General features: G+C 59.4%; 59 protein-coding genes and 2 pseudogenes (2 of these 61 cut by a window edge). 34 read left to right on the top strand and 27 right to left on the bottom strand.

All coding sequences use genetic code 11. From position 1 onward, the window contains the following. Positions 1-1,703 carry the 3' portion of a transporter substrate-binding domain-containing protein gene (locus tag JFU47_RS08670; protein WP_201182499.1) on the top strand. The gene continues 1,516 nt to the left of window position 1, outside the view, so only the last 1,703 of its 3,219 coding nucleotides appear in the window; the start codon falls outside the window, past its left edge; it ends in the stop codon at positions 1,701-1,703. A 3-nt stretch (positions 1,704-1,706) separates the two neighbouring features. Here the strand turns inward: JFU47_RS08670 and dkgB are convergent, their stop codons facing one another. From dkgB to JFU47_RS08655, 3 genes are all read right to left on the bottom strand, one after another. Next, on the bottom strand, positions 1,707-2,510 hold the full coding sequence (dkgB, locus tag JFU47_RS08665) for a 2,5-didehydrogluconate reductase DkgB (protein WP_201182497.1): 804 nt from the start codon (positions 2,508-2,510) through the stop codon (positions 1,707-1,709). Positions 2,511-2,717: 207 nt separating this feature from the next. Beyond that, on the bottom strand, positions 2,718-3,257 hold the full coding sequence (locus JFU47_RS08660) for a PaaI family thioesterase (RefSeq protein WP_008152205.1): 540 nt from the start codon (positions 3,255-3,257) through the stop codon (positions 2,718-2,720). Between the two features lie 249 nt (positions 3,258-3,506). Beyond that, positions 3,507-4,415: a LysR substrate-binding domain-containing protein gene (locus tag JFU47_RS08655; protein WP_140895006.1), complete on the bottom strand. Its 909-nt coding sequence runs from the start codon at positions 4,413-4,415 to the stop codon at positions 3,507-3,509. 104 nt (positions 4,416-4,519) lie between these two features. Here JFU47_RS08655 and JFU47_RS08650 point away from each other — a divergent pair, with 104 nt between their 5' ends. The 4 genes from JFU47_RS08650 to JFU47_RS08635 all read left to right on the top strand — a co-directional run bounded on the left by JFU47_RS08650 (position 4,520) and on the right by JFU47_RS08635 (position 8,350). Beyond that, complete coding sequence (locus tag JFU47_RS08650) at positions 4,520-5,386, top strand: pirin family protein (RefSeq protein WP_201182496.1); 867 nt, start codon at positions 4,520-4,522, stop codon at positions 5,384-5,386. Positions 5,387-5,514: 128 nt separating this feature from the next. Beyond that, on the top strand, positions 5,515-6,141 hold the full coding sequence (ycaC, locus tag JFU47_RS08645) for an isochorismate family cysteine hydrolase YcaC (RefSeq protein ID WP_033061120.1): 627 nt from the start codon (positions 5,515-5,517) through the stop codon (positions 6,139-6,141). Positions 6,142-6,319: 178 nt separating this feature from the next. Further along, on the top strand, positions 6,320-7,762 hold the full coding sequence (locus JFU47_RS08640) for a mechanosensitive ion channel family protein (protein ID WP_201182495.1): 1,443 nt from the start codon (positions 6,320-6,322) through the stop codon (positions 7,760-7,762). Positions 7,763-7,909: 147 nt separating this feature from the next. Next, positions 7,910-8,350, top strand: coding sequence for a carboxymuconolactone decarboxylase family protein (locus JFU47_RS08635; RefSeq protein WP_123368384.1), 441 nt, complete (start codon positions 7,910-7,912; stop codon positions 8,348-8,350). Here the strand turns inward: JFU47_RS08635 and JFU47_RS08630 are convergent, their stop codons facing one another. Further along, complete coding sequence (locus JFU47_RS08630; RefSeq protein ID WP_140680266.1) at positions 8,351-9,943, bottom strand: DHA2 family efflux MFS transporter permease subunit; 1,593 nt, start codon at positions 9,941-9,943, stop codon at positions 8,351-8,353. It abuts the gene before it with no gap. Next, positions 9,940-11,061, bottom strand: coding sequence for an HlyD family secretion protein (locus JFU47_RS08625; protein WP_201182493.1), 1,122 nt, complete (start codon positions 11,059-11,061; stop codon positions 9,940-9,942). The genes JFU47_RS08630 and JFU47_RS08625 overlap by 4 nt, the downstream gene beginning before the upstream one ends. 261 nt (positions 11,062-11,322) lie before the next feature. Here JFU47_RS08625 and queC point away from each other — a divergent pair, with 261 nt between their 5' ends. Further along, positions 11,323-12,012: a 7-cyano-7-deazaguanine synthase QueC gene (gene queC / locus JFU47_RS08620; RefSeq protein ID WP_201182491.1), complete on the top strand. Its 690-nt coding sequence runs from the start codon at positions 11,323-11,325 to the stop codon at positions 12,010-12,012. Between the two features lie 48 nt (positions 12,013-12,060). Here the strand turns inward: queC and JFU47_RS08615 are convergent, their stop codons facing one another. Continuing rightward, the gene (locus JFU47_RS08615; RefSeq protein ID WP_201182489.1) at positions 12,061-12,939 is read right to left on the bottom strand and encodes a queuosine precursor transporter; all 879 of its coding nucleotides are present in this window, start codon (positions 12,937-12,939) and stop codon (positions 12,061-12,063) included. After that, positions 12,923-13,525 carry a helix-turn-helix transcriptional regulator gene (locus JFU47_RS08610; RefSeq protein ID WP_201182487.1) on the bottom strand — a complete coding sequence of 201 codons (603 nt, stop codon included), beginning with the start codon at positions 13,523-13,525 and terminating at the stop codon, positions 12,923-12,925. Before JFU47_RS08610 ends, JFU47_RS08615 begins: the two co-directional genes overlap by 17 nt. A gap of 450 nt (positions 13,526-13,975) precedes the next feature. Here JFU47_RS08610 and JFU47_RS08605 point away from each other — a divergent pair, with 450 nt between their 5' ends. Genes JFU47_RS08605 through JFU47_RS08595 form a run of 3 tightly spaced genes read left to right on the top strand, consistent with a single transcriptional unit; the run spans position 13,976 to position 14,887 of the window. Further along, a complete protein-coding gene (locus tag JFU47_RS08605) occupies positions 13,976-14,362 on the top strand; it encodes a DUF6124 family protein (RefSeq protein WP_201182485.1) in 387 nt (128 codons plus the stop codon). 33 nt (positions 14,363-14,395) lie between these two features. Then, on the top strand, positions 14,396-14,650 hold the full coding sequence (locus tag JFU47_RS08600; protein ID WP_033061103.1) for a hypothetical protein: 255 nt from the start codon (positions 14,396-14,398) through the stop codon (positions 14,648-14,650). Between the two features lie 48 nt (positions 14,651-14,698). Further along, positions 14,699-14,887 (top strand): hypothetical protein, encoded by a 189-nt coding sequence (locus JFU47_RS08595; protein ID WP_274609986.1) that lies wholly within the window; start codon positions 14,699-14,701, stop codon positions 14,885-14,887. Between the two features lie 97 nt (positions 14,888-14,984). On the opposite strand, the gene JFU47_RS08590 is transcribed toward JFU47_RS08595, so the two are convergent. Further along, positions 14,985-15,728, bottom strand: a complete 744-nt coding sequence (locus tag JFU47_RS08590; RefSeq protein ID WP_201182483.1) for an anti-sigma factor family protein — start codon at positions 15,726-15,728, stop codon at positions 14,985-14,987. Beyond that, the gene (locus tag JFU47_RS08585) at positions 15,721-16,233 is read right to left on the bottom strand and encodes a sigma-70 family RNA polymerase sigma factor (RefSeq protein ID WP_123368393.1); all 513 of its coding nucleotides are present in this window, start codon (positions 16,231-16,233) and stop codon (positions 15,721-15,723) included. Before JFU47_RS08585 ends, JFU47_RS08590 begins: the two co-directional genes overlap by 8 nt. A gap of 154 nt (positions 16,234-16,387) precedes the next feature. On the opposite strand from JFU47_RS08585, the gene JFU47_RS08580 reads away from it, so the two are divergent. Together JFU47_RS08580 and JFU47_RS08575 are read left to right on the top strand one after the other, a co-directional pair. Beyond that, a complete protein-coding gene (locus JFU47_RS08580) occupies positions 16,388-17,356 on the top strand; it encodes a metallophosphoesterase family protein (RefSeq protein ID WP_140680260.1) in 969 nt (322 codons plus the stop codon). A gap of 13 nt (positions 17,357-17,369) precedes the next feature. After that, entirely contained in the window at positions 17,370-17,678 is a 309-nt protein-coding gene (locus JFU47_RS08575; RefSeq protein ID WP_140895009.1) for a cupredoxin domain-containing protein, read from the top strand. A gap of 157 nt (positions 17,679-17,835) precedes the next feature. Here JFU47_RS08575 and JFU47_RS08570 read toward each other — a convergent pair whose 3' ends face one another. Together JFU47_RS08570 and JFU47_RS08565 are read right to left on the bottom strand one after the other, a co-directional pair. Then, positions 17,836-18,987 (bottom strand): MFS transporter, encoded by a 1,152-nt coding sequence (locus tag JFU47_RS08570; protein ID WP_140680258.1) that lies wholly within the window; start codon positions 18,985-18,987, stop codon positions 17,836-17,838. 138 nt (positions 18,988-19,125) lie between these two features. Next, positions 19,126-19,377 carry a hypothetical protein gene (locus tag JFU47_RS08565; protein ID WP_201182481.1) on the bottom strand — a complete coding sequence of 84 codons (252 nt, stop codon included), beginning with the start codon at positions 19,375-19,377 and terminating at the stop codon, positions 19,126-19,128. 93 nt (positions 19,378-19,470) lie between these two features. Here JFU47_RS08565 and JFU47_RS08560 point away from each other — a divergent pair, with 93 nt between their 5' ends. Both JFU47_RS08560 and JFU47_RS08555 read left to right on the top strand, forming a co-directional pair. Further along, on the top strand, positions 19,471-20,250 hold the full coding sequence (locus JFU47_RS08560) for an AraC family transcriptional regulator (protein ID WP_201182479.1): 780 nt from the start codon (positions 19,471-19,473) through the stop codon (positions 20,248-20,250). A 44-nt stretch (positions 20,251-20,294) separates the two neighbouring features. Next, positions 20,295-21,287, top strand: coding sequence for a diaminopimelate epimerase (locus tag JFU47_RS08555; protein WP_201182477.1), 993 nt, complete (start codon positions 20,295-20,297; stop codon positions 21,285-21,287). 131 nt (positions 21,288-21,418) lie between these two features. Here JFU47_RS08555 and codA read toward each other — a convergent pair whose 3' ends face one another. The 5 genes from codA to JFU47_RS08530 form a co-directional block, all read right to left on the bottom strand. Beyond that, the gene (gene codA, locus JFU47_RS08550; protein ID WP_123368400.1) at positions 21,419-22,666 is read right to left on the bottom strand and encodes a cytosine deaminase; all 1,248 of its coding nucleotides are present in this window, start codon (positions 22,664-22,666) and stop codon (positions 21,419-21,421) included. A gap of 13 nt (positions 22,667-22,679) precedes the next feature. After that, on the bottom strand, positions 22,680-23,951 hold the full coding sequence (gene codB / locus JFU47_RS08545; RefSeq protein ID WP_201182475.1) for a cytosine permease: 1,272 nt from the start codon (positions 23,949-23,951) through the stop codon (positions 22,680-22,682). Positions 23,952-24,202: 251 nt separating this feature from the next. Beyond that, a complete protein-coding gene (locus JFU47_RS08540; protein WP_140680251.1) occupies positions 24,203-25,033 on the bottom strand; it encodes an alpha/beta fold hydrolase in 831 nt (276 codons plus the stop codon). Between the two features lie 214 nt (positions 25,034-25,247). Beyond that, the gene (gene queD / locus JFU47_RS08535; protein ID WP_008152165.1) at positions 25,248-25,604 is read right to left on the bottom strand and encodes a 6-carboxytetrahydropterin synthase QueD; all 357 of its coding nucleotides are present in this window, start codon (positions 25,602-25,604) and stop codon (positions 25,248-25,250) included. A 93-nt stretch (positions 25,605-25,697) separates the two neighbouring features. Beyond that, entirely contained in the window at positions 25,698-26,777 is a 1,080-nt protein-coding gene (locus JFU47_RS08530) for a patatin-like phospholipase family protein (RefSeq protein ID WP_201185175.1), read from the bottom strand. A gap of 261 nt (positions 26,778-27,038) precedes the next feature. On the opposite strand from JFU47_RS08530, the gene JFU47_RS08525 reads away from it, so the two are divergent. From JFU47_RS08525 to JFU47_RS08510, 4 genes are read left to right on the top strand one after another with little or no spacing between them, the layout of a single operon-like run. Beyond that, the gene (locus JFU47_RS08525; protein WP_201182473.1) at positions 27,039-27,347 is read left to right on the top strand and encodes a PepSY domain-containing protein; all 309 of its coding nucleotides are present in this window, start codon (positions 27,039-27,041) and stop codon (positions 27,345-27,347) included. Continuing rightward, entirely contained in the window at positions 27,347-27,670 is a 324-nt protein-coding gene (locus tag JFU47_RS08520; protein WP_140680249.1) for a PepSY domain-containing protein, read from the top strand. Before JFU47_RS08525 ends, JFU47_RS08520 begins: the two co-directional genes overlap by 1 nt. 3 nt (positions 27,671-27,673) lie before the next feature. After that, positions 27,674-28,342, top strand: coding sequence for a response regulator transcription factor (locus tag JFU47_RS08515; RefSeq protein WP_140680247.1), 669 nt, complete (start codon positions 27,674-27,676; stop codon positions 28,340-28,342). After that, a complete protein-coding gene (locus JFU47_RS08510) occupies positions 28,339-29,652 on the top strand; it encodes an ATP-binding protein (RefSeq protein WP_201182472.1) in 1,314 nt (437 codons plus the stop codon). The genes JFU47_RS08515 and JFU47_RS08510 overlap by 4 nt, the downstream gene beginning before the upstream one ends. 200 nt (positions 29,653-29,852) lie before the next feature. On the opposite strand, the gene JFU47_RS33550 is transcribed toward JFU47_RS08510, so the two are convergent. Together JFU47_RS33550 and JFU47_RS33545 are read right to left on the bottom strand one after the other, a co-directional pair. After that, on the bottom strand, positions 29,853-30,608 hold the full coding sequence (locus JFU47_RS33550; protein ID WP_403145802.1) for a methyl-accepting chemotaxis protein: 756 nt from the start codon (positions 30,606-30,608) through the stop codon (positions 29,853-29,855). Positions 30,609-30,710: 102 nt separating this feature from the next. Continuing rightward, positions 30,711-30,857: pseudogene (locus tag JFU47_RS33545) on the bottom strand (HAMP domain-containing protein); the annotation flags it as partial. A 1,530-nt stretch (positions 30,858-32,387) separates the two neighbouring features. On the opposite strand from JFU47_RS33545, the gene JFU47_RS08500 reads away from it, so the two are divergent. From JFU47_RS08500 to JFU47_RS33535, 3 genes and pseudogenes are all read left to right on the top strand, one after another. Continuing rightward, the gene (locus JFU47_RS08500; RefSeq protein ID WP_201185173.1) at positions 32,388-33,704 is read left to right on the top strand and encodes a Na+/H+ antiporter NhaC family protein; all 1,317 of its coding nucleotides are present in this window, start codon (positions 32,388-32,390) and stop codon (positions 33,702-33,704) included. 208 nt (positions 33,705-33,912) lie between these two features. After that, positions 33,913-34,689, top strand: a pseudogene (locus JFU47_RS33540) (cache domain-containing protein); the annotation flags it as partial. An 84-nt stretch (positions 34,690-34,773) separates the two neighbouring features. Then, a complete protein-coding gene (locus JFU47_RS33535; RefSeq protein ID WP_371922184.1) occupies positions 34,774-35,595 on the top strand; it encodes a methyl-accepting chemotaxis protein in 822 nt (273 codons plus the stop codon). Positions 35,596-35,708: 113 nt separating this feature from the next. Here the strand turns inward: JFU47_RS33535 and JFU47_RS08490 are convergent, their stop codons facing one another. Then, complete coding sequence (locus JFU47_RS08490) at positions 35,709-36,644, bottom strand: LysR family transcriptional regulator (protein WP_201182466.1); 936 nt, start codon at positions 36,642-36,644, stop codon at positions 35,709-35,711. Between the two features lie 113 nt (positions 36,645-36,757). Between JFU47_RS08490 and JFU47_RS08485 the strand changes: the two genes are divergently transcribed. The 3 genes from JFU47_RS08485 to JFU47_RS08475 all read left to right on the top strand — a co-directional run bounded on the left by JFU47_RS08485 (position 36,758) and on the right by JFU47_RS08475 (position 38,115). Continuing rightward, positions 36,758-37,252, top strand: a complete 495-nt coding sequence (locus tag JFU47_RS08485; protein WP_201182464.1) for a DMT family transporter — start codon at positions 36,758-36,760, stop codon at positions 37,250-37,252. Next, the gene (locus JFU47_RS08480; RefSeq protein ID WP_201182462.1) at positions 37,252-37,707 is read left to right on the top strand and encodes a DMT family transporter; all 456 of its coding nucleotides are present in this window, start codon (positions 37,252-37,254) and stop codon (positions 37,705-37,707) included. Before JFU47_RS08485 ends, JFU47_RS08480 begins: the two co-directional genes overlap by 1 nt. 243 nt (positions 37,708-37,950) lie before the next feature. After that, positions 37,951-38,115: a metallothionein gene (locus JFU47_RS08475; RefSeq protein ID WP_140680239.1), complete on the top strand. Its 165-nt coding sequence runs from the start codon at positions 37,951-37,953 to the stop codon at positions 38,113-38,115. A 26-nt stretch (positions 38,116-38,141) separates the two neighbouring features. Here JFU47_RS08475 and JFU47_RS08470 read toward each other — a convergent pair whose 3' ends face one another. Both JFU47_RS08470 and JFU47_RS08465 read right to left on the bottom strand, forming a co-directional pair. Further along, a complete protein-coding gene (locus JFU47_RS08470) occupies positions 38,142-38,420 on the bottom strand; it encodes a hypothetical protein (protein WP_140895017.1) in 279 nt (92 codons plus the stop codon). A 38-nt stretch (positions 38,421-38,458) separates the two neighbouring features. Next, positions 38,459-38,686: a DUF6555 family protein gene (locus tag JFU47_RS08465; RefSeq protein ID WP_008152143.1), complete on the bottom strand. Its 228-nt coding sequence runs from the start codon at positions 38,684-38,686 to the stop codon at positions 38,459-38,461. A gap of 145 nt (positions 38,687-38,831) precedes the next feature. Between JFU47_RS08465 and JFU47_RS08460 the strand changes: the two genes are divergently transcribed. From JFU47_RS08460 to JFU47_RS08450, 3 genes are all read left to right on the top strand, one after another. After that, positions 38,832-39,617, top strand: a complete 786-nt coding sequence (locus tag JFU47_RS08460; RefSeq protein ID WP_140895018.1) for an AraC family transcriptional regulator — start codon at positions 38,832-38,834, stop codon at positions 39,615-39,617. Between the two features lie 119 nt (positions 39,618-39,736). After that, on the top strand, positions 39,737-39,910 hold the full coding sequence (locus JFU47_RS08455) for a DUF1427 family protein (protein ID WP_081744004.1): 174 nt from the start codon (positions 39,737-39,739) through the stop codon (positions 39,908-39,910). A 28-nt stretch (positions 39,911-39,938) separates the two neighbouring features. Then, positions 39,939-40,895, top strand: a complete 957-nt coding sequence (locus tag JFU47_RS08450; protein ID WP_201182461.1) for a quinone oxidoreductase family protein — start codon at positions 39,939-39,941, stop codon at positions 40,893-40,895. Between the two features lie 139 nt (positions 40,896-41,034). On the opposite strand, the gene JFU47_RS08445 is transcribed toward JFU47_RS08450, so the two are convergent. Together JFU47_RS08445 and JFU47_RS08440 are read right to left on the bottom strand one after the other, a co-directional pair. Continuing rightward, the gene (locus JFU47_RS08445) at positions 41,035-42,057 is read right to left on the bottom strand and encodes a purine-nucleoside phosphorylase (RefSeq protein ID WP_201182459.1); all 1,023 of its coding nucleotides are present in this window, start codon (positions 42,055-42,057) and stop codon (positions 41,035-41,037) included. Positions 42,058-42,079: 22 nt separating this feature from the next. Beyond that, the gene (locus JFU47_RS08440) at positions 42,080-43,036 is read right to left on the bottom strand and encodes a nucleoside-specific channel-forming protein Tsx (RefSeq protein ID WP_111452431.1); all 957 of its coding nucleotides are present in this window, start codon (positions 43,034-43,036) and stop codon (positions 42,080-42,082) included. A gap of 241 nt (positions 43,037-43,277) precedes the next feature. Between JFU47_RS08440 and selD the strand changes: the two genes are divergently transcribed. After that, positions 43,278-44,312 (top strand): selenide, water dikinase SelD, encoded by a 1,035-nt coding sequence (gene selD, locus JFU47_RS08435; RefSeq protein ID WP_033057379.1) that lies wholly within the window; start codon positions 43,278-43,280, stop codon positions 44,310-44,312. Continuing rightward, a complete protein-coding gene (gene mnmH, locus JFU47_RS08430; RefSeq protein WP_201182458.1) occupies positions 44,312-45,415 on the top strand; it encodes a tRNA 2-selenouridine(34) synthase MnmH in 1,104 nt (367 codons plus the stop codon). Before selD ends, mnmH begins: the two co-directional genes overlap by 1 nt. Positions 45,416-45,478: 63 nt before the next feature. On the opposite strand, the gene JFU47_RS08425 is transcribed toward mnmH, so the two are convergent. Further along, the gene (locus JFU47_RS08425) at positions 45,479-46,153 is read right to left on the bottom strand and encodes a histidine phosphatase family protein (protein ID WP_201182456.1); all 675 of its coding nucleotides are present in this window, start codon (positions 46,151-46,153) and stop codon (positions 45,479-45,481) included. A gap of 370 nt (positions 46,154-46,523) precedes the next feature. Between JFU47_RS08425 and JFU47_RS08420 the strand changes: the two genes are divergently transcribed. The 3 genes from JFU47_RS08420 to hemB all read left to right on the top strand — a co-directional run bounded on the left by JFU47_RS08420 (position 46,524) and on the right by hemB (position 49,374). Then, positions 46,524-47,222: a glutathione binding-like protein gene (locus JFU47_RS08420; RefSeq protein WP_201182455.1), complete on the top strand. Its 699-nt coding sequence runs from the start codon at positions 46,524-46,526 to the stop codon at positions 47,220-47,222. A gap of 32 nt (positions 47,223-47,254) precedes the next feature. After that, on the top strand, positions 47,255-48,097 hold the full coding sequence (locus JFU47_RS08415) for a PhzF family phenazine biosynthesis protein (protein WP_201182453.1): 843 nt from the start codon (positions 47,255-47,257) through the stop codon (positions 48,095-48,097). A gap of 302 nt (positions 48,098-48,399) precedes the next feature. Then, complete coding sequence (gene hemB / locus JFU47_RS08410) at positions 48,400-49,374, top strand: porphobilinogen synthase (protein ID WP_201182452.1); 975 nt, start codon at positions 48,400-48,402, stop codon at positions 49,372-49,374. Between the two features lie 43 nt (positions 49,375-49,417). On the opposite strand, the gene JFU47_RS08405 is transcribed toward hemB, so the two are convergent. Then, the gene (locus JFU47_RS08405) at positions 49,418-50,953 is read right to left on the bottom strand and encodes an FAD-dependent oxidoreductase (protein WP_201182451.1); all 1,536 of its coding nucleotides are present in this window, start codon (positions 50,951-50,953) and stop codon (positions 49,418-49,420) included. 258 nt (positions 50,954-51,211) lie between these two features. On the opposite strand from JFU47_RS08405, the gene JFU47_RS08400 reads away from it, so the two are divergent. After that, positions 51,212-52,306: a DUF1615 domain-containing protein gene (locus tag JFU47_RS08400; RefSeq protein WP_201182450.1), complete on the top strand. Its 1,095-nt coding sequence runs from the start codon at positions 51,212-51,214 to the stop codon at positions 52,304-52,306. A gap of 80 nt (positions 52,307-52,386) precedes the next feature. On the opposite strand, the gene JFU47_RS08395 is transcribed toward JFU47_RS08400, so the two are convergent. Further along, on the bottom strand, positions 52,387-52,905 hold the full coding sequence (locus tag JFU47_RS08395; RefSeq protein WP_201182449.1) for a phage infection protein: 519 nt from the start codon (positions 52,903-52,905) through the stop codon (positions 52,387-52,389). Between the two features lie 448 nt (positions 52,906-53,353). Between JFU47_RS08395 and JFU47_RS08390 the strand changes: the two genes are divergently transcribed. Next, positions 53,354-53,977: a glutathione S-transferase gene (locus JFU47_RS08390; RefSeq protein WP_140680225.1), complete on the top strand. Its 624-nt coding sequence runs from the start codon at positions 53,354-53,356 to the stop codon at positions 53,975-53,977. 1 nt (position 53,978) lies between these two features. On the opposite strand, the gene JFU47_RS08385 is transcribed toward JFU47_RS08390, so the two are convergent. After that, entirely contained in the window at positions 53,979-54,419 is a 441-nt protein-coding gene (locus JFU47_RS08385; RefSeq protein ID WP_123366129.1) for a CBS domain-containing protein, read from the bottom strand. A 425-nt stretch (positions 54,420-54,844) separates the two neighbouring features. On the opposite strand from JFU47_RS08385, the gene JFU47_RS08380 reads away from it, so the two are divergent. Beyond that, positions 54,845-55,015 carry the 5' end (the start) of a DNA polymerase II gene (locus JFU47_RS08380; RefSeq protein WP_201182448.1) on the top strand. The gene runs 2,190 nt beyond the window's last position, so 171 of the gene's 2,361 nt are visible here — the first part of the coding sequence; it begins with the start codon at positions 54,845-54,847; its stop codon lies beyond the right edge, outside the window.

Here is a 55,015-nt window from a genome sequence, read left to right as displayed (position 1 = left end):
AGGAGATGGATGAGCTGTTAGCCCGCTGGAGCAATGATGTGGTAGTCGATGACAGCTACTGGCTGCGTCATCGCCAAGGCATTCTCCAGGCGTTTGCCGCTGCGGGCGCCTTGCTGTTGCTCGCACTGGCCTGGATTGCCTGGCAGCGTCGGCAGATAACTCAACGCCAACAGCTGCTCGGGCAATTGCAGGATGCCAAGAACGCCGCCGACGATGCCAACCGCGCCAAAACCACCTTTCTGGCGACCATGAGTCATGAAATCCGCACACCGATGAATGCCCTGATCGGCATGCTCGAACTGGCGCTGAAGCGAGCGGAAGAGGGCTTCACTGATCGCTCCGCCATCGAAGTGGCATCCAATGCCGCGCAGCAATTGCTGGCGTTGATCGGCGATATCCTGGACATCGCCCGGATCGAGTCCGGGCATTTGTCGCTGACCCCTGAGCGGGCCAATCTACGCACGCTGGTGGAGTCGGTGTGTCGGGTTTTCGAAGGCCTGGCACGGCAGAAAAACTTGCAGTGGCGGGTCGAATTGGCCGAACACAGCGATCGTGACGTGTTAGTCGACCCCACGCGCTTCAAGCAGGTGCTGTCCAATCTGCTGAGCAATGCGATCAAGTTCACCCGTGAGGGTGAGGTGAGTCTGACACTGCGAGTAGAGCCCGGTGTGTCGGGGCATCTGGCCGTCAGTGTGCGTATTGAGGACAGCGGCATCGGTGTCAGTGTGGTCGATCAGCAACGACTGTTCAGCCCGTTCGTGCAGGCCGGCAACAGCCAGCAGTCAGGCCGAACTGGCTCCGGTCTGGGACTGGTGATCAGCCGCACTCTGTGCGAAATGATGGGCGGCCGATTGCAGCTCGACAGCGTCCTCGGACTGGGTACGCAGGTCGACATCAGCTTTGATCTGATTGCGTTGCAACCGTTGACCAGCAGCGAGTGGGCCGATAGCGGATTGCAGGTGGCCACTCGGCTGCTGACGATTCTGGTGGTCGACGATTACCCGGCCAATCGATTGTTGCTCTCACGGCAATTGAGCTACCTGGGGCATCGGGTGCTGGAGGTTGAGGATGGCGAACGTGGTCTTGCGCAGTGGCGCGAGCATGAGCTCGATCTGGTCATCACCGATTGCAACATGCCGGTGGTCAATGGTTATGAATTGGCGGGTGCGATACGCGATGAAGAGCGCGCTAATGGCTTGCCACCCACGCTGATTCTTGGGTTTAGCGCCAATGCGCAGCCGGAGGAAAAGATCCGCTGCCTTGAAGCGGGCATGGACGACTGTCTGTTCAAACCAATCCGGCTGGCCGATTTGAGTGCCTGGCTGGCGTCCCGATTTGTGAATGAGCCGCCAGCGCCGGTTGAAGAGCAAGCAACGTCCGAGATCGACTTGACCGGCCTGGATCTCTACGTCGGTGAAGACCGGACGCTGATCGATCAGTTGTTGCGCGAACTGGCCGAGACCAATCGCTACGATCGCGATGATCTGCTTGCAGCGCACGTCAGTGGCAATCGTCACCGGCTGCAAGACCTGGCGCACCGCATCAAAGGTGGTGCGCGGATGGTTCGTGCAAAACGTTTGATCGAGTGCTGCGAACATCTGGAGCGTGCCTGCGCCGAAGGGCGCGCGACGTTGATCGACGAGGCCGTCGATCAATTGCAACACGCCATGGCACGCCTGGATCAGGGCCTCAAGCGAGACTGACGCTTAATCCCACTGGGGCGCGATGCCTTGGGGGCTGGTCAGTCGATGGTCACGATCCAGGCCCGCGATCAGCGCCATGTCGGCGTCGCTCAAGGTCAGTGTGCGAGCGTGCAGGTTACTTTGCAGGTTGGCGCGTTTGGTCGACGAGGGGATCACTGCGTAACCCAATTGCATGGCCCAGGCCAGGGTGACTTGTGCCGGCGTCGCCTGCAGGCGATCGGCGATCTGCTGGATCACCGGGTCTTTCAGCACTTCGCCGTAAGCGAGGGTCATGTACGAGGTGATCTGGATGCCCTGGCTTTGCGCGAATTCGACGACCTTGCGGTTTTGCAGGTAGGGATGCAATTCGATCTGGTTGGTCGCGATGTGTTCGGCACCGACCGCGGCGATCGCCTGTTTCATCAGGTCGACGGTGAAGTTGGACACACCGATCTGCCGGGTCAGGCCCAGTTTTTTGGCTTCGAGCAGGGCGCCCATGAATTCCTCGACCGGCACCTGATCTTCCGGGGACGGCCAATGGATGAGGGTCAGGTCCAGGTAGTCGGTTTGCAGCTTTTGCAGGCTTTCCTTGAGGCTGTCGATCAGGCGATCCCTGGCGAAGTTGGCAACCCAGATCTTGCTGGTGATGAACAACTCGTCACGGGCGATGCCGCTGGCGGCAATGGCCTCGCCGACCTCGGCTTCGTTCTCGTAGATTTGCGCGGTATCGATGACTCGATAGCCCAGTTCCAGGCCGGTGCTCACCGAATCGATGACCACCTGGCCTTGCAAGCGAAAAGTACCAAGGCCGAATGCGGGAATAGACATCAATGACTCCAGGGTTGCAGTGGGAATGGGCACGAGTATCCGCGTCCGCACCCATGGGAAAAACCGCTGGTGGGGCAAAGCAATGTTTACCGCAAGTCATGAATCGAAAGATCGCAGCCTCGTTTCACTCGACAGCTCCTACAGAGTACGCAATCCCTTGTAGGAGCTGTCGAGTGAAACGAGGCTGCGATCTTTTGATCTTAAGCTCTATCCCCGATTCTCAAGAATCATGCAGGTGGTCGACCCCGTCGCATACAACCGCCCATCCACGTCATAAATCCGCCCCTCGGCCAACGCCGTCGAGCGCCCCAGATGAACAATTTTGCCCTCGGCCCGCACCGGTCCGCTGGCACCGTTCAGCGCACGAACATAGCTGATTCGCAAATCCAGCGTCGTATAACCCTGACCCTTCTTCAGCTGCGTATGAATTGCACAGCCCATGCACGAATCCAGCAACGTCGCGGCATAGCCGCCATGCACGCTGCCCAACGGGTTGTAATGCCGTGAATCCGGCGTGCCCTGAAAGATGAACATTCCGGCGGACCATTCGATCGGTATGAAGTCCATCAGCGTGCCGATGGGTGGCGAGGGCAGTTCACCGTTGCCGATGCCTTCGAAAAACTCGGCGGGTGACAGGGCGCTGACCTCGGCCATGGACAAACTGCCGGGGCCGGCGAGACGGGCGCGCATGGCCTGTTCCTGGGCGATCCATTGGGCGAGCGTGGCTTCGCGGTTCGGGCTTTGCATGGGAATGTCCTCGGGCGGGAGTGAATATTATGTTTGTAATCTCGATCGATATTATGTCCGAAATAAAAACTCCGCCAGCCCTCTGTCGTTACGCAACCTGTAGCAGCTGGCGAAGCCTGCGTTCGGCTGCGCAGCAGTCGTGAATCCTGAGCACTAGGTTTTCCTGACACACCCCGTTGTCTGGTTTCACGACTGCTTCGCAGCCGAACGCAGGCTTCGCCAGCTGCTACATGGAGTGTGTACGGGCTTCTAGGCAATATCGCTGTGGCTGAATTCCTCTCCCAGAAAGTCGATCAATGCACGCACCGACGGCAGCAGCCCACGGCGTGACGGGAAGATGGCATGCACGATCCCGCACTTGGGGGCCCAGCCCGGTACCAGTTCCACCAGGCGTCCTGCGGTAATGTCATCGCGCACCACCACGCTGGGCAGGTGAGCGATGCCGATCCCGGCCACCACGGCATGCCGTAGCGCCAACAGGTCATCGGTGACCATTCGTGGGGCATGCCGGATCACCGCGCTGGCGCCGTTCGCCCCAAACAATTCCCACTGATATTCACGCTGCGCCGCACCCCAGTGCAGGCTCGGCAACCCGCTGAGGTCAGCCGGGGAGGCCGGTGATGACAGGCGCGGCACGAAGGCCGGACTGCCCACCAGGCATTGGGTGCTGTTGCCGAGCACCTTCATCACCATGTCGGTGTTTTCCAGCGGCGGAAAGCGCACCCGCAGGGCGATGTCGAAACCCTCGTGGATCAGGTCGACCCGGCGGTTGGTACTCTCGATGAACAATTCCACCAGCGGGTACTTGAGCATGTAGCGGGTCAACATCGGTCCGACCCAGGAGTTGAGCAGCGCGGTCGGGCAACTGATGCGCACCAGGCCCTGGGGTTCGGAGCGGTTGCGTTCGATCAGTTCGGCAGCGCTTTCCGCTTCCACGCGCATCGCCAGGCAACGCTGGTAATAGGCCTGACCGATTTCCGTCAGTGAACAATGCCGGCTGGTGCGATGTAGCAGGCGTACGCCGAGGCGCTCTTCGAGCTCGGCAATGCGCCGGCTCAGCTTCGACTTGGGCATGTCCAGCGCCCGACCGGCCGGGGCGAAACCGTGGTGTTCCACCACTTGGGTGAAGTAGTAGAGGGTGTTGAGGTCTTCCACCATCGTTCTCCATATAGAACGCTAAGGCTGATTTTTGCAGTCTAGTGCATCAAAGGGTTCAGTTTTAAGCTTTGTCCATCGCGTCACACACCAGATTCGGAGGCGGAATGAAAAACATCATCGGTATCTACACCAGCCCACGGACCCATTGGGTCGGCGACGGTTTTCCGGTTCGCACGCTGTTTTCCTACGACAACCTGGGCAAACACATCAGCCCGTTTTTGCTGCTCGATCACGCCGGTCCCGCTGAATTCACCCCGACCACCGAGCGTCGTGGCGTTGGCCAGCATCCACACCGCGGTTTCGAGACGGTGACCATCGTCTACAAGGGCGAGCTGGAACACCGCGACTCCACCGGCAGCGGCGGCAAGATCGGGCCGGGCGACGTGCAATGGATGACCGCAGCCTCGGGGATCCTCCACGAAGAGTTCCACTCCGAAGGTTTCGCCAAAACCGGCGGCACCCTGGAAATGGTTCAGTTGTGGGTCAACCTGCCGGCCAAAGACAAGATGGCCGACGCCGGTTACCAGACGATTCTCGATGGCGACATCCCGAGCATCGCGCTCAAGGAGCAGGCCGGCAGCCTGCGCTTGATCGCCGGTGAGTTCGACGGCCACACCGGCCCGGCGCACACGTTTACCCCGATTGACGTCTGGGACCTGCGCCTCAACGGCGGCAAGTTGCTGACCCTGGACCTGCACGAAGGTCGTAACACGGCACTTGTAGTGTTGCGTGGCACGGTTCAGGTCAACGGTGTGGAACTGGTGCGCGAAGGGCAGTTGGCGTTGTTCGAACGCAATGGCCAGCAGCTCAGCCTGGAAGCCAATAACGATGCCGTCGTATTACTGCTCAGCGGCGAGCCGATCGACGAGCCGATCGTCGGCCATGGCCCGTTCGTGATGAACAGCGAGCAGGAAATCCACCAGGCCTTTGCTGACTTCCAGTCAGGCCGGTTCGGTCGGATGAGCGGTTGAGCTCATTGTTGTATCGCTGTGGCGTGCCGGACGAGGGCGACTACCCTTGCTTGGTCGCGTTTTAACGAACTATCAGGTTTCTCTAACGCCGGCCCGTTCGGCATCGATAAAAAGCGAGGATTACTCCCATGACTACCTCTTACAAACGTCTCGACAAGGATAACGCCGCCGTTCTGTTGGTCGATCACCAGGCGGGTCTGCTTTCTCTGGTGCGCGATATCGAGCCGGACCGTTTCAAGAACAACGTGTTGGCCCTGGCTGACCTGGCCAAGTACTTCAAGTTGCCGACCATCCTCACCACCAGTTTCGAAACCGGCCCCAACGGCCCGCTGGTGCCCGAGCTCAAGGCGCTGTTCCCCGACGCGCCGTACATCGCCCGTCCTGGCCAGATCAATGCCTGGGACAACGAAGACTTCGTCAAGGCGATCAAGGCCACCGGCAAGAAACAACTGATCATCGCCGGCGTGGTGACCGAAGTGTGCGTGGCGTTCCCGGCGCTGTCGGCACTGGCTGAAGGCTTCGAGGTGTTCGTGGTGACAGACGCCTCTGGCACCTTCAATGAACTGACCCGTCAATCGGCCTGGGACCGCATGTCGGCCTCCGGCGCGCAATTGATGACCTGGTTCGGCCTGGCCTGTGAACTGCATCGCGACTGGCGCAACGACGTGGAAGGCTTGGGTACCTTGTTCTCCAACCACATCCCGGATTACCGCAACCTGTTTACCAGCTACAACGCGCTGACCAACAGCAAGTAACCCATCCCCCTGTGGGAGCGAGCCTGCTCGCGAAAGCGGTCTGACAGTCACTGCATGAGTGTCTGTTCTTCCGTCTTCGCGAGCAGGCTCGCTCCCACATTTGTTTTGCGTTAAATCCTCCTACACTGTGCCCAATCTGTGCGATCTTCGCGCCACTGGTCCTTGCTGGAGTTGCTTGATGCTGTCACTGCTCACCGATCACCCGTTGTTCTGCGCGATGGCTTTGATCCTTATCGATCTGGGGCTGTGGCGCCTGCTCAGTGCCAATGGCAGCCAGTGGAAACTGGCCATACGACTGGTGATTTACTCGCTGTTCAGCGTGCTGCTGTTCAACGAGGGCATGAATCCCATGGAGCCGGCGCCTTGGGCCGACAATATCCCGCTGCATCTGGCGGCCACCGGTTTGCAGATCGGCTGGTGGCTGTTCGGCGCACGAACCCTGACGGTGCTGATCGGCGCGGTGATGATGCAACGGGTCGGGCACACCGGGCGCTTGTTGCAGGATTTGCTCGGCGCAGTGATTTTCCTGATCGCGATCATCGCGGCTCTGGCGTATGTCCTCGATCTGCCGGTCAAAGGCGTGCTGGCGACCTCTGGCGCATTGGCGATCATCGTCGGCCTGGCCTTGCAAAGTACTCTCAGCGACGTGTTCTCCGGGATCGTCCTCAACACCACCAAACCCTATCAGCTGGATGACTGGATCTCCATCGACGGCACCGAAGGCCGGGTCATTGACATCGACTGGCGCGCGACGCGCCTGCAAACGTCCCAAGGCAGCATGGCGGTGATCCCCAACTCCCTGGCGGCCAAGGCCAAGATCATCAACTTCAGCCGGCCCAGTGACATTTTCGGCGTATCCATCAGCCTGCAACTGAGCCCGCACGCTCGTCCGCAAACGGTGATCGACGCGCTGGAACGGGCGATGCAAGGGTGCCGCTATCTGTTGAACAAACCGGCGCCATGTGTCGCGTTGAAAGGCTCCAGCGCCACCGGCGTGGAATACGAAATCAGTGGTTTCGTGGTCTCCATGGACCAGAAACGCATGGTCCGTAATCTGCTGTTCGACCTGGCGTTCCGGCACTTGCAGGCCAGCGGCGTCAGCCTGTTGTCGAACGTCGAACCTAACGCACCTGCCAACCTGTCGCGGCCACGGGCGTTGCTGGATGCGTCGAATATTTTCTCGACCCTGCGTCAGGAAGAGAAAGAAACCTTCAGCCAGAACATGACCCTGCAAAATTTCCGCGCCGGTGAAATGATCCTGCCGGCGGGGGAGGTCAGCGATCATTTGTTCATCATCGAATCCGGTGTCGTGTCGGTGGAGCTGAGCCGTGGCGGGGTCAAGTTCGAGTCCGGACGCATGGGGCCGGGTGAGGTGATCGGCGAGGGCGGGATTTTATCCGATACAGCGATGCCGGCGGACTTCAGCGCCAAGACGTTCTGCAGCTTGTACCGGATCGAGAAGGAATACCTCAAACCGTGTCTGGATGCGCGACATGACATCAGCGAAGCGATGAAGGCGTTGCTGGATTTCCGCTTGAACAAGGCTCAGACGTTGACTCAGGAAGCGCCTAGGGTTGTGCAGAAGAAGGGGTTTTTGCAGTGGCTGCGCAATCGAGCGTAGGGGCTCGGAGATCACGGGAACGGGTGCAATCGAGTGCGCCGTCAGCAGGCGTCCCATTGGCATCCTCAACTTCCCAATAATTGGCTATTTTCTGCCGGTCAGTGCGCGATTAACGTAGCTCCACATCCCTTGTGACTGGAGCCCACCATGCAACCGCGTATTGATTTCTACACCGCTTCCCCTGATGCACTCAAAGCCATGATCGCGCTGGAAACCGCTGTTTCGAAGTTGCCGCTGGAAAAGACCTTGATCGAACTGGTCAAGCTGCGTACCTCGCAAATCAACGGCTGCGCCTTCTGCCTGGATATGCACAGCGCCGATGCCCGCAAGGGCGGTGAGGACGAGCGCCGCCTGTACACACTGTCGGCCTGGCGTGAAACGCCGTTTTTTACCCCACGTGAACGTGCTGCGCTGGCCTGGACCGAATCCCTGACGCTGCTGAGCCAGACCCATGCCCCGGACGAAGACTACGAGCTGGCCACCGCGCAGTTCACCCCCAAGGAAATGGTCGACCTGACCGTGGCCATTACCACGATCAACGCCTGGAACCGTCTGGCGGTTGGTTTCCGCAAAATGCCTCAAGCCTGATCAGTGAGCGTCTGCTGACGGCGCGGCCGGTGGTTGCACCTTGCGCATCAAGGGCACCATCGCCGTGGCGATGATGAAGCAGACCATGATCATCAGGAACGTATCGCCATAGGTTTGTGTCTGCGCTTCGCGGTAGGTCAGCAGCCATAGCTGATGCAGGCTGGCGGTGACACCCACGTCACCGCTTTGGCCGAGGGCGGCGAAGTTGTTGCCGACCTGGGACAGCCACTGATTCAGTGCTTCGTTGGTGCTGTTGAGGTTTTCCGCCAACCGGGTGAAGTGCAGGTTGGTGCGGTCATTCAGAATGGTCGCGCACGCGGCAATGCCGATGGCACCCCCCAGGTTTCGCATCAAATTGAACAATCCCGACGCATGTTTAAGCCGCGCTGGCGCCAGTCCGCCGAGGGTCAGGGTGACCGCGGGCGGCACCGCCAGTTGCTGGGCAATCCCGCGCAGCGCTTGCGGCAGCATCAATTCCTTAGCCCCCCAGTCATGGGTGATCGGGCTGAAATCCCACATCGACAACGCGAACAACCCCAGGCCGAACATCATGATCCAGCGCAGATCGATGCGGTTGGCCAGAAAGGCGTACAGCGGAATCGCCATGATCTGGAACACCCCGGTGGAGAAAACCGCCAGACCAATGTCCAGTGCGCCATAGCCACGCACCCGGCCGAGAAACAGCGGCGTCAGGTAAATGGTGGCGAACAGGCCGATCCCGGTAACGAACGAAAAGAAGCAGCCAAGGGCGAAGTTACGGTCTTTCAAGGCGCGCAAATCGACGATCGGGTTGGCGACGTGCAAGGTTCGACCGATGAACGCCAGGCCGGCCAGTCCGCTGATCCAAGCCGTGGTCAGAATCGTGCTGTCGCTGAACCAGTTCCAGCGCGGGCCTTCCTCGAGGGTGTATTCCAGGCAACCGAGAAACAGCGCCATGAACACCATGCTCACGTAGTCGGCCCCTTTGAGCAGCGACAATTCCGGCTGGTCGATTTTCACCAGCATCGGCACCGCCACCGCGACGAAAATTCCCGGCACCAGGTTGATGTAGAACAGCCAGTGCCAGGATGAAATGTCGGTAATCCAGCCACCGATCACCGGCCCCAGGGTCGGTGCCAACGAGGCCACCGCGCCGATGGTTGCAGCAGCGATCACCCGTTGCTTGCCAGTGAAGAAAAAGAACGCGGTGGTGAACACCAGCGGGATCATCGAACCACCGAGAAACCCTTGCAGGGCGCGGAAGGCGATCATGCTCTGAATGTTCCAGGCTGCGCCGCAGAGCAGGCTGGCCAGGGTGAAACCCACCGCCGAAGCGCAGAACAGCCAGCGTGTCGAGAACACTCGGGAGAGCCAGCCGGACAGCGGGATCACGATGATTTCGGCAATCAGGTAACTGGTTTGTACCCACGCCGTTTCGTCGGTGCCCGCCGAGAGCCCGCCGCCGATGTCACGCAGCGAGGCCGAGACGATCTGGATATCCAGCAGCGCGATGAACATGCCGATGCACATGGTGGCGAACGCGAACACCTTGGTCGCCGTCGCCATGTCGGCGGCATTGAACGGTTGCGCGGGGGCGGCGAGGGCGCGGCTCATGGCGCGCTGGCCACGGCCGGGGTTGCAGGTTCCTTGCGAGTGTCCACTTCAGCGGTGACCGACAGGCCCGGACGCAGATGGCCGAGCACGCCATCGGCCGGATCAAGCACGATGCGCACCGGCACCCGCTGAACGATTTTAGTGAAGTTGCCGGTGGCGTTTTCCGGCGGCAGCACGCTGAACTGCGAACCACTGGCCGGCGCGAGGCTGTCCAGATGACCGTGGAATTCCTGCCCCGAGAGCACGTCGGCATGAATGATCACCCGTTGCCCCGGTGTCATTCGCGATAGCTGATCTTCCTTGAAATTGGCATCGACCCACAGCCCACTGGCCGGTACCACCGACAGCTGTTGCGAACCGGCCTGGGCATAAGCGCCGACCCGCGCCCGGCGATTGCCGATCACGCCGTCCACCGGGGCCTTCAGTTCGGTGTAACCCACGTTCAATTGCGCCAGATCACGTTCGGCACGAGCCTGCATCAATGCGGCGCGGGCTTGCTGCTTCTGGGTTTCGATCACATTCAACTGACGTTGTGCGGCGAGCAATTCAGCCTGGGCCCGGGCGCTGAGGGCTTGGGCGGTCTTGAAGGTGGCGTTGGCGCGTTGGGCGCTTTCCACCGAGACGGCGTTGCTGCCGACCAGTTTTGTATAGCGAGCATCGTCATCCCGTGAGCGGGCGGTTTCGGCACCGGCGGCATCGATCCCCGCGCGGGCCTGGCCGATCACCGCGTGTTGCAATTGTTCGGTGGCATCGAGATTGGCGAGCAGCGCTTCTTCGGCGGCCACCGCACCTTCGGCCTTGGCCAGATTGGCGCGGTAGTCGCGGGAGTCGAGACGAATCAACACATCACCGGCCTTGACCTTCTGGTTGTCGGTGACCAGCACCTCTTCGATGTAACCCGCCACCTTCGGCCCGATCACCGTTACATCGCCGCCGATGTAGGCGTCGTCGGTTTCTTCGATGAAACGGCCCGCGGTCCACCAGTGAGTCGCGTACAGCCCGGCGAACACCAGGGCAGCGATGACCGCCGTCAGCAAGATCAACCGTTTGAGCAGGGGAGGCTTGGGTGTGCTCACCGGGACAGCAAGGTCGTGTTCAAGGCTGGGCATGCTGGTCATGGAGATTACCTGTGGGAAACGGGTCTTTATTACGCGTGTAATATGACGTAGGTAATATTTAGTGGCAATTGATTTCTGTTGCCGGTCGTCAGGTGCTAGCGGAGGAGGGCTGGTTGTTGAGGCTCGGGTATCAACAAAGAAATGACACAAACGGAAATCGGATACGGTCATTTCGGAATCCTCCCACACCCAGAGTTTGAGCTTCCCGGTAGGGTCAACGGCCCCGGCACCCTGCCGAGACACCCCAAGGAAGAACGAACCATGACCAGAAAGGCCGTTATCGTTTTCAGCGGCGGACAAGACTCAACCACCTGCTTGATCCATGCATTGCCGATGTACGAGGAAATCCACTGCATTACCTTTGATTATGGCCAGCGCCATCGTGCGGAAATCGAAGTGGCGCAACAGCTTTCAAAACAACTCGGCGTGAAGGTGCACAAAGTATTAGACACTTCATTGTTGAGCGAACTGGCCATTAGCAGTTTGACGCGCGACCACATTCCAATTGCAAGGAGTACGGGGGATGGCGTGCCTGATACGTTCGTGCCGGGCAGGAATATTCTGTTTTTAACGTTGGCTTCTATTTATGCCTATCAGGTAGACGCTGAAGCTGTCATTACAGGTGTTTGTGAAACAGAGAGCTCTGGTTATCCGGATTGTGGTGATGAGTTTGTTAAGGTATTGAACAGCGCCATTCACTTGGGCATGGACTATAAGGTACGAATCGAGACGCCGCTTATGCGGTTGAATAAGGCAGAGGCTTGGGCCTTGGCCGATTACCATGAGCAACTGGATTTGGTTCGTTACCATACATTGACTTGCTATAACGGGATAATGGGGAGTGGATGCGGCGACTGTGATGCTTGTATTCTTCGTTCAAAAGGATTGAGTGAGTTTTTGGAGGGCAGAGAAGAAGTTTCGAATAGTCTAAAGATAAAAATAGGATTGTAGTGCTACGGGGAGAGTGCGTAACTTGCAATGACCGCGCTCTCCCTTGATTTAATTTGATTTGGCTCCTGCGATATAGTTTTTAAATAATGATCTTGCTCCGTATGCTGGAAAAACATTGAATACAGCGAAACACATCTTTATAGCTATCTGCGCATAAATCATATGGAGTATGTCGCTATTTTGCATTGTGCCGTAAAATGCAATGTAGCAAAAAAGGATGCTGTCTATTATCACGGCGAAGAAAGTGCTAAGAAATACACGCAGAAAAAGAAATCGTGAGTTTGTTAGTTCTTTTATCTTGCAAAGTAAATACGAATTCACGTATTCAGAAAAAAGAAATGAAACTGATGATGCTACTAGAACTGACGACACATGAGTCACGACTTCTGCATACGGAGCATCAAGCTTCCATCCGGGTAGTCCAGGGAGATAAATGACAGCGTTCATTAGTAAAACAATTAGTGCGTTACTTGAAAAAGCAAATAGAAGGGCTTTCCTTGCCAGTTTAAGTCCGTAAGTCTCGTTCAATAAATCAACGACTAAAAATGTTAGAGGGTAAAGAAAAACAGCAGGGGGAATGACAAGATCAAACCATTCCAGGTAAATAAGTCTGGTCGCGGCGATGTTTGTGAAGATGTAAAGTGAAAGCAGGAGTACATTTAGCGCGACATAGATCATCCAAGATCGTTCATTGCGATCATTCATTTCGTATGTGGTTAGCGCAGTCCCGCCAGAGTAATATTTGCGGTATATGTCCTTGATTTCCACCTTGCTTAGGTTATCTATTATTTCGCTTCTTAACACCTCGTCTAGCGTAACTTTTATAATTTTCCCTGTGGGAATCACCATGATAATGGCGCGTTTTTTGTTTCTTTCAAATCCTAGTAATTTGTATTTGCTGTTTTCGTCTTCATTGTTGCTTGCCATTAAATCTCTCCTCGATTACATCTCCAATAATGCAAAAAGTATCGCTGCAAAAATCACGGCCTACTACAGTAAGTTTTTTTGTTGTTTTCTCGTATGCCAACTTCTCTCCGTTGTCACTCGATAAGCCCTTCTTGACTATCAAGAGATCTCCTGACTCATTCATCCCACTAATTTCGTTCTCCAGAAGCACACCTATTACATTGCAGGCCGCACCGAAGTAATACGTCAACGGATGCGTGATGGACAACTCGCCAATCCTTTTGTCCAGGCTCTGAATCAGCAGGCTCTCTCTAATAATCGGAACCGCTGCCGGATTCATGTTTCCGAGGGGAGAGGCGCTACTCTCTATTGTTTCTTTTTCTTCAAAATCAATCGTCTCTATTTCCGTATAAGAAACGCCAAAAAAATCCGATATTTTTCGAATCGTTGATTGTTGTACATGGACAACCCTTCCTTCCAAAATGTTATAGATGGTCGTTCTGGTCAGTCCGCTAGCATTGCACAAGGAAAGCCGAGTCTCTCCACGGCTCTTTATCAGGTACTTGATGTTGTTTTTTAATTTCTCTGTTCTGTCTTTCTTGTGCATTCAATGTCTGCCATTTGCTGTTGTTGCAATAGATTGCGCGTACAGGGGTAATTCTCTTTGGATGCAGCATCCTACACATCTGTGGCCCGGACAAAAATGATAATTTTCAAGTCGGTCACGTAACGGTGAGATGGTTTGCCATTGCGCGACTGGGTGCTATCACTGCATGTAAGACGCTGCCTACTCTGTTTAAAGAATAGTCTTACAGTAATTAGGAAGTGTCAGAAATTTGTGGGGTTACGCAATCATGGTGGTTAAGTTATGGAACTATTTGAATATCCAAATGATTGGTTGGGGAAGAATCATTTAATTACACAGATGTTAATTTATTTGATTAATTAAATGGAATTTTCTGGTAATAAATCTACCGGTCCACCCTGTATAGCCGTCACCCAATCCTGGTTGAGGGCAAGAGACGGGCGCTTTCTTACCCTCGCAAGGAGCACCAGCATGAAAAAGATCACCTCAATCGCAATCGAACCGTCAGGCCTTCCGGCCGACGACACCGTCGATTCATCCAGTCCCGCCAAAGTCACCGAACAACTCGTCAGCGTGCCCCTGCGCACTCACACACGTCCCGCATCTGCCAGCTATTTCTTCGCCGTCGTTCCGGATGTCGACACGGAATCCCTGCTCTGTCACGCCTCTGAAACCCTCGCTTCGCTCAGTGTCATGGCCACCGATCTCGCCCGTGAACTGGAAGGCCCTCGTCGCCATGTCATTGTGGGTATTCAGCAACTGTCCGCGCTGGGCGAGTTACTGGTCAATCGAGCGCTGGACAACCTGGAGCCGCCCCGGGGATCGTCTGAAGGTCGTCCAACTGCCAACGTTGAATAATCGTGTGCCTTTACCCAATGGAGGTTTTTCATCATGGATCGATACATGCCTATCACTGGCATCGACTGCAACATCCCATCATTGCTGATCGACACTGAAGCACCCCTGGACGTGTTGCATGAAACCGCGGCCTACCGCATTCGTACCGCAACGCAACTGCTGGAGAGCATTGCGTTTGGCGAAGGTGTCCACAGTGAGCTGGCGCGGGTGTTGGTGACTTCACTGCGCGATGGCTGTGATTTGATGGATGTCGTCGGACGACGATTGCAGGGGCAGGTTTCAGCGTAGAAAAAAGGGCGCCTTTCGGCGCCCCGTTACAAACAGGTCGGCTGGTCGTTGTCCAGCTACCCATGCACAGGGTCACCAGCGGGCGCGCTGTTTGGTTTGTTCTATTACTTGCTGATTGGCGGTGGGCCGATGCTGGCAGCCTGGGGACAGGCGTTGGGCGAAACCCTGATGCAGTGCGGCGCGTTGATGTTGCTGTTGGCGAGTTCAGGCTGCAAACGTTGGCCGCCGTCCAGTTAAGAGAAATGTCGCCAGACACCGCCGTCGCGAGTTAGTCCGCTTGTATGGTGGGACTCGAAAGGAGGAGAACATTCTATGCTGCAACGCAACCTTGCCTTCAGGTGCCGTTCTTGAGCAACTGGCTGAGCGCCTCCAGCTCACTTTTTTCCAGATCGGAAACCAGCACAAATCGCATGTGGTTTTCTTGCCAGAACACGACGTTAAAGCCGCGTACCGTCTGACTCTGTCGCGGCTTGTCCGCCTCCTGCGTGGGCAGGATAAACACATTGATAATGTGCTTGGCGCGCCCATAGCTTAGGGCCGCCGTGGTCTGATGTTGCAGGTAATCCAGCCGCCCACCCAACAACGGAAAACCCTGTGCCGAGTAATCGAATACGGGCGGCGAGAAGTCGAGCTTGCCGGTGAACCAAGGTTTCACGGTATGGCGGTCGGACGAAACCACATCGTTCAAATGCTCGCCCATCAACGAGCGGACATGGCTGGAGACCGCCTCATCCATCAACGGCTGTTCACCGCCCGGGGTGACGACATACAGCATCACAGCCAAGGCCAGCGCTGTCGCTGAAAAAACAGGCGCGAACCACTTCCGCCAACGTTCCACGGCCCGGGGTTGAGGTGCAACAGGGGCGAATAGGTTGGCGGTCAACGACGCCGGTGCCGAGTAATACGGCGCATGTCGCTTCACGCTGACCTGTAATAGCCGCGCCTGATCATGCAACCGCGCGCACTCGGCACATTCGGCCAAATGCCCGGCGACCCGGGCAGCCATCACCGTATCCAGTTCCTTGTCCAGATAGCCATGAACCAGCGTCTGGCAAGCCGTGCAGTCGAGTTCATTCATGATCATGTAACTTCAGTAGTTCGAGTTTGAGCATGGCGCGAGCCCGGGCCAGTCTCGACATGACGGTGCCGATGGGGATGTCGGCCACCAAGGCGATGTCCTTGTAGGGCATGTCTTCGAGCTCCTTGAGAATAATCACCTCGCGAAATACTGGCGGCAGGGCGCACAGGGCCTGTTGGACAAGCGCCGCGTTTTCCGTGTGAATGGCCAGCAACTCCGGGGTTTGGCCGTGACTCAACGCGGCATCGTCTTCGGGCAGTTCATCGCCGATGGCTACCCAGTGGTGGCCGGCCGAGGCCTTGAGCCAGGTGTAGCTTTCGTTACGCACGATGGTCAGAAACCAGGCCTTGGCATTGCCGTCGGCGAAACGGTGCAAGAATCTGAAGGCCCGCAGGGCGCTTTCCTGCACGACGTCGCGCGCGGCGCTGTCGTTACCGGTGAGCCAGCGCGCGAGGTTGTAGGCGGCGTCCATGTGGGGCGCAAACAACTCCTCAAATCGCTTCATAGTGATTCCCGTAACGTCCCACCCCTATAACTGTCATTCGCTGTGTTTTATTCCCGAGGAAAAAATAATTTTCCGACGTGGAATAAAGACTCGTCCCGCAAGGTTGTATCTCGTGTCAGCTACATCACTGTAGTCCGCTAGCGAGGGCACACCGATGGACATACATACGAAATACGAACGACGCACCGACGGTCCGCTGAACCCCGACCGCCGGACACTGCTCAAGTGCTCCGCGTGGGCCGGAGCCGGCGTGATCTGGGCCTTGAGCGGCGGCATTCCACGGGCCTTTGCGCTGGACGATTCCGGCAACGTCTCCGACCCCAAAGCGCTGGCCAGCACCTTCCACTTTGTGCAGATCAGCGACTCGCACATCGGTTTCAACAAGGAGGCCAACCCGGAACCGTTGAAGACCTTGCAGGTGGCCATCGACAAGGTCATCGCATTGCCGAAACGGCCATCGTTGATCCTGCATACCGGCGATATCACCCACCTGTCGAAACCGGAAGAATTCGATACGGCCGCGCAACTGCTCAAGGGCCTTCCGTCCAACGTGCACTACGTGCCGGGCGAGCACGACACCCTCGACGAGGGCGGCGGAAAACTCTATCTGGAGCGTTACGGCAAGGGCACCAAAGGCAATGGCTGGTACAGCTTCGATGACCATGGCGTGCATTTCATCGGGCTGGTGAATGTCTTCAACTTCCAGGCTGGCCATGAAGCGACGCTTGGCGCCGATCAACTGGCCTGGCTGGCCGATGACTTGCGCGCCGTGACGAGCAGCACGCCAATCGTTGTGTTTACCCATATTCCGTTGTGGACGATTTATCAGCCGTGGGGTTGGGGCACCGAGGATGGCGATCAGGCGATTGCGATGCTGCGCAAGTACGGTTCGGTGACGGTGTTGAACGGGCATATCCATCAGGTCATCCAGAAGGTGGAAGGCAATATCACCTTCCACACCGCCCGCGGCACGGCTTATCCACAACCTGCACCGGGTACGGCGCCGGCACCGGGACCGATGACGGTGGCGGCTGATCAACTGCGCAATTATTTAGGGCTCACCGATGTGCGAGCGACGCAGGGCGAGCATCCGCTGGCGCTGATCGATTCGACACTGGTTTAGCGGAGGAACTGGGATGAAAACGCGACTGTTGGCTGTTGTCTGCCTGATGCTGTCGATGCCGGTGTGGGCTCAGGAGGTGAAAATCGATATCAAGGAGTTCATGTTCGGGCCCAAGGATTTGAACGTGGCCGTGGGCACCAAAGTGACGTGGGTGAACGACGACCAGATTCCGCATACGGTGGCGGAAACCCACAAGGTGTTTCGCTCTGGGGCGTTGGATACGAATGACAGCTTTTCCTGGGTATTCAACACGCCGGGGGAGTTTGAGTATTTTTGTGCGCTGCACCCGCAGATGATCGGGAAGATTGTGGTCAGCCAGTGATGCCGCAAGAAACTTGCGATAGATCCAGCTGAAGAAACCCTAACCCCCTGGGAGTAGGCTCGCTCTCACATTTGATCCATGTCGTTCACACATTTTGTGTTCACTGAAGATCCCTTGTGGGAGCGAGCCAGCTCCGGGCGGCGATCCGACGAAGCTTTCAGACCTTCAACACCTTCCCGCCAATGGCCACCGCCACCAGCAACACCGCCATCAGCCCGAAGGCAAAACTCAAACTGCTGCCATGGGCGATAAACCCGATCAACGCAGGCCCCGCAAGAATCCCGGCATAACCCAGTGTGGTAATCGCCGGCACAGCGACGCTTTCGGGCATCACCGTCTGTTTGCCCACCGCGGTGTACAACACCGGCACAATGTTCGAACAACCCACCCCCAACAATGCATAACCCATCAGCGCCGCTTCCCAACTAGGGGCGAAGGTCGCCACAAACAGGCCCGCTGCGGCCGTCAACCCACCGAACACAATCACCCGGGTTGCGCCGAGACGACGCACGATCGAATCACCGGTCAAACGGCCGACGGTCATGGTCAACGCAAACGCCGCGTAACCCAGCCCCGCATAAGCGGTGTCGATCCCGCGCTCCTGCGCCAGGAACACCGCGCTCCAGTCGAGCGCCGCGCCTTCGGCGAGGAACACGATGAAACACATTCCGCCGATGAACAGCACGATGCCATGGGGAACGGCAAACGCCGGCCCCGAACTTTCGCTGCCGTAAGGCAAGAGGTGCGGCGCGGCCTTGGCCAGGGCGATCAGCAGCATCACGATCACCACCAGCGTTGCTCCCAGCGGTGAAACCCCGAAGCCGAGCAGGGCGCTGACACCCGCCGCACCGACAATCCCGCCCAGGCTGAACAACCCATGGAAACCCGACATCATGGTCTTGCCGCTGGCCCGTTCGACGATCACCGCTTGCAGGTTCACCGTCGAATCCACCGTGCCCAACCCCGCGCCGAACATGAACAACGCAGCAATCAACGCCGGAATCGACGACACCGTTGCCAACAGCGGCAGGGCCGCACAGATCAGCAACACCCCGGCGCTCACCACCCGGCGACAGCCAAAACGCGTGGCCAGAAGCCCCGCCATCGGCATCGCCAGAATCGACCCCACCCCCAGGCACAACAGCAGCAAACCGAGCGTCCCTTCATCCAGCCCGGCCCGAGCCTTGGCGTAGGGCACCAGCGGCGCCCACGCGGCGATGCCGAAGCCGGCAATGAAAAAGGCGATGCGCGTGGACATCTGCTCCAGGCGTCCGGGAACAAATGCGGTTTGGGTGTTGAGGTTGGTCATATCAATCCTTGGCAAAAAACGTCGCGTATCCAAGGGACAGTGATCGACCTGCGAGGGTTCGATCAGCGTACGCTCAAGTTCGCGGTCAGGCAGGGTGACATCCTTGCACAGCCTGACCCTCCATCGCGAGTGCGGCTGTCAGTGCCCTTCGCACAATCCGCGCAGGTGTTCGTCGCGCACTTGCAGAATCTCGAACAAACCCAGCGCTCTTAGTGCCGGCAAAACCTCGATGATGTCCTGCTCGGCCAGACGCCGTTGTTCTTCGCTGGCACCCGGATCGGCCAGCCTGCGCGCATTGATCAGAAAAGCCCCGACCGTGCCTTTGCGCACAGCGATGCCATTGAATTGGCCTTGGTCGAGATGGTCGGGAAGCAGGTCTTCAGCGCGCATAAGGGTGTCCCTCTGTTGAATGAGTGTTCAGCCTAAAGCGATGTTCATGGCTAAACTGCGTCATCCAGGTCATTCGATAACGTAGAACTGCCAATGGTTAAACCGCTGATATCCACCGAGCTGGCGCAGTCTTCCACGGCGGCGCGGGTGATCGCCGTCACTCAGGACAGCCCGGTCGAGCGCCAAAGTGCCTTGCACCAGCATGCCCGCGGCCAATTGCTGGGGGCACGGCGCGGTTTGTTGTCCGTAGATGCGGCAGATCATCATTGGGTGGTGCCGGCCACCCACGCGGTGTGGATTCCGCCGGACTGCCTGCACGGCCTGCGCTCCCACGGCCCGTTCCATGGCTGGAGCGTTTATGTGGCGACGCCGGCCTGTGCCGAGTTACCGGAGCAGCCGTGCATCATCGCCACCTCGGGCCTGCTCCGAGAGGCCGTCGACCGGGCTGCGACTTGGAGGGAGGGCGCACTTGATGAGCGACAGGAACGGATCGCCCAACTCATTCTCGATGAAATCGCCGCGTTGCCCGCCGAGCCTTTCGGCCTGCCGCTGCCCCACGATCCGCGATTGCGCCGGATCACCCAGGCGCTGGTCGATGACCTGGCAGACAACCGCTCACTGGAGCAATGGGCGCAGTGGGGGGGTGTGTCGGCGCGAACCCTGGCCAGACGCTTCGTTAGCGAAACCGGCTTCACCTTCAGCCAATGGCGCCAGCGCGCTCGGTTGTTGCGCGCGCTGGAGCTTTTGGCGGCAGCGGTGCCGGTGACGACCATTGCGCTGGAACTGGGTTATGAAAATGTCAGCGCGTTTATTGCGATGTTTCGACGAACGTTCGGGGTGACGCCGGGGCGGTATTTCATCGCCGGACATTGACGCCTAAAGTACAGGCACTTTCTGGCTGACTTCAGGACCGATCCATGACGCCGTTCTACGATGCTCGAGGCAATATCTATGCGGTTGTGGCGCCTGACGCCGTGCGCCGGGGAGGTATCGATCTACCCGAGCAGGCCAGTCGCGCTGCGCAAATCCGTGCGGCATGGACGGTTTCGGCTATCGAGGCCTTCTGTGGCTGGGCACCCGGTACACAACCGCCAGGCAGCAAGGATCATCGCTGCGACGGTTTATTGGTCGGGCCGTTTCAAGCCTCGCCACCGTTTGACCTGCTGATCGTCAACACCGACGGCACGCTCGCCGAGCGCAGTGGCAACGGGTTGACGATTTTCTCTCAGGCCCTGAGTGAGCAAGGGCTGCTGCCGAGGGACGAGGTTTGTTTGCTCAGGGTTCATCACGATAAGGCTGATGCGGTTTCGCCTGTGGACACTTCGGTGAAACCGGTCGAGATCGAGGGTGTGAAAGGGTTCTGGCTGGATCTGGGCAAACCCTCGTTCGGGCCTGACGCTGTGGGGGCTGAAGGGGTTGAAAGCGTGCGGCTGAACGGTCGCGACGTCAGCCATGTGCAGCCGTTATCGGGGCTTGATCCTGCCTGGTCTCGAAGCCAGTTCGTGCGCATCGGCAATCCACATTGTGTGACGCTTTTAGAGAACGCCGATGCATTGCCGAGCAATGAGCAGATGCGCGAACCGCGGTTGTCCGAAGGGCTGACGCGTATCGCTTACGCCATGCCGGCCGGGGCGGGGGAGCCGTGTGCTGCTGGCGTGAATCTGCAATGGGCGATGCTTGAGTCTGAAGGGCGAGTCGTCGCACGGGTATTCGAGCGCGGAGAGGGGCCGACGGCGTCGTCGGGCACCAGCGCCAGTGCGGTGGCTTGCGCGGCGTGGCGGGTGGGGTGGGTCAGTGTAGGGGAGGTAAAAGTCGTCATGCCCGGCGGTACTGCACCGATTCTTCTGGAGGAAGAGCAGGGTGAGTTGAGTCGGGTCAGGTTGTTCGGTACGGCGCGGTTGATGGGGTGAGTTCAAGATTGCCTTCGCGAGCAGGCTCGCTCCCACAGTGGATCTGAGGTGTACTCAGCGTTTGTGTCCACTGGAGATCCAATGTGGGAGCGAGCCTGCTCGCGAAGACGTCAGCCCAATCAACGCAAATCTCAGCTCTGATCGCCGAAGAACTCGACCACCGGCATCTGCCGCTTCATCAACACCTTGCCATCGCGCACCGAATACAGCGGCAGGCCCTGACTGCGGATCACCTCATAATCGCTGTCCGCCGACAGAATCAGCAAATTCGCTGGCCGCCCGCGTTCCAGTCCATAACGGTCACCCAGGTTCATGGCCTTGGCGCTGTTGTCGGTGACCAGGTCTAGCGCGCTTTGCAGGTTGCGGTAACCGAGCATGTGGCAGATGTGCAGGCCGGCTTCGAGCACCCGCAAGATATTGCCGTTGCCCAGCGGATACCACGGGTCGACGATCGAATCCTGGCCGAAACACACGTTCATCCCGGCTTCGAGCAGCTCGTTGACACGGGTCACGCCACGGCGTTTCGGGAAGTTGTCGAAGCGCCCTTGCAGGTGAATGCTTTCGGTGGGGCAGGAGACAAAACTGATCCCCGAATGCCCGAGCAGACGGAACAATTTGGCGCAGTAAGCGTTGTCGTAGGAGCCCATGGCGGTGGTGTGACTGGCGGTCACCCGCGAGCCCATGTCGCGGCTGCGGGCTTCTTCGGCCAGCACCTCTAGAAAGCGTGAGTGCGGGTCGTCGGTTTCATCGCAGTGCACGTCCACCAGGCAACCGGTGCGCTCGGCGAGGTCCATCAGGAATTTCACTGAACTCACGCCTTGATCGCGGGTGTACTCGAAATGCGGAATGCCGCCGACCACATCGGCCCCCATGCGGATCGCTTCTTCCATCAGCTCGCGACCGTTGCGGTACGACTCGATGCCTTCCTGCGGGAACGCAACAATCTGCATGTCGATCAGGTGACGGCTTTCCTCGCGCACTTCAAGCATCGCCTTGAGCGCGGTGAGCTGCGGGTCGGTGACGTCGACGTGGGTACGCACATGCTGGATGCCGTGTGCGGCGAGGGTCTGGATGGTTTTCTTGGCGCGGGTTTTGGTGTCCTCTTCGGTGATCGTCACCTTGCGCTCGCCCCAGCACTCGATGCCTTCGAACAGCGTGCCGCTCATGTTCCAGCGCGGCTCGCCGGCGGTGAGCGTGGCGTCGAGGTGGATGTGTGGCTCGACGAAGGGTGGCACCACCAGGTTGCCGCCGGCGTCCAGATCATCGGGCCCCAGGGTCGGCGCTTCGGTCTGTCGGGCGATGTTGCTGATCAGGCCGTTTTCCAGGTGCAACTCATGCAGGCCATCTTGGTTGCGCAGGCGGGCGTTGATGATGTGCATCAGGCGAATCCTTTTATAGATCTTGTAATGGTGCGTTGGCAGTACGGGCACCCAGCACGCCGGTCAGTAACACATACGTTAACGCGGCAGCGGCAATCCCTACCAGCGGCGCGACCCACGGTGAACTGAACGCAGCAACGGTGCCGACCGCGTAGGCGCCCAGGCCAGACCAATTGAACGCCGGCAAGCGGGCATCGGCCAGACGTGGATATTGACCACGATAGCGGTAGAAGAAGTCCGCCATGATCACGCCGCCAATCGGCGGGATCACGGTGCCCAGCAGAATCAGATAGGGCACCAGCATGTCGTACATACCCAGCAGCGCCAGCAGGGTGCCGATCACCGCGCCCGCCAGGGTCACGGTCTTGCGACGGCCGGTGCGCAGCAGGTTGCAACCGGCGACGGCGAAGTTGTAGATGGTGTTGTCCTGGGTGCTCCAGATATTGAGTAGCAACATCGCCATCGCCGCCATGGCGAAGCCTTGCAACAGCAACACTTCGACCACGTCCGGTTGCTGGTAGACGATTGCGCCATAGGCACCGATCAACACCATCAGGCCGTTGCCGATGAAGAAGCCGATCAGGCTCGCCAGCACCGCCACGCGTGCCGAACGGGAGAAACGCGTCCAGTTGGTTGCCTGGGTCGCACCACTGACGAAGGTGCCGAACACCAGGGTAATCGCGGTCGACCAATCCAGTGTTCCCGTCGGGACTACTGCGAGCAAACCCTCGAGCCCGCCGATCTTCACTGTGGAGACCCACATCGACAGCATCAGCAGCAACATCATCGCCGGCACGGCGATGTACGACAGAATCTCCAACCCGCGATAACCGACGTACGCAGTCGCGCAAAACATCAGGCCGAACAGCACCATCAACCCGAGAACGGTGCCCTCGCTCAATTCGAAATACTTGCCCAGCACCACGGCGGCAGTGGCCGTGCCCCAGGCGTACCAGCCGATCTGGGTAAAACCGAGGATCAGGTCGCTGAGCTTGCTGCCCACTTCACCGAAGCAAAAGCGTCCCATCAAAACCGAATTCAGGCCGCTCTTGAAGGCGATGTAACCCAGGCCGGCGGCGTAGATCCCCAGCAGCAGATTGCCGACGACAATCACCGCCATCATCTCGCCGAAACTGAACGCCACACCCAGCTTGCCGCCGGCAAACATGGTCGCGGTAAAAAAGGTGAAACCCAGCAGCACCATGGCCGTTGAGGCCAGGCCTTTGCGGGCATGCATCGGGACTTCGCTGAGGGGGTAATCGTTGCCGGGATCGTTCTGCGTCATGGGGCGTTCCTTGCTGAATGAGTGACGCGGGGGCATGTTGCAGTGGTCGTGCCAAGCGTGGGGTGGTGGAGTTATTTATAGCCGAGCGGGGGGATTTGGCTCGGGGAGGGCTCGAAAGCGGTGCACCTGAAGGATCACAGAACCCATGTGGGAGCGAGCCTGCTCGCGAAAGCGGTTAAACATTCAACACTGAGGTCGACTGACCCGGCGCTTTCGCGAGCAGGCTCGCTCCCACAGGGGTGTTGGTTTCTTCAGGGGGATTTGTGTTGCGGCAGAAACCGCAGTAGCGCCGCGACAATCGCTTCCGGCGCATCTTCCTGAACCAGATGCCCGGCATTCGGAATCGCCTGAAACCGCGACCCCGGAATCATCTGATGCAACGCCTGCCCACGTTCAATGGGAATCCACTGATCGTCTTCCCCCCACAGAATCTGCACCGGACAACGAATCGTCGGGTACAGCCCTTCGGCCTCACGGGTATAGCGCTCGTCCATCTGCGCGATCTGCCGATAGAACGCCGCTTGCCCCGGATCGCCGAGCCACGGCTGCACGTAAGGCGCGAGTTCATGATCAGGAATCTCGCGCTTGATCGCCCCCCGAATATAGGTCGGCACAATCGCCCGCTGAATGTAATCGGGCAGGCCACTGAATGCCGCCTCATGCTGACGTACATGCTGCACAAACGGCGAACCCCAAGGCGTCAGCGCCACCGGGTCAATCAGTGTCAGGCTGCGGTAGTCCTTGCCGTTCAGCAGATGGGCCCGCAACGCGGTGGCGCCGCCGAAGTCGTGAGCGACGACGTCTGGTCGCTGCAGGCCCCAGTGATCAAGCAAGTGAGCCAACAGGTCGTTCTGCACACCCAGTGACACATCGCCCTCGATTTTCTCCGATAGCCCATAACCCAGCAGGTCAAAGTAATGCACCCGATGGGTGGTGATGAAGTGCGGCGCAATCCGATGCCACACGTAGGAAGAGAAGGGCGTGCCATGCACGAACACCAACGGCGGACCGTCGCCCCGCACGGCGTAGCGAACGGAGTGCCCGTTGAAGCGATAGGTCTGAGGCAGCGGCCAGTCAGTCATTGGGGGTGTCCTCTTGGCGTGGGGGAGCCAAAAAGCATAGGCATAAAAAAACAGCCATTGAAGGCTGTTTTTATATTCACTGACGAAACGCAGTTCACTGTGGGAGCGAGCCTGCTCGCGAAAGCGGTGTGTCAGTCATGCATTTGGCGACTGATAGATGGCTTTCGCGAGCAGGCTCGCTCCCACAGGAATTTTCATCGGCGTTTAGATCGGCTTACTCGCCGTGATAGATGCAGCCGCTGGTGCACGTCTCGTGAATGCGGATCGCGCTGAGCTCCGGCAGCAGAGGCTTCAATTCCTTCCAGATGAATTTGGCCAGCACTTCACTGGTCGGGTTTTCCAGACCGGGAATGTCGTTCAGGTAGTTATGGTCCAGGCGTTCATAGAGCGGCTTGAAGATCGCCTTGATTTCCGAGAAATCGCGGATCCAGCCCGTGTGCGGATCGAGGTCGCCGCTCAGGTGGATCGCCACTTTGAACGAGTGACCGTGCAGACGACCGCACTTGTGGCCTTCCGGCACGTGGGGCAGGCGGTGGGCAGATTCGAAGGTAAATTCTTTGAAAATTTCCAAGTGGTTTCAGCTCTGTCAGGTGGCGATCGCCGCGGCGATATGGGCAGGCGGCGAGTTTAACAGTTTGCGTTTGGCGTTGCGGGAAAACACTGACTAAAGGGTCAGCAAGCGCTCCCCGAGGCGACCGCTGGCAGCCAGTTCGAGGAACTCATCGCCCATACGACGGCTTTCATCCATCGTCGCGCGCCAGTATTTCTGCCGGCTCGGGGCATCGCCCATGAAGCGTTTGAAGTCGTTGCGGTCCGGGAGTTTGCCGTAGGGCAGGCGCGCCAGGTAATGCTTCGACGGCGCCAGCAACAGGACATCCTGCAAGCGCGCAGGACACGCGCGGCGCCATGGCAGGGTCTTGTCGAACCAGCCGGGAATCACCCGGTCTGTGAAATGCGGATAGAGCACGATGTCGTTGCCGCTGTAGGGCAGGTCGAGGTGATAGTCCAGCAGACCGCCATCGCGAAACGTCCCGGCCCCGGCCCCCGGCAAATCACGCACGCCTTCCATCACCATCGGGATCGAGCCCGACGCAAGCAAGGCCTGGCGCAGGTTGCCGGCCTCCAGCGCAACGAAGCGCGAGGGGAAATCGTTGAGTGCATTGACCGGCGGTGCCAGGCGCGGATCGTGAATGATCAGCCGTTCGAAATGTCGCGACAGCCGCGCGCGGCCCCGCAGGTTGTCGGCGATCACCGATGACAGGCCCAGCCCCAGTCGGCCGCGATGATCGTCCGCCAGCAGGCCGTGGCTTTTGACCACCATGATGTTCAGTCGGTAATGAGCGTTGTCCAGAATCGAGGCATCGCGGCCATCAAGCAGCTCATCGAGCATGCGCCGGGAGCTCTGGCTGATCTGCGCCATGGTCACGCCCTTGGCGAAGTTCTGTTCGGTGTAGAGGTGACCGAGGCGGCGGATACCTTCGGCGGCATCCGGCAGACACGCGCTGGCAAAGCGCCAGGAACCCACCGAGGCACCGATCAACGAGCGCTCCCGCGGTGCCGCCGGCAGCCATTCACCGAACAACGCCAGGTCCAGACCTTGAATCCCCAACGCCTTGGGACCACCGGCGGCACCCGGCAGTGTGCCGACATCGGCCGCGCTCAAACCGTTTTCACGGATGCGCGCCAAGGCGCGAGGGCCGGCCTTGAGGATTAAGGAGGGGAACTTGATGTGGATAGCGGTCATACCGGTCTCGATGTCTGGCAAGCGGGGGATTATAGACATGCACAATCAATGTGGGAGCGAGCCTGCTCGCGATTGCGGTAGGTCAGCCAGCATTAATACCGACTGATACACCGCAATCGCGAGCAGGCTCGCTCCCACAGGTTTTGCGTATGCCTGCGATGTCGTGTTGCCATCCCCAATGATGGCAATTCAGTTTCAATTAAGTTCGCCCCGTTAAGGTGCACTCCTTAGGCAACACATAAAAAAATACGGAGACACCCCATGAAAATCCTGACTGCCCTGTTCACCGCGTCCATCATCGGCATGACCGCCAGTATCGCCCACGCTCGCGACCTCGGTCCCGACGAAGCCCTGAGGCTGCGCGACGCTGGTACCATTGTGTCTTTCGAGAAGCTCAACGCCACCGCTCTGGCCAAACATCCCGGCGCCAAGATCACCGAAACCGAGCTGGAAGAAGAGTACGGCAAGTACATCTATCAGGTGGAATTGCGCGACCCTCAGGGCATTGAGTGGGACCTGGAATTGGACGCCGTCAGCGGGCAGGTTCTCAAGGATCATCAGGATACGTAATGAAGGTGTTTTCTTTTTCACAGCGGTGCACGAGAGGTCGAATGGCTCTGGTGCTTCTGGCTTTTTGCTCGGTGGCCATGGCCCGCGACCTGGACCAGGACGAAGCCCTGCGCCTGCGTCAACAGGGTGTGATCCTGCCGCTGGAGCAGATGTTGCAGCAGGCGCTGGACCGCTATCCCGGGGCCAAATTGCTGGAAGCCGAGCTTGAAGAGAAACATGACGTCTATGTTTATGAAGTCGAGTTGCTGACCACCGAAGGCGTGGTCCGCGAACTGGACCTCGACGCCACCACCGGCCAGTTACTGAAAGACAAGGAAGATTGATCGATGCGTTTGCTTCTGGTGGAAGACCATGTGCCGCTGGCCGACGAACTGATGGCCGGCCTCAACCGTCAGGGTTACGCCGTGGACTGGCTGGCCGACGGTCGCGACGCGGTGTATCAGGGCAGCAGCGAGCCTTATGACCTGATCATCCTCGACCTCGGCCTGCCGGGTTTGCCAGGGCTCGACGTGCTGACGCAATGGCGGGCCGCTAACCTGTCGACGCCAGTGCTGATCCTCACCGCCCGTGATTCCTGGGCCGAACGGATCGAAGGTCTCAAGGCCGGCGCCGACGATTACCTGACCAAGCCCTTCCACCCCGAAGAGCTGCACTTGCGCGTCCAGGCGCTGTTGCGCCGTTCCCATGGTCATGCCAACCAGCCGACGCTCAAGGCTGCCGGACTGCACCTGGACGAAGGCCGCCAATGCGTGACCCGCGACGGCGCCGACATCCAGCTCACCGCCGCTGAATTTCGCCTGTTGCGTTATTTCATGCTGCACCCCGAGCAGATTCTGTCCAAAAGCCACCTCGCCGAACACCTCTACGACGGTGAAACCGAGCGCGATTCCAACGTGCTCGAAGTCCACGTCAACCACCTGCGGCGCAAACTCGGGCGCAGCGTCATCGAAACCCGTCGCGGCCAGGGTTACCTGTTCGGCGGGCAAGCCCAGTGAGGTCGATCCAGCGCCGCTTGAGTCTGGGGCTGATCAGCGTGATGGTGATCGTCGGCCTGGTGCTGGCGCAGACCAGCCTGTGGCTGTTCGAAATGGGTTTGCAGCGCTACCTCGAAGCCGGGCTGCGCGACGACAGCGAAAACCTGTTGGTGGCGTTGGTGCGTGGGCCGCAGGGTTTGCAGCTGGATGAGCGGCACCTGTCTCCGGCCTATCAGCGACCGTTTTCCGGGCATTACTTCCGCATCGATTTTGCCGACAGCCATTGGCGCTCCCGTTCGCTGTGGGATCAGGAACTGCCGCGTCTCGACCATGCCGGCCTGCACAGCAACCTGCAGTTGGGGCCGGAAGGCCAGCAATTACTGGTGCTGCGTTCAGACTATCGACGGCTCGGCCAATCGATTTCCATCAGCGTGGCCCAGGATTACACGCCGGTGCGCGAGAGTTTCCGGCGTATGCAGCAAGTCGGTCTGGGGCTTGGTTTGACGGGGCTGCTGCTGATTCTGCTGCTGCAACGGATTACGGTTCGCCGAGCCTTGCGCCCGCTGGAAAAGGCGCGTGAGCAGATCGCCCAGTTGCAGCAGGGCCAGCGCTCGCAACTCGATGATCAGGTGCCGGTAGAGCTTGAACCGCTGGTGGCGCAGATCAACCATTTGCTGGCGCACACCGAAGACAGCCTCAAGCGTTCGCGCAATGCGCTGGGCAACCTCGGTCACGCCTTGAAAACCCCGCTGGCGGTGTTGTTGAGCCTGGCCTCAAGCGAGAAGCTCGATGCGCATCCGGAGTTGCGCAAGGTAATTCAGGCGCAGCTGGAACAGGTCCAGCAGCGACTCAATCGCGAGCTCAATCGCGCACGGTTATCCGGCGATGCGTTGCCGGGGGCGTTGTTTGATTGCGATGCTGAATTGCCGGGGTTACTGGCGACGTTGAACATGATTCATGGTGAGCATCTGGGCCTCCGCTACGGTGCACCGGCCGGTTTACAACTGCCTTGGGATCGCGAGGACTTGCTCGAACTGCTCGGAAACCTGCTGGACAACGCTTGCAAGTGGGCGGACGCCGAGGTTCGGTTGAGCGTGGTCGAGACCGCCGAAGGGTTTGAGTTAAGCGTGGAAGACGATGGACCGGGGATTCCTGAAAACCAGCGCGATCAGGTGTTCAGCCGGGGTACGCGACTGGATGAACAAACTGAAGGACATGGGTTGGGATTGGGGATTGTGCGGGACATCGTCGATACGTGGGGCGGGGTGTTGCGGTTGGAGGAGAGTGAGTGGGGTGGGTTGAAAGTGGTGATTGAGTTGCCTAAGCGATAGAACTTGATATCCCCCCCTCACCCTAACCCTCTCCCCGGGGGGTAGAGGGGACTGACCGAGTTGTTTTTTAGATACTCAGCGACCGAGGAAATAAAGTCGAACTCAGGTTTGGAAGCCAATGGAGATCGGCACCCTTTCCCCCTCTCCCACTGGGGAGAGGGCTGGGGTGAGGGGTGGCTCTATATGACACCCCACAAAGGTCAGACGCGGAATTGATCCATCAAACTCTGCTGCTGATTCGCCAGGCTATTGAGCGACTGACTCACCCGCGCCGATTCATTCGCCTGCCCCGACAGCGACTCCGTCACATCCCGAATCGTCGCCACGTTGTTGTTGATCTCCTCGGCCACGGCGCTTTGCTCTTCCGCAGCACTGGCGATCTGCAGGTTCATGTCGCTGATTACCGTCACCGCCTCACCAATCTGCCGCAGAGCCGTCACCGCCTGACCCACCTGTTCGACACTGCCCTGAGCCTGACGATGGCTATTGTTCATCGAACCGACCACGTCCTGAGTGCCGCTCTGCAACTGCTCAATCACCAGACGGGTTTCTTCGACAGACTCCTGGGTCCGGCGTGCGAGGTTGCGCACTTCATCGGCCACCACGGCAAAACCGCGCCCGGCTTCACCGGCACGAGCAGCCTCGATGGCGGCGTTGAGCGCCAACAGGTTGGTCTGTTCGGCGATGGCCCGAATGACTTCCAGCACCGAACCGATCTTCTCGCTATTGGCCGCCAGGCCTTCGACCTGGACCATCGCCGCGCTCATGTCGGCGGCGAGGTTGTCGATGCTGGCGGTGGTGCGGTCGATCACGGTCAAACCGCGACGGGTGGCCTGATCGGCATCCCGCGCCGCCTGTGCCGCTTGTGCTGCACTGCGCGCGACGTCTTGAGCGGTGGCGCTCATTTCGTGGGAAGCGGTAGCGACCTGATCCACCTGACGGTATTGCTGCTCCATGCCGGCGCTGGTCTGGGTGGCGATGGCGGACGACTGATCCGCCGTGCTGCGCGCGTCCTGCACCGAGCGTTTGACCTCGGCAATGATCGGTTGCAGCTTGTCGAGGAAGCGGTTGAACCAGCCGGCCAATTGGCCGAGTTCGTCCTTTTTGTCGTAGGCCAGGCGGCGGGTCAGATCGCCTTCGCCGCTGGCAATGTCTTCGAGCATGTGCGCCACACCCAGGATCGGCCTGGTCACGCTGCGGGCCATCAGCCACACCAGCAACAGGCCAATCAACGCGGCCAGCACACCCAGGCCGAGTTCGACCAGGGTGTCGGCGGTGTTGCTTTCATCGAGTTGCTTTTTCAACGCATCGGCGGGGCCGACCAAGACTTTCTCCGGCACCTCGAGCAACACGCCCCAGGACTTGCCACCGGGAATCGGCTGGAACGGCGACAGCACTTTGAGCTGTTGATTGTTGTGCAGGCTTTCGGTCTTGCTGCTGGCGGCGAGCATGCGGATCAGCTCGGCACCGTTGGTTTTGTCCACAGTGTCCAGGCGCTGGCTGAGTTTGCTGGCGTCCGGGCTGTAACCGGCCAGCAAACCGACCGGGCTGATGATGCTGACGTTGGTCTGGCCGTCATAGAGCTTCTTGCTCGCACCCTGGCTGACGGCTTGCAGGCTGTTGAGGTTGATGTCCACCGACAGCGAAGCGATGACCTTGCCGTTGACCATCAGCGGGAAAACGATGCTGGTCATCAGCACGTTCTGGCCGTCGATCACGTAGAAGTAGGGTTCGATCACGCAGGGCTTGAGGGTCGTGCGCGGGCAGGTGAACCAGGCGTTGGCCGGTTCGCCGCTGGGGCCGGTGCTGGTGTCGGCCATGTCGCTTTCCGGTAGCGCCATCGACGTCACCTTGCCAGGCACAGGTTGCGACCAGTACAGGGCAAAACGGCCCTTGTCGTTGCTGCCCAGTTCGGCCTGGCCGGCGAACAGATCGTCCTTGCCGTCCAGCGCGTTGGCTTCGAACACCAGCGAGAGGCCGAGCAGTTCCGGGTTGGCTTGCAGGGCCGACTTGACCTGACGCGTCAGGTCCTCACGCAGGTCAAAGGCATCGAGGAAGCGCTTCTCGGCCTGGTCGCGCAGGAACAGCACCTGACGCGAAAAGCCGTGGCCATATTGATAGGCATCCATGAACTGCTGGCGAATCCCCAGCGCCTGGTTTTCACCCTGGGATTCGATCCGGGCCTGGGCCGCTTCGGTGAGCATCTCCATGCTGGAGGCTTTCACCATCTCGGAGCTGTGCTCCATGCGATACAGCGAAAGACCCACCAGCAGGGTCACGATGCCGGCCAGGCACAGCCCGGCCAGCAGGGTGATTTTCCATTGAATGGAAAGTTGTCTGAGCGACATGGAGACGTCCTTTATTCGATAAATATCTGAGACTTTGCACTGTAACGGCCGCGATTCGGCTTTCTTTATCCGCGCGATTAAATAAGCCATCACACAAAACCTGTAGCAGCTGGCGAAGCCTGCGTTCGGTTCGGGCCGCGTTCGGACGCAGCAGTCGTCAAGCCTGCGCATACGGTACTTCTGGTACAACCCGTCGCCTGATTTCACGACTGCTGCGCAGCCGAACGCAGGCTTCGCCAGCTGCTACAAGGGATCGTGGTCGCTTTGACAAGGCGTTAATGGTCCGGCACAGTGCGCGCCCTCTAATAAAACCCTCTCATTTAATCCGCTGGCGGCTCTTTGCAGACTGCCGGCCGGACTCTTTCCGTTTGCCTTGAGGTAACGATGATTAATGCTGTAATTGCCGCGGTCGGCGTCATGCTGATCCTTAGCCTGTCCCGCGTGCACGTCGTAATCGCGCTGATCGTGGGTGCCCTGGTGGGTGGTTTGACCGGTGGCCTGGGCATCGACGCGACACTCAAAGCCTTCAACAGTGGCCTCGGTGGCGGCGCGACGGTCGCGTTGTCCTACGCATTGCTCGGCGCTTTCGCGGTGGCCATTGCCAAGTCCGGCCTGGCACACGCCCTGGCAGACAAAGCCTTGCTGATGGTCGACCGCCAGCACGCCAGCGGCGGCGGCCAGGTCAAATGGTTGTTGATCGGTTTGCTGTGGGTGGTGGCCATCGCGTCCCAGAACATCTTGCCGATACATATCGCCTTTATTCCGCTGCTGGTGCCGCCACTGTTATATGTGCTGACCAAGTTGCAGCTGGACCGCCGACTGATTGCCTGCGTCATGACCTTCGGCCTGATTACGCCGTACATGTTCTTGCCCGTGGGCTTCGGCAACATCTTCCTGAATGAAATCCTGCTGGCCAACGTTGCCCGTAGCGGGGTGGACATCAGCGGCATCAACGTCACCCATGCCATGGGGATTCCGGCCTTGGGCATGGTCGTCGGGCTCGTGGCAGCGTTCGTCAGCTACCGCAAGAAGCGGGTTTACGATCTGGAAAAGATCGAGCAAGTCGAACAGGTCGCGGTGCAGTACAATCCGCTGAGCCTGATGGTCGCCGGTCTGGCCATCGCGGTGGCGTTCATCATTCAGCTGTTGCTGGATTCGATGATCATTGGTGCGCTGTCAGGCTTTCTGATTTTTTCGGTGTCGGGGATCGTGAAGTGGCGTGAAACCGACGACCTGTTCACCGAAGGCATGAAGATGATGGCGATGATCGGTTTCATCATGATCGCCGCGTCCGGTTTTGCCGAGGTGATGAAAGCCACCGGCGAGGTGCAGACACTGGTCGAAGCCTCGGCTTCGTGGATCGGCCACAGCAAAGGCATTGGCGCGTTGCTGATGTTGTTGGTCGGCCTGTTGGTGACCATGGGCATCGGTTCGTCGTTTTCCACTGTACCGATACTCGCCGCGATTTTTGTGCCGTTGTGCGTGCAACTGGGCTTCAGCCCGATCGCGATCGTGTGCATCGTCGGGACTGCCGGCGCGCTGGGCGATGCCGGTTCGCCGGCGTCGGACTCGACCCTCGGCCCGACTTCGGGCCTGAACATCGACGGCCAGCATCACCACATCTGGGACACCGTGGTCCCGACCTTCCTGCACTACAACATTCCGTTGCTGGCGTTCGGCTGGGTGGCAGCGATGGTCCTCTAAACCGGCCCACCTATGATCGTTCCCACGCTCTGCGTGGGAATGCCTCAACGGACGCTCCGCGTTCGGCTCTTGATGGGACGCGGAGCGTCCCGGGCTGCATTCCCACGCAGAGCGTGGGAACGATCAAACATTGACCGCATTCAACTTTTGATCCGGCGTGCCGTTAAAGCCTATAACCACGCCAATAAAATCAAAAGAGTGAACCGTCATGCGCATGAGCCTGAAGGCTAAAGTCCTGTCCCTTGCCGTTCTCCCGGTGTTGCTCTTTGCGCTGGTCATCAGCCTGACCACGTTGTTCATTCTGCAGGAGCAGGCCCGCAAGGAAGTCGAGGAAACCCGCCAGCGCCTGCTCAGCGATGCCAAGGCAACGCTGCAAAGCTACGTCGCCGTGGCCATGACCACGATCAAACCTCTTTACGATGCGGCCGCCCCCGGTGATGACGCGGCGCGAGCCCAGGTGGTCAAGTTGCTGTCGAGCATCACCTACGGCAAGGAGGGCTACTTCTTCGGCTACGACTCCAACACCGTGCGCCTGTTCAAGGCCAACAGCCCTGAAGGCGTGGGCCAGAGCTTCAAGGACAACCGCGATCCGAATGGCGTCTACGTCAACCGCGACCTGGTGAAAGTCGCCAAGGACGGCACCCACTACCTGCAATACAGCTCGCCGCTGCCCGGCAACACCCAAGTGCTGGTGCCGAAACTGGGCTACACCGAATACCTGCCGAAGTGGGACATGGCGGTCGGTACTTCCGTGAACCTCGACGGTATCGAAGCGCAAGTCGCGCTGGTTCAAGCCAAAGTTCAGGAGCGCATGGAAGGCGTGGTGCTGAGCATCGTCGGGATTGCCGCCGTGGTGCTGTTGGTGATTGCCGCTGCCGGGATGCTGCTGGCCAACACCATCTTGCGTCCGCTGAACCTGATGAAAGCCAATCTCGATGACATCGCGGCGGGCGAGGGTGACCTGACGCGTCGCCTCACCATCACCAGCCAGGATGAACTTGGCGAACTGGCCGGCTCGTTCAACCGCTTCGTCGACAAGATCCACGGCCTGGTGCGCCAGATCACCGAAATGACTTCACAACTGACCGGGCTGGTGAATCAGGTCTCCGACCAGGCGCAGCGCTCGGATCAGGCCATGGAGCGTCAGCGTCACGAGACCGATCAGGTCGCCACGGCGATCAACCAAATGTCCGCTGCTGCTCAGGAAGTGGCGAAAAGCGCGCAAAACGCCGCGGTGGCTGCCCAGCAGACCGACGAAGAAGGCCAGGCTGCCAAGCGAGTGGTGGCCGGCAGCATTGTGAAGATTCATGCGTTGGTGGACGACATTCGCAGCAGCGGCGTGTCTCTGGACAGCCTGCAAAAAGACGTCTCGTCGATTGTCAGCGTGCTTGGGGTAATCCGTTCGATTGCCGAGCAGACCAACCTGCTGGCACTCAACGCCGCCATCGAAGCCGCCCGTGCCGGTGAAGCCGGTCGTGGTTTTGCCGTGGTGGCCGACGAGGTTCGAGCGCTGGCCAGTCGCACGCAAATCAGCACCCAGGAAATCCAGGGCATGATCGATCGCTTGCAGGCCGGCACTCAGTCGGCGGTGGAAGCAATGCGCCGTTCCAGCGAGGCCGGCGATGGCACGTCGGCGCAGGCCAACGAAGCGGGTGCATCGCTGGACACCATGGCCCAGCTGATCGGCACCATCAACTCGATGAACGCGCAGATCGCCAGCGCCGCCGAAGAGCAGACCGCCGTGGCCGAAGAGATCAACCGCAGCGTGCATCAGATCGCTGTGGCCGTAGACAGTGTCGCCGACGAAACCCAACTCGGTGCCCAGACGTCCCGCAGCCTGGCCGACCTCGGTCAGCGCCTGGGCAAGCTAGTCGGGCAGTTCCGTATCTGACACCCCGAAGAACCTGTGGGAGCGAGCCTGCTCGCGAAAGCGGTCTGTCAGTCACACAGATGTGGCCTGTACCGCCGCTTTCGCGAGCAGGCTCGCTCCCACAAGGATTGCGGTTACGGTCTGTCCCAGTAGGGCACGGTCCCGAAACACTCGACAAAGAAATCAATCACCGTCCGCACCTTCACCGACAACCGTCGGCTGCCGGGCCACAGCACCGCAATCTGCTGCGGCTCAAGGCTGTTGGACACTTGATACGCCCCGAGCACCGGCACCAGCGTGCCGTTGCGCACCGCCTCACCAATCAACCACGACGGAAACATCACCAGCCCCAAGCCTTGTTCGGCGGCTTGGGTCAGGGTGTCGGCGTGGTTGCCGGTGATCGGTCCCTTCACCGACCAGGGCGTCCAGTCCTGCTGATCCTTGCGGAAAAACCAGCGTTGCTGGCCGGTCACGCCCTTGTAGGCCAGGCACTGATGCGCGGCCAGTTCTTCGGGATGTTGCGGCGTACCGTGACGTTCCAAATAGACCGGGCTCGCGGCGACTTGAAAACGCTGGGGCGCCAGAATCCGCGCCTGCATGCTCGAATCGTGCAGCGGGCCGATGCGAAACAGCAGGTCGGCGCCTTCCTGCAGCGGGTCGACGTAGCTGTCGGTTTGCTGGATATCCAGTTGCAGTTTCGGGTAGCGCTCGCAGAGCCGCCCCAGCCACGGTGTCAGGTGCCGCTGACCGAACACCACTGGCGCATTGATCCGCACCAGTCCGCTCGGTTCGCTTTGCTGTTCCTGCAGGGCCTGTTCGGCCTCTTCGAGTTGCACCAGCACCAGCCGCGCGTGATGACCGAGCATGCGCCCGGCTTCGGTGGGCGAGACGGCGCGGGTGTGGCGATACAGCAATTGCTGGCTCAGGGCTTGTTCCATTAATTGGATCTGCCGCGAAATCGAAGAGGGTGCCAGGCCCTCGCGGCGAGCGACTTCGGAAAAACTGCCGTGATCCAGCACCGCTACAAACAACCGAAGCGCCTTGAATCCCAGTTCGTTCAGGCCATGCATGAGGAATCCTGCTGTGCGAGTTACGCAAAAGTGTTGTCAGGATGCTCCCATTTATCGCAAAGGATCGCCAGCCGATAATGCGCGCCATTGTTCACTTCAGGCAGGTTTTCTCTATGCACACTTCTTCAATCGACGACGTGGACGTTGTCGCCACGCCGACCACTCAACCGGGGCTGCGACTGTTGCTGCTGCCACTGGTGATTCTGGCCGGCATGGGCCTGTCCGTGGAGGCCGGTTTGCTCGGGCCGCTCGGGGTTCAGGTCGGGCACTTGTGGGCGACCTTGAGCATCTTCGGTGTCGGCTCGGCGATTCTGTTTTTGCTGTTGCTGTTCAGCGGTCCGCAACAAGGGCCCGCTTTGAATGAGCTGCCGCGCTGGCAGTTGATCGGCGGGTTCCTGGGGCCGATGTACGTGATCGTGCTGACCTTGGCCACGCCGCACATCGGCATTGCCATGACGATGATCGCGATTCTCTCCGGGCAGGTCGGCAAAAGCGTGTTGATCGACCACTTCGGCTGGTTCGGTGCCACCCGCAAGAAGGTCAACGGTGAACGTTGGCTGGCCTTGCTGCTGATTGTCGCGGCACTTGTTCTGATCGCTCGGGGTTGATGATGAATCTGATTATTTTGTTGGCGGTGGTCGTGGCGGCCGGAGCGGTGCTGAGTGTTCAGGCGGCGATCAATGGCCGGTTGGGCGAAACGGTGGGCGTGTTGCGCAGCAGTTTGTTGACCTTCGTGGTCGGTGCCGTGACCACCGGGCTGCTGATCCTGTTTTTCGAGCCGGCCCATGCCGTGAGTTTGCTGGACGTGCCGAAATGGCAGCTCAGCGGTGCACTGTTCGGGGTGGTGTACATGATAGTGATGGTTGGCGCGGTGCCGCGGGTCGGCACGGCGGTGGCGACGGTGGCGGTGATCGTCGGGCAACTGGGGATGGGGATGTTGATCGATAACTTCGGCTGGCTGGGCAACCCGGCGATCGAGTTGTCCAGCAGCCGGATACTGGCGATGGTGTGTCTCGCGTTGGCGTTGCTGTTCATGTACCGCAGCAGTACGAGAAGCGAGTGACACCGAAAACTCATGTCGAACACGTACGTGTAGCAGCTGCCGAGTCTGCGAGGCTGCGTTCGGTCGCGCAGCGATCGTAAAATCAGACACTACGGAGATTCAGGTAGACCGCGTGCGCAGGATTTACGAGGACAAGTCCTCGAACGCAGCCTCGCAGGCTCGACAGCTGCTACAAGCTCCTACACTGGTGGTACGGGTCGCATTTGCCAGACCCGGACGACCACAACCAATGGAGTCAGACACATGATCAGCAGTGACAGTAAATGCGACTGCCCCAAATGCTCCTGCAAACTGGGCGAACATCCGATCGCGCGCCACGGCAAGCATTATTGCTGTGAAGCCTGCGCCAAGCACCATGAGCACGGCGAAGAATGCGCCAGCAAAGGTTGCAAGTGCGCCAAGGGGTGACACCCGTCACGCACAGAACGTGGAGCCTATTCGGGCTCCACTTCCAGTTTCAGGCTTTGATCTTCCAGCCGTTCGGTATGGCGGATGATGCCATTGAGTCGTCGCCCATCCACCCTTACCAACACCGTATTTGCCTGTTCCAGATCTTGCGGTATAGGTGAGTGGACGCGTAGCGCGAAGCGGGTCGGGTCATGCTCGACTTGCTCAAGTCCGACCTGACACTCGGCGCTTTTGGTGATTCGACCGAACAGCGTATCGATACCGTAGTCGAGGTGTGCCGTGCTGGTAAGTTGCGTCGTTGTCATGCGCCGTTCCCTCCAAAGGTCCAAAGCTGCGCCATCCGTTAATTCGCCGGCCGCCACTTGACGTTTTCCACGCCGAATTTCTCCGCCATCGGCTTGCTGGTTTTTTGCACCTTCTCTCGGCCGAAGCGAGGGATTCTTCCGACCCCCGCGTCGCAACTTGCCCAATGCCATGCCTCCGCGTTATCCATCTTGTCCAGGCGGATGATGAAAGACTTGGGCGCGCCATGAAGGGTGTATTCAATGACGAAAAGTTTTGCGTTGTTCATAGAGCCCGTATTCCTCCCTGTGGTAATACAAAGATCGTTGGGGTTACGGAAAATTCAGTCGAATTGTCAGATGGATGCCGCCCGTAGCGACAACCCCCGTGGCTCGTTACCATGCAATCTCTGAAACGCTCAATGATTGCTGCCCATGGCCCTTGCCACCCCTCCAGACCTGAGTGACACCGATGTGCCCGTGCAACCACTGGCGCGCACCTATCCGCGCGGCTTGTATATCGAGCCGCATGAACATGTCTGGGGGCAGTTGCTGTATGCAATGAGCGGGGTGATGTGGGTCGAGACGCCCCATGAAGCGCTGGTGGTGCCGCCGCAACGAGCGGTGTGGCTGCCGCCAGGTGTGCCCCACGGGATTCGTGTGGTTTCGGATTTACAGATGCGCAACATCTACTTGCGGCCCTCATTGGCGGCGACGCTGGACGACACGGTTCAGGTGATCGAAGTCGGCGGACTGCTGCGTGAGCTGATCGTCGGGTTGGTGGAGCAGGGCGACGATGGCGCGCCCGAGTATTACGAAGCGCTGGTCGGCCTGGCGCTGCTGGAGCTTAGGCGAGCCAGGCGCTCGCTGCTGAAAATCCCCTTGCCGGATGATTCCGACCGACGCCTGATGAACCTGTGCCAGGCGGTCATGGCCGCGCCATCGCTGGACATTGCCTTCGAACAACACGCCGAAAACGCCGGTGCCAGCGTGCGTACGCTGGCGCGGCTGTTCAAGGACGGTTTGGGCATGGGCTTCGCCGAATGGCGGCGCCAGGTGCAATTGGCGACGGCGGTGGCGGAGTTGATCCAGGGCGTGCCGGTCAGTGCGATTGCCCGGGAGCTGGGTTATTCACCGAGCAGCTTCAGCGACATGTTCCGGCGGGAACTGGGTGTCGCGCCTTCGCAGTTTTCGGCGAGCCAGCGCAAAGCCGAGGCATAACAAAACTTGCCTTGGATCCGGCATTAGCGCTTTGGCCGATATTCAGAAGCACTTGGCCGGTGCTCGTCGCTACCGATCTTTAGACTCCGGACATACCCTAACTAGCCACGGAGTCTGCCATGAGCTACCTCATCTCATTGGTCATCGGTCTGGGCGTCGGTTTGCTCTACGGCGCTCTGGATTTTCGTTCCCCCGCACCGCCAGCCATCGCGCTGGTAGGGCTGCTCGGCATGTTGGCCGGTGAGAAGTTGTGGCCAATGGGCCGGCAACTGGTGGCTGGCTGGATCTCCTGAACCGTTTATTCATTCGAGGAAAACGCTCATGAAAGCACTGCAATTCGACAAGACCGGTGACCTCTCGGCCCTGCGCTACGTTGAGGTTCCCACCCCTGTCCCCGGCGCCGATGAAGTGTTGGTCCAGATCAAAGCCGCCGGCCTCAACCCCAGCGATGTGAAGAACGTGCTGGGGCGCTTTCCCTACACCACACTGCCGCGGATTCCCGGTCGTGATTTCGCCGGTGTGGTTGTTGAAGGCCCGCAGGCACTGATCGGCCAGGAAGTCTGGGGCACCGGCCGTGAGTTGGGTTTTTTCGCCGATGGCTCGCACGCGCAATTCGTCAAACTGCCGGCCAATGGTGTAGCGAATAAGCCGACCCATCTGAGTTTTGCCCAGGCTGCAAGCCTCGGCGTGCCGTACACCACGGCGTGGGATGCGTTGGAACGCAGTCTGGTGACGGCCCAAACCCGTTTGCTGGTGATCGGCGGCGGGGCGGTGGGCAGCGCGGCGTTGGCGTTGGCCAAGGTGCGTGGCGCTCAAGTACTGGCCGCGGCGCGGCGGCCGGAGCAGGTCAAGGATTTACAGGCCCAGGGGTATCAGACGCTGCAACTGGATAAGCCCGAGGATCTCGGTGCACAGGTGAATGCCGTGTATGCCGGCGGCGCCGATGTGATTTTCGACACCACCGGTTTCTGGCTCCCAGCCTCGGTTCCGGCGCTGGCCGCGTTCGGTCGCATCGCGATCATCGCCGCGCCGGTGGACGGCCTGGTGCAGTTGCCGGCCCTGGCGCTGTATCGCAAGGGCGGTTCGGTGGTGGGGATCAATTCGTTGTTGTATGGCGTCCAGGCGTGTGCGGCGATGCTTGATCAGTTCGGCACGTTCTTCGATCAGGGCTTGTTGCCGTTGCCCGAGGGTCTGTTTGAATCGCCGCTGGATGAAGGGCTGGCGCGGTATGCCGAGGTGAGTCAAGGCAGTGGTGACAAAGTAATTTTGTTGCCATAACCGGCATTGATGTTGGATGTTCTGGCCCCTTCGTCGGAACGCCGCCCGGAGCCGGCTCGCTCCCACAAGGATTGCGCTGAACCTGTGGGAGCGAGCCTGCTCCGGGCGGCGTTCCGACGAAGGGGGCCTCAAGCCGAACTCAAGCCTCGGGAACGCCGTTCTCCCACGCCGACCAGTTCTTCAAAATCTCCTGCACCAACGGATTCCCCGTCCGGTACAGGTTCTCCAGCGCCGGCACAAACCCGCCCTGATCCGCATACTTGAGCAGGTTATCCACCTCACTCTGGCCCGGCGCCGGCCGGTCAAAATCGGAACCGGCCCGCACCACCGCCAGCCGCTGGACATCGACCAAACCTTCACGACTCGCCCGCAGCAGCGCTTCGTAAGTGGAGTTGTCTTCCTGCTGCGTCGTGCAGTACTCACCTTTGTTTTCGGTCAGCAGTTTGGTCCAGACCTCGGCGCGCTCACTCAACCGCGTCCCGGAATACCAGGTATTGCCCGCGAGCGTGTCGCACTGAGTCACCACCGGCGGCTGATTGGCCGGGGCCGACGGATACTTCATGCGCCACGCGGCCGATTCCTTGCTCTCGCTCAGCTCGACTTTGTGGCTGAGAGCAAAGGCCTTGGCCTGCAACTTCGGGTTGAGTTCGAAGACTTCGGTCTTGTAATCCAGTGGCGGCTTTTCATTCGGGCCTTTGGTGTTGATGCCGATATAACCGGTCGGCCAGTCTGTCGGCGCGTCCCGGGAATCCAGCTCCCATTGGGTGCCGAATTCCACCAGATAATGCGCCCACGCGGTGGTGCCAATGGTCCCGTGTTTCGGGCTGATACCGGCAATCCCGGCGATCAGAAAGTAACTTTTACGCAGGTCGAATTTCGACGACAACGCCAGGGCCAGCGTCGACGCCGCGGCGTTGGTCTGACCCATGCCGGTGACCATCAGGCATACCTGCTGACTGTTGCAGCGAACGGTCGGGTACTCGGCGGACAGCCCCGGCACCCGCACTTCCTGTTTGAGTTCCAGTCGATCAATCCAGTTTTGCGCCTCGGGGGCGAACATGGTGATCAACATCACTTTCGGCTGGATCGGCGCTTCAGTCGCCCAGGCCGTTGAGGAGAGCAGGGCGGCACAGGCCAGGGAAAGACGCGTCATTGCATGCATAACCTCCTGATTCAAACAAGACTTAAAATTGATAACCGACGCCGGCGTAGTAACCCCAGCCGTCGGAACGGGCGCGGAAGTTACCGTCGCCGAAATTCAATTCGCTGCCATCCTCCCAGTTGCCGCCGTTGTGGAAATACCGGCCGACCAGGGTGAAACGCAAGTGGGTGAACGAGTACAGCAACACGTTGGTGGCGACGGTGGCGTTGGCGGTGCGAGCCGGGTTGTCCTTGTGCAGGTCCGAGCCGAAGTCGAAGTTGGTGAACCCGATGTAGGTCAGTGACGCGCCGTTGCTGAAGCTGCTGATCGGCACGATGTATTTGAGTTGGGCGCGATAGCCATCCCACGAGTACTCGTTGCTGGCGCCGTAGTTTTCCCACTGGTAGCGCCCATAGAAGTTGGCCGACAGGTTGACCCGCGAATGGGTGTCGATGTCGGTGCCCAAACCGCTGTACAGCGTATTGGCGCGGTTGGCACTGTTACTGCCGTGGTCGTAGATCCAGTCGAAGGCGACGTACCATTCCTTGAACGGCCCGATGGCCAGGCTGCGGCCGGCGAGGTAATCGATGGAGATCCGCGGTTCGTGCTCCATGAACACCGGCGAGCCGTGGTCCCACACGCCTTTGTCATGGCTGTTGCCGATGTCGAAGATCTTCGGGATGTCGATGTAGCCGTACAACTCGAATGGCCCCTTGCGCCCGAAGTACTCGTATTCCAGGTAGATATCGTCGGCCGGTTGCGGGCCGAAACTGATGTCTTTGCTGCCGATGACGGTCAGGTCCTGATTGAACCAGTCCGAGAGGTACACGCCTTTTTTCGGTGGGCTCGCTTCGGGGCTGAGGCTTTCGCCTTGGGCGGATTCTTCGGCGGGGGCGGGTTGCGCCAAAACGGTGCTGCTGAGTAGTCCTGTAACGCTGGCCAGCAGCAAGGAAACAGCAAAAGTGCGCGAGCAAGTCACGCGGCTGGACGTGCGGTGCATTAAAAGTCCCTTTTCGTGCGGATCGAAGGCCCGCTTCTGCGGGCGTGCGCGGTTATGTAGCGAAAACGTCTGCATTAGCGACACGCAAACGTTTGCACAACGCATACCAATTTTGCTCAAGGCACGGAAAAGGCTAGTGAATTGATGGTTTAACTGTCCTTTCGGTCAAGGATTCGCGGGGCCTCGGCGACGATGACGTTGATGTAGACTCTCGGGCAATGACTTCACAAGGTGTGTCCCCATGAGCGAACCGATTCGTTTGACCCAATACAGCCACGGTGCTGGATGTGGCTGCAAGATTTCTCCCCAAGTGCTGGAGGTGATTCTGGCCGGCAGCGGGGCGCAGAACCTTGACCCGAAACTCTGGGTCGGCAATGCCTCGCGCGATGACGCGGCGGTGTACGCCATCGATGAAGAACGCGGCGTGGTGTCGACCACTGACTTCTTTATGCCGATCGTCGACGACCCGTTCGATTTCGGCCGCATCGCCGCCACCAACGCCATCAGCGACATCTACGCCATGGGCGGCGATCCGTTGATGGCGATTGCGATTCTCGGCTGGCCGGTCAACGTACTGGCGCCAGAGATTGCCCGGGAAGTGATTCGCGGCGGGCGTTCGGTCTGCGACGAAGCCGGAATTCCTTTGGCCGGTGGACATTCCATCGACGCGCCGGAGCCGATCTTCGGCCTCGCCGTGACCGGTCTGGTGGAAAAGCGCCACATGAAGCGCAACGACACCGCCACCGCCGGTTGCCTGCTCTACCTCACCAAACCGCTGGGCATCGGCATCCTCACCACCGCCGAGAAGAAGGGTAAATTGCGCCATGCCGACATCGGCCTGGCCCGCGACTGGATGTGCACCCTGAACAAACCCGGCAGCCGCTTCGGCAAACTCGAGTGCGTCACCGCGATGACCGACGTCACCGGTTTCGGCCTGCTGGGGCATTTGGTAGAAATGGCCGACGGCAGCAACGTGACCGCTCGCATCGAGTACGACCGCGTACCGCGTCTGCCGGGTGTCGAGTATTACCTCGACCAAGGCTGCGTGCCGGGCGGGACGCTGCGCAACTTCGACAGCTACGCCAGCAAACTTGGGCGTCTTCAGGAAATGCACAAACGCGTGCTCTGCGATCCGCAGACCAGCGGTGGCCTGCTGGTTGCGGTCACCCCCGAAGGCAACGAACACTTCCTCAAAGTAGCCGCTGAGCTGGGCCTGACCCTTGAGCCGATCGGCGAACTGATCGAGCGACAGACGAACGCGGTTGAGGTGTTTTGATGTCCATCGACTTCACCGATTACCGCGACATCTTCCTCAACGACCGGCCGATGATGGATACCCGTGCTCCGGTCGAATTTCTCAAAGGCTCATTCCCCGGCGTGGTTAACCTGCCGCTGATGAATGACCACGAGCGGCAACGGGTCGGCACTTGTTACAAGCAACACGGCCAGCAAGCGGCCATTACGCTGGGACACCAGTTGGTGTCCGGCGAGATAAAGGCCGAGCGTATCCAGGCCTGGGCCGATTTTGCCCGGGCTCATCCTGATGGGTATTTGTATTGTTTTCGCGGCGGTTTACGTTCGCAGATCGTCCAGCAATGGCTCAAGGACGAGGCGGGCATCGACTATCCGCGAGTGGGTGGCGGCTACAAGGCCATGCGAACCTTCTTGCTCGACACGCTCGATCAGGCGGTTGCCCAGTGCGATTTCGTCTTGCTGGGCGGCATGACCGGCACCGGCAAAACCGAAGTGCTCACGCAGTTGCGCAACGGCCTGGACCTTGAAGGTCACGCCCATCATCGCGGCTCCAGTTTCGGTAAACGCGCGACCGGCCAACCCTCCAACATCGATTTTGAAAACCGCTTGGCGGTGGACGTGCTGAAGAAGCGCGCCCACGGCATTGAGCAGTTTGTGCTGGAAGACGAGAGCCGTGCGATTGGCTGTTGTGCGCTGCCGTTGCCGCTGTTTCAGGGCATGCAACAGTTCCCGATGGTCTGGCTGGAAGACAGCCTGGAAGGGCGGGTCGAACGGATCCTGCGCGATTACGTGGTGGACTTGTGTGCGGAGTTCATCGGCGTGCATGGCGATGAAGGCTTCGCGCTGTTTTCCGAGCGCTTGCTGGAGAGCCTGAACAATGTGCAGAAACGTCTGGGCGGTGAGCGTCATCGGCGGATGTTGATCTTGATGGAAGACGCGCTGGCGGAGCAGGCGAGCAGCGGGGCAGTGGACTTGCACCGTGGCTGGATCGAAGCGTTGCTTCGCGAGTATTACGACCCGATGTATGCGTTTCAGCGGGAGAAGAAAGGGGCGCGGATTGAGTTTGTGGGGGAACGGGCTGCCGTCCTTGAGTATCTGCGAGGGCGCGTTTCCCAGCGAGGATGATGTCGTATTTGCCGACGAAGAGGCCCTTGCAGACGCTATATAACTTAAAGCACAGCCGTCCCTTTATGTCGGACAGGTCTGCGAACCGTTATTCAGACCTTGCTTGTAGCTGTGGCTCACCAGGCTGGCCTTGCCGTTGTGCCAGGTCAGGGTGAGCACGTAAAGCGAGTCGTAGTCGCTGGATTCCCAGTCATCGGTGATGGTTTGTTTCTTGCCGACGGCATCCTCGGCAACCTTGTTGATCAGTTCGGGCAGGTAGCCGTGGGACCAGGCGGTGTAGATGACCGAGTTGTGGTACTTGTCTTGCAGCAATTCATCCGCGAGGTCGCTGGTGTCATTGGCCGAGAAGTTGATGTTCACCGGTAAACCGAGCTTGATCGCGCTGGGGCTGATGGTCATCAGGGGGCGGATGTAACTGTAGGAATTGTCCTGTTCGCCTTCTTCGACATTGCGCGTCGGGTTGGCGGCAAACACGTAGTTGGCCTTGCCGAATTTTTCCGGCAGCAAGGTGGCCAGGTCGATGGCACGGTTCAGGCCCTGGCAGTTGAGCTGGCCGAGGCCGCCTTCGGGTTTTTCCGCGTGGCGCAGGAACACCAGCGTCTGAGTGCCGTCCGCCGGTTGGGCGCGGCTTTCGCGGGACTCCAGCACCAGAAACAACGCACCAGCCGCCAGCAGGGCGGGCAGTAACAAATAAGCGCGATGTTTGAAGCGGTTGGCGAATTTCAGAGGGTTCATCATGGAATTAAGGGTTCTTCAGCGCATTCGGTTAAGGCTGACAAACCTTTACACCGCGAAATTCCTGCGTCGGGCGTTTTCCATGTCGTTAAGCCGGTCAGTTTCATAGGCGGCAGAGCTCAGAGTCCCCTAATAACCATTTGGTTCGATTCCGGCGGGTGCGCAGCAATGTACCGGTAACCTTGAACGGTTTGGAGCTTAGGTTATCAACAGGATGTTGCGAATTTGTGGACACGTTACACGTAGTGGGGTGGACGCAGGCTGCAATCTTTTGATCATGTTCATCAGCGATATCAATAACGCTAAAGGGTCGCCGTTCTTCGGCCGCTCACATTATGATCGTCACTCTCAATTTTCTCGTGGATCCTTTCCCATGACCGATCTGTCCGCGTTCCCGATTACCCAAAAATGGCCGGCTCACTATCCCGAGTGGATTCAGCTTTACTCCTTGCCGACACCCAACGGCGTCAAGGTGTCGATCATGCTCGAAGAGATCGGACTGCCCTACGAACCTCATCGTGTGGGCTTCGACACCAACGATCAGATGTCCCCCGAATTCCTGTCGCTGAACCCCAACAACAAGATTCCGGCGATCCTCGACCCCCACGGTCCAGGGGACCAACCCCTGGCGCTGTTCGAGTCCGGGGCGATTCTGATTTACCTGGCGGACAAGAGCGGGCAACTGCTGGCCCAGGAATCGGCGGCCCGATACGAGACCCTTCAGTGGCTGATGTTTCAGATGGGCGGTATCGGGCCGATGTTTGGCCAGCTCGGCTTTTTCAACAAATTTGCCGGCAAAGACTATGAGGACAAGCGTCCCCGCGACCGCTACGTCGATGAAAGCAAGCGCCTGCTTAATGTGCTCAATAACCGCCTGGAAGGGCGCGACTGGATCATGGGCGAGCGCTACACCATCGCGGACATCGCGACCTTCCCCTGGGTGCGCAACCTGATCGGCTTCTATGAGGCCGGCGAGCTGGTGGGCATAAAGGACTTCACCAACGTCACGCGGGTGCTGGAGCGCTTTCTGGCGCGGCCGGCGGTGATGCGAGGGCTGGAAATCCCCAAGTAAACGCTTCGATTTGATCAAGACCAGGGCAGGCCATGCACTCATTCGATTTCAAGCAAGTAGATGTCTTCAGTCGTGTTGCGCTCAAGGGCAATCCGTTGGCGGTGGTGTTCGGCGCCGATGAACTCAGTGATGAGCGCATGGCGGCGTTCGCCAGCTGGACCAACCTCAGCGAAACCACATTCATACTCGAACCGCGCGATTCTCGCGCCGATTATCGCGTGCGGATCTTCACCACCCTGAAGGAATTGCCGTTCGCCGGCCATCCGACATTGGGCACCTGCCATGCGTGGCTGGAGGCCGGTGGCGTGCCCAAGGGTGAAGAGATTATTCAGGAGTGCGGCGTGGGGCTGGTGCGGGTTCGTCGACAAGGGGCAGAGCTGGCCTTTCTCGCGCCGCCATTGCTCAAAACCGGGCCAGTGGAGGCGGATGTGGTGGAGCGGGTGCGGCGGGGGCTCGGGCTGGAATCGGGGGCGATTGTGCGCACTCAGTGGGTCGACAACGGTGCCGGATGGCTGGCTGTGATGGTCGAGGATCGCCAGCAGGTGCTGGACCTGCAACCGGATCATTCGCAAATGCTCGGCCTGGCCGTCGGTGTCATCGCACCATGGCATCCCGAGCGCGATGGCGATGACGCACAGTTCGAAGTGCGGGCGTTCATCTCCGGTGACGGTATGCCGGAAGACCCCGCCACCGGTAGCCTGAACGCCGGAATTGCCCAATGGTTGCTCAGCGAAGGACTGGCGCCGGCGTCCTATGTGGTCAGCCAGGGCCTGACCATGGGCCGCGCCGGACGCATTCAGGTCGAGCAAGTGGGCGACGAGATCTGGATCGGCGGTGCGGTCGTGACCTGCATCAGCGGAACCTTGACGCTCTAGCAGAACTTGCCGCAAAACCCTGTAGCAGCTGCCGAGCCTGCGAGGCTGCGTTCGGCCGCGAAGCGGTCGTAAAACCTGCAACTGTGTTCTTTCAGGTAGATTGCGTTCACCGAACTACGACCGCTTCGCGGCCGAACGCAGCCTCGCAGGCTCGGCAGCTGCTACAACGGCTTGTATCGCGGTGATTATTGCCGAACCGGTAAGGGCTTATTCCGCGATCGAGGTTTGTGCCCCGCGCCTTGCAAGGCATAAGCTTTGGCCCCTTCGACTTTCGTCTTGTCCTCCGTTTTCAGGAACCCCTCATGTCCAGTCAGTTCCCCGAAGCACGTCCACGCCGTCTGCGCCGCACTGCGAGCCTGCGCAGCCTGTTCCAGGAGACCGAGTTCAGCTTGAACGATCTGGTGCTGCCGATTTTCGTCGAGGAAGAGATCGACGACTTCGTACCGATCAAAAGCATGCCCGGCGTGATGCGTATTCCAGAGTCGAAACTGGCGGGTGAGATCGAGCGTTATGCCCGGGCCGGGATCAAGTCGGTGATGACGTTCGGCGTATCGCACCATTTGGACGGCAACGGCAGCGACACCTGGAGCGACAACGGTCTGGTGTCGCGCATGTCGCGCATCGCCAAGGACGCCGTGCCAGACATGATTGTGATGTCCGACACCTGCTTCTGTGAATACACCGACCACGGCCATTGTGGCGTGCTACACAACCATGAGGTCGACAACGATCAGACCCTGATCAACCTCGGCAAACAAGCGGTGGCTGCGGCCCGTGCCGGTGCCGATGTGATCGCCCCGTCGGCCGCCATGGACGGGCAGGTTCAGGCCATTCGCCGGGCGCTCGATGAAGCGGGTTTCAACCAGACCGCGATCATGGCCTATTCGACCAAGTTTGCCTCGGCGCTCTATGGACCGTTCCGTGAAGCCGGCGGCAGCGCACTCAAGGGCGACCGCAAAAGCTATCAGATGAACCCGATGAACCGCCGCGAAGCCGTGCGCGAATCACTGATGGATGAGCAGGAAGGTGCCGACGCGCTGATGGTCAAACCGGCCGGCGCCTACCTGGACATCATCCGCGATATCCGTGAAGCCTCGCGTTTGCCGCTGTCGGCGTATCAGGTGAGCGGCGAGTACGCGATGATCAAATTCGCCGCCCAGGCCGGGGCGATCGATGAGGCTCGCGTGGTGCGTGAGAGTCTTGGCGCGATCAAGCGGGCAGGGGCGGATCTGATCTTCACTTACTTCGCGATGGACCTGGCGCTGGCCGGGATCTGAGGTCTTGACGTGATCGTTCCCACGCAGAGCGTGGGAACGATCATCAGCGGGCACCAAAAAACGGCCGAATCCCGTGGTCCCGGAAGTACCGCTCGATCACCTTGGGATCGGCAGAGTTGTCGGCAATCGCCACATACGTATCCGGCCGCAACAGGTAAAACCCGTTACGCCCCAGGCCAGCCGCTTCAAACGCCGGCCGCCAGTCAAACACATGCAACGGCAAATGATGTTCGTGGCACCAGGCGATCATTTCGTCGCTGGTATCGCCGTACACATGCACCTGCCAGGTCGGACACTTCAGCGATTCGAAATTGTCCCCCTCACCATCGTGAGCCCAAGGCAGGCGGTCGCCACCGTGAACATGACCGGCAACGCCCGTGCTCAACGGCATTGCGCGATAATTCAGGGTGATCTGCGACACCGTGCGAAACAGGAACTCGCGGGACGCCTCAAACGATGCCATTTTCGGAATCACGAACGGCGCCAGACGCGTGCGCAGCAAATCGGCCATGCGCCCTTCGGCCGTGACGAAACTGAACACCCGATCGGTGGTGGCGACCAGTTTGCGAGCAAACGCGATGCGCTCGGTTTCGTAAGTGTCGAGGAGTTTGGCCTCAGCGCCGCCGCTCAACACCGCCGCGAGTTTCCAGGCGAGGTTGATGGCATCGCCAATGCCGGTGTTCATGCCTTGGCCACCGGCGGGGCTGTGGACGTGGGCGGCATCACCCAATAGAAACGCACGCCCGGTGCTAAAATGATCCGCCACACGATGATGCACGCGGTAGGTCGAGAACCAGTTCAGTTGCTCGATCTTTACTTTCATATGCTCGATGGCCCGGCTGCTGACGTCTTCAAATTGCAGGGTGTCGGCCTGGTCGGCGCGTTCGTCGCGCACGGTGCCGATCAGACGGGCGCGGCCTTCACCGGCCAAGGGAAACACCGCGAGAAAATCCGCTTCATCGAGATCCACGTGCAGTTCGCCGTTAAATGTCGGCCCGCTGGCCTGCACGTCGGCGACGTAGAAAATCTGCTGGTAGGTGCCACCGGGAAATCCGGTGTCCAGGGTCTTGCGCACGATCGACCGGGCACCGTCGCAACCCGCCAGATAGCAGGCCTGGCAGGTTTCCTCCTGACCATCGGCCAAGCGCAGATAGGCGGTGATGCCGTCACCGGTTTCCATGAAACTCTCCAGCGTCGTGTTGCGCTCGACCTTGATGCCAAAGGCTTCGAGGCGGTCGATCAGCAGCCGTTCGTGTTCATCCTGAGGAAAGATTTCGAGGAACGCATAGGGCGTCAGGCCTTCGCCGATGCGGGTCAACGGCAAGCGCGCCACGGGTTCGCCCTTGACCCAGAAGTTCGCCGCGGCCACTCGATGACCGTTCTGCACAACGGCGTTGCTGAGGTCGAGCTGGCGATACAGCTCCAGCGTCCGGGCCTGGACGGCCAGCGCCCGCGACGTGGTTCCGGGTGCCGACGTCTTGTCGATGATGCGCACTTGCACGCCAAGCTTGCTCAGCCACAGCGCCAACACCAGTCCGGTCGGGCCGGCGCCGATGATCAGTACGTCGCTACGGTTCATGAACTGTCCTCCTCGGTGTGTGGCTCAAGTATGGTTCAGCCGCGACAGACGGGCAGGTTGTCTGCCAAACGGAAAAAGGCCCCGCAGCCCTGCGTTATTTCAGGTAAACCGCATTCATCGAACTACGACTGCGACGTCCGAACGCAGCCTCGCAGGCTCGGCAGCTGCTACGGAACAGTTGGGGGCGGCGAGAGTCATAGCCTGCGCCATGCCATTGATCGTATGGTTACCCCGGCTCAACGGATTTGATGGAGCAACATGCAAGCCAATCGATTGATGATGAGCGTCGCCGCGCTGCTGTTGCTGGCAGGTTGCGGCACTCAGCGCACGCAAGAGCTCCCTGTGCGCAAGCCTGCCGAGGTCAAGGCTGAGATCGTGAGCCTGCTGCCGGCCAAAACCGCCGATCGCCAGGGCTGGGCTACCGATATTTACGCAGCATTTGCTGCCCAGAACATTTATCCATCCACCCAAAACCTGTGCTCGGTACTGGCGGTCACCGAGCAGGAGTCGACTTTTCAGGTGGACCCGCCGGTACCGGGCCTGGGCAAAATCGCCCGCGAGGAGATCGACCGCCGTGCCGACAAAGCCCACATTCCCGGCTTGCTGGTGAGCGGTGCGCTGCAGGTGAGTTCATCCAACGGCAAAAGCTATCGCGACCGACTCAATGCGGCGCGTAGCGAAAAAGAGCTCAGCGCGATCTTCGATGATTTCATCGGCATGGTGCCCATGGGCCGGACGCTGTTTGGTGGGTTCAACCCGGTGCACACCGGTGGGCCGATGCAGGTCAGCATCGATTTCGCCGAGCAACAGGCGAAGGCGTATCCGTACCCGGTGGACGGCTCGATCCGTCATGAAGTGTTCAGTCGTCGCGGCGGCCTGTACTTCGGTATCGCCCACTTGCTCGGTTATCCGGTGAGCTACAAACAACCGCTGTATCGCTTTGCCGATTTCAATGCCGGTTGGTACGCCAGTCGCAATGCTGCGTTTCAGAACGCGGTGAGTCGCGCGTCGGGCATACCGCTGGCGCTGGATGGTGACCTGGTCCGCTACGATTCGATCATGCCTGGCACTACGGAATTGGCGGTGCGCACCCTCGGCAAGCAACTGGGCATGCGCAATCCGACCATTCGGGACCAATTGGAGGAGGGCAAAAACTTCGAATTCGAGGACACCCAGCTCTATGCACGGGTTTTCGCCCTGGCCGAAAAGGCGGAAGGTCGGCCATTACCGCGTGCGGTGTTGCCGGGGATCGTGCTGCAAAGCCCGAAAATCACCCGCAAACTCACCACGGCGTGGTTTGCCAAGCGGGTCGATGAGCGTTATCAGCGTTGCATGGCGCGGGCCGGCAAGTGACCGACCACAAAAAACAGGCGTAAAAAAACCCGGCTGATGAGGCCGGGTTTTTCATTGAGTACTGCGGTAAAACCATTCATTTATGCAGCGCGGCTTTCGATCAAACGATCCGAACCACCTTCAGCGACACGGTTTTCGATCAGGCGATCAGAACCACCTTCAGCAACGCGTTTCTCGATCAGACGATCTGAACCACCTTCAGCGACGCGGTTTTCGATCAGGCGATCGGAACCACCTTCGGCAACGCGTTTCTCGATCAGACGATCTGAACCACCTTCAGCGACGCGTTTCTCGATCAGACGATCCGAACCACCTTCAGCGACGCGGTTTTCGATCAGGCGATCGGAACCACCTTCAGCAACGCGTTTCTCGATCAGACGATCCGAACCACCTTCAGCGACGCGGTTTTCGATCAGACGATCGGAACCACCTTCGGCAACGCGTTTCTCGATCAAACGGTCGGAACCACCTTCAGCCACACGACTTTCAATCAGACGATCCGAGCCGCCTTCAGCGACAACCGGGTGAACAGAGGTAGCGGCGAAAGCGTTAACTGCAAAAACCGAGAAAGCGATGCTGAGGATAGTTTGGCGTTTCATGATGGTGTGCTCCGGGGTGTAGTTGTTGGGTCTGGAGCCGATGTTACGCCGCGGATTTTTTATGAGAACTTCATTGCCGTGATGGTGAACATCGACGGCAATGATAGGAAGGACGACGCACCCCACGCGAGCGTGATGTTTCAGTTCAACGACTGAGGCTTGTTCACCGGCTAGACTGGCCGATGACGAGTGTTCGCTCGGCGAGCAGCCACTCAAGGCCAGGCCTGCCAGTAGAAACCCATAGAGACGAAGAAACGGGGCGAGACCGCCATCCTGTTGGCGCATGTTCTTTCCTTGAAGTGTGCAGTAGAGCTTGAGCCGCGACGGGTAGTCATGAGTGCGGTCCGGGAGGCGTATCTTACCTGTATCGCCCGGCCCAATGGCAGGGAACGTACCTCGTGCCCACTCGTCTGCTGACTCAATTTTCGTTTCGCCAGGAGCGTGCGATATGTACCAGCTATACGGACACCAGAACTCCGGCGCTGCCGCGATAGAAGCGGCACTGGAGCTTTGCGAAATTCCTTACCGCTTCATCGACGTTGAATCCTCTCCCGAGGCGACCCACGCGCTGGAGAAACTCAATCCGCTCAAGCAGATCCCGACCCTGCAATTGCCCGATGGCAGCGTTCTCACCGAGAGCGCGGCGATTCTGATTCACCTGGGGCTCACGTTCCCCAAATCAAACCTGCTGCCGACAAACACCGCCGCGCGGGATCAGGCCATTCGCGGCCTGGTGTACATCGTCAGCAATTGCTATTCGGCGATTGGCATCATCGATTACCCCGAGCGTTGGTTGGCCGAGGCGGATGAATCGTCCAGGCAAAACCTCATGGCCGGCGCCCGCGTGCGACTGCACAGGAGTTGGGAGGTGTTTGCCGATCAGTTTTCGGGCGATTTGTATCTGGGCGATGAGACGCCGGGGGCGCTGGATGTGCTGGCGGCGGTGGTTTCCAGATGGGCGGGCAGCCGGGAGTATTTACGCAGTGCAAGACCCGGGTTTTTCGCGTGGCTTACGCGCATCGACCGGCACCCGACATTGGCACCGGTCTTCGCGCGGCATTGGCCGGATTGATCTATTCGCCGCGGATGTACTGCTCCAACTGGCGAATCAGCTCAGCCTGTTCGGCGATGGCCTCCTTGACCAGGTCGCCGATCGACAGCAAGCCGATCAACTGGCCGTTTTCCACCACCGGCAAGTGGCGCAGGCGTTTGTCGGACATGATGCCCATGCAGGTTTCGACGGTTTGATGGGTGTCCACGGTGATCACCGGCGACACCATGATGTCTTCGACCGGTGTACCGACGGAGGAGCGGCCCTTGAGCACGAGTTTGCGCGCATAGTCACGCTCGCTGATGATGCCCACGACCTCGCCATTCTTCAGGACCGGCAAGGCGCCGACGTTTTTGGCGGCCATGACCATTAGCGCTTCCAGCACCATTTGATGCGGTGCAATGGTGTGGACTTCATGATTCTGTTCAGCCTTTAACTTCAGCAGTTGGGCGACGGTTTTCATGGCAGTTTCTCAGGTGTTGTCGTTGTCCTTGAAGAATCGTAGACACAGGCGCTGAGGGCAAGGCAGAAAGCGGCAGATAACGCGCAAAAAACGCCATTCAGCGGTTTTTCTTTCGAATATCTCCGTACCAGGTCGATAAACACCTGCAATCTGGCAGCGACTTCAAGAGCCACCCCTCACCCCAGCCCTCTCCCCACAGGGGAGAGGGGAAAGGGAGCCGATCTTCATGGTTTTCGAACTTGAGTTCGACTCAATTTTCTCGGTCGCAATATCTCTTGAAAACAACTCGGTCAGTCCCCTCTACCCCGTGGGGAGAGGGTTAGGGTGAGGGGTCGATCCAAAGGCTGCCAAATCCATAAGCCACCACGCTCTCCCTCCCGATCCCGCGTAGAATCTCCCTCTGAATCAGATTCGAGGTTGCAGTGGTGGATTTACAGCGGGGCTTCGTCCTGACCCGGCATTGGCGCGATACCCCGGCCGGTACGGAAGTCGAGTTCTGGCTGGCGACCGACACCGGTCCCCAGCGGATCCGTCTGCCTCATCAACCGTCGGTGGCGTTCATCCCCGCAGCCCAGCGCGAGCAGGCCGAAGTGCTG

It is taken from the genome of Pseudomonas sp. TH39(2020) (assembly GCF_016650715.1).
GTDB classification, from domain to species: domain Bacteria; phylum Pseudomonadota; class Gammaproteobacteria; order Pseudomonadales; family Pseudomonadaceae; genus Aquipseudomonas; species Aquipseudomonas mandelii_C.
The sequence above is the reverse complement of the archived record's forward strand: the minus strand, read 5'-3'. Positions and strand labels throughout refer to the sequence as shown.

Coding starts and splice junctions, on each gene's coding strand:
- dkgB (WP_201182497.1), bottom strand. CDS start 2,510: ATGTCTATTCCCGCATTCGGCCTTGGTACTTTTCGCTTGCAAGGCCAG.
- JFU47_RS08660 (WP_008152205.1), bottom strand. CDS start 3,257: ATGCAAAGCCCGAACCGCGAAGCCACGCTCGCCCAATGGATCGCCCAG.
- JFU47_RS08655 (WP_140895006.1), bottom strand. CDS start 4,415: ATGGTGGAAGACCTCAACACCCTCTACTACTTCACCCAAGTGGTGGAA.
- JFU47_RS08650 (WP_201182496.1), top strand. CDS start 4,520: ATGAAAAACATCATCGGTATCTACACCAGCCCACGGACCCATTGGGTC.
- ycaC (WP_033061120.1), top strand. CDS start 5,515: ATGACTACCTCTTACAAACGTCTCGACAAGGATAACGCCGCCGTTCTG.
- JFU47_RS08640 (WP_201182495.1), top strand. CDS start 6,320: ATGCTGTCACTGCTCACCGATCACCCGTTGTTCTGCGCGATGGCTTTG.
- JFU47_RS08635 (WP_123368384.1), top strand. CDS start 7,910: ATGCAACCGCGTATTGATTTCTACACCGCTTCCCCTGATGCACTCAAA.
- JFU47_RS08630 (WP_140680266.1), bottom strand. CDS start 9,943: ATGAGCCGCGCCCTCGCCGCCCCCGCGCAACCGTTCAATGCCGCCGAC.
- JFU47_RS08625 (WP_201182493.1), bottom strand. CDS start 11,061: ATGACCAGCATGCCCAGCCTTGAACACGACCTTGCTGTCCCGGTGAGC.
- queC (WP_201182491.1), top strand. CDS start 11,323: ATGACCAGAAAGGCCGTTATCGTTTTCAGCGGCGGACAAGACTCAACC.
- JFU47_RS08615 (WP_201182489.1), bottom strand. CDS start 12,939: ATGGCAAGCAACAATGAAGACGAAAACAGCAAATACAAATTACTAGGA.
- JFU47_RS08610 (WP_201182487.1), bottom strand. CDS start 13,525: ATGCACAAGAAAGACAGAACAGAGAAATTAAAAAACAACATCAAGTAC.
- JFU47_RS08605 (WP_201182485.1), top strand. CDS start 13,976: ATGAAAAAGATCACCTCAATCGCAATCGAACCGTCAGGCCTTCCGGCC.
- JFU47_RS08600 (WP_033061103.1), top strand. CDS start 14,396: ATGGATCGATACATGCCTATCACTGGCATCGACTGCAACATCCCATCA.
- JFU47_RS08590 (WP_201182483.1), bottom strand. CDS start 15,728: ATGAATGAACTCGACTGCACGGCTTGCCAGACGCTGGTTCATGGCTAT.
- JFU47_RS08585 (WP_123368393.1), bottom strand. CDS start 16,233: ATGAAGCGATTTGAGGAGTTGTTTGCGCCCCACATGGACGCCGCCTAC.
- JFU47_RS08580 (WP_140680260.1), top strand. CDS start 16,388: ATGGACATACATACGAAATACGAACGACGCACCGACGGTCCGCTGAAC.
- JFU47_RS08575 (WP_140895009.1), top strand. CDS start 17,370: ATGAAAACGCGACTGTTGGCTGTTGTCTGCCTGATGCTGTCGATGCCG.
- JFU47_RS08570 (WP_140680258.1), bottom strand. CDS start 18,987: ATGACCAACCTCAACACCCAAACCGCATTTGTTCCCGGACGCCTGGAG.
- JFU47_RS08565 (WP_201182481.1), bottom strand. CDS start 19,377: ATGCGCGCTGAAGACCTGCTTCCCGACCATCTCGACCAAGGCCAATTC.
- JFU47_RS08560 (WP_201182479.1), top strand. CDS start 19,471: ATGGTTAAACCGCTGATATCCACCGAGCTGGCGCAGTCTTCCACGGCG.
- JFU47_RS08555 (WP_201182477.1), top strand. CDS start 20,295: ATGACGCCGTTCTACGATGCTCGAGGCAATATCTATGCGGTTGTGGCG.
- codA (WP_123368400.1), bottom strand. CDS start 22,666: ATGCACATCATCAACGCCCGCCTGCGCAACCAAGATGGCCTGCATGAG.
- codB (WP_201182475.1), bottom strand. CDS start 23,951: ATGACGCAGAACGATCCCGGCAACGATTACCCCCTCAGCGAAGTCCCG.
- JFU47_RS08540 (WP_140680251.1), bottom strand. CDS start 25,033: ATGACTGACTGGCCGCTGCCTCAGACCTATCGCTTCAACGGGCACTCC.
- JFU47_RS08530 (WP_201185175.1), bottom strand. CDS start 26,777: ATGACCGCTATCCACATCAAGTTCCCCTCCTTAATCCTCAAGGCCGGC.
- JFU47_RS08525 (WP_201182473.1), top strand. CDS start 27,039: ATGAAAATCCTGACTGCCCTGTTCACCGCGTCCATCATCGGCATGACC.
- JFU47_RS08520 (WP_140680249.1), top strand. CDS start 27,347: ATGAAGGTGTTTTCTTTTTCACAGCGGTGCACGAGAGGTCGAATGGCT.
- JFU47_RS08515 (WP_140680247.1), top strand. CDS start 27,674: ATGCGTTTGCTTCTGGTGGAAGACCATGTGCCGCTGGCCGACGAACTG.
- JFU47_RS33550 (WP_403145802.1), bottom strand. CDS start 30,608: ATGGAGCAGCAATACCGTCAGGTGGATCAGGTCGCTACCGCTTCCCAC.
- JFU47_RS33535 (WP_371922184.1), top strand. CDS start 34,774: ATGACTTCACAACTGACCGGGCTGGTGAATCAGGTCTCCGACCAGGCG.
- JFU47_RS08490 (WP_201182466.1), bottom strand. CDS start 36,644: ATGCATGGCCTGAACGAACTGGGATTCAAGGCGCTTCGGTTGTTTGTA.
- JFU47_RS08485 (WP_201182464.1), top strand. CDS start 36,758: ATGCACACTTCTTCAATCGACGACGTGGACGTTGTCGCCACGCCGACC.
- JFU47_RS08480 (WP_201182462.1), top strand. CDS start 37,252: ATGATGAATCTGATTATTTTGTTGGCGGTGGTCGTGGCGGCCGGAGCG.
- JFU47_RS08475 (WP_140680239.1), top strand. CDS start 37,951: ATGATCAGCAGTGACAGTAAATGCGACTGCCCCAAATGCTCCTGCAAA.
- JFU47_RS08470 (WP_140895017.1), bottom strand. CDS start 38,420: ATGACAACGACGCAACTTACCAGCACGGCACACCTCGACTACGGTATC.
- JFU47_RS08465 (WP_008152143.1), bottom strand. CDS start 38,686: ATGAACAACGCAAAACTTTTCGTCATTGAATACACCCTTCATGGCGCG.
- JFU47_RS08460 (WP_140895018.1), top strand. CDS start 38,832: ATGGCCCTTGCCACCCCTCCAGACCTGAGTGACACCGATGTGCCCGTG.
- JFU47_RS08455 (WP_081744004.1), top strand. CDS start 39,737: ATGAGCTACCTCATCTCATTGGTCATCGGTCTGGGCGTCGGTTTGCTC.
- JFU47_RS08450 (WP_201182461.1), top strand. CDS start 39,939: ATGAAAGCACTGCAATTCGACAAGACCGGTGACCTCTCGGCCCTGCGC.
- JFU47_RS08445 (WP_201182459.1), bottom strand. CDS start 42,057: ATGCATGCAATGACGCGTCTTTCCCTGGCCTGTGCCGCCCTGCTCTCC.
- JFU47_RS08440 (WP_111452431.1), bottom strand. CDS start 43,036: ATGCACCGCACGTCCAGCCGCGTGACTTGCTCGCGCACTTTTGCTGTT.
- selD (WP_033057379.1), top strand. CDS start 43,278: ATGAGCGAACCGATTCGTTTGACCCAATACAGCCACGGTGCTGGATGT.
- mnmH (WP_201182458.1), top strand. CDS start 44,312: ATGTCCATCGACTTCACCGATTACCGCGACATCTTCCTCAACGACCGG.
- JFU47_RS08425 (WP_201182456.1), bottom strand. CDS start 46,153: ATGATGAACCCTCTGAAATTCGCCAACCGCTTCAAACATCGCGCTTAT.
- JFU47_RS08420 (WP_201182455.1), top strand. CDS start 46,524: ATGACCGATCTGTCCGCGTTCCCGATTACCCAAAAATGGCCGGCTCAC.
- JFU47_RS08415 (WP_201182453.1), top strand. CDS start 47,255: ATGCACTCATTCGATTTCAAGCAAGTAGATGTCTTCAGTCGTGTTGCG.
- hemB (WP_201182452.1), top strand. CDS start 48,400: ATGTCCAGTCAGTTCCCCGAAGCACGTCCACGCCGTCTGCGCCGCACT.
- JFU47_RS08405 (WP_201182451.1), bottom strand. CDS start 50,953: ATGAACCGTAGCGACGTACTGATCATCGGCGCCGGCCCGACCGGACTG.
- JFU47_RS08400 (WP_201182450.1), top strand. CDS start 51,212: ATGCAAGCCAATCGATTGATGATGAGCGTCGCCGCGCTGCTGTTGCTG.
- JFU47_RS08395 (WP_201182449.1), bottom strand. CDS start 52,905: ATGAAACGCCAAACTATCCTCAGCATCGCTTTCTCGGTTTTTGCAGTT.
- JFU47_RS08390 (WP_140680225.1), top strand. CDS start 53,354: ATGTACCAGCTATACGGACACCAGAACTCCGGCGCTGCCGCGATAGAA.
- JFU47_RS08385 (WP_123366129.1), bottom strand. CDS start 54,419: ATGAAAACCGTCGCCCAACTGCTGAAGTTAAAGGCTGAACAGAATCAT.